Genomic DNA, 56,680 nt, shown 5'->3' on the forward strand with positions numbered 1-56,680 from the left:
CGAGCGCGATCGGCCGGGGCACGATCAGGCTCGCCATCAGCTTGTAGCGCTCGTATTCGCCGAGTGTCTCGAAGTCGATGTCCTGCGCGCTGCCGGCCACGGCATCCTTCAGATCAGCGCTGTTCGTCAGATCAGCGCTCATGGGAGGCCATCCACCACGAGAACAGCACGTCGCGCAGGCCGTCGCCCCGCTCTGCGTAGCGGGTAGAGAGCCCGCCTCGCCACAGCTCGTCGAAGGCCGCGGCCGTCTCGTCATCGAGCTCGATCTGCACGGACTCGACGCCGATCGGCAGCCCCGCGAAGGCGGGCCGGTACTGCGGGTCGCGGGTCAGGCGCCGCTCGGTTCGGATGGCGGGCTGCGCGAACTGTGCCGGTGTGCGCTGCGAGTCGTATTCGTAGATGGTCGGCACGGCGTCGAGGTCGGCGATCGATGCGCGGAACCTCTGCACTCGCACCGGTTTCAGCGAGAAGTTGCTGGTGGGCTGCACGTCGGAGCCGCAGATGTTCGGCACGGCCAGCACATCCATGACCGCGAGCAGCTCGATGTGGTCGCCGGGGGCGGTGTCCTGCCTGCGGATGCGCTGCTGCCCGTCGACCACCTCGGTCGCCATGAAGATGTTGAACGAGTCGTGCACGTCGTCGGGCGTGAGCCCGTATTCGCGCTGCGCCTCTGCCTGAATGTCGGCGCAGTTGGTGTGCTGGCGAAAGCCGTGCACCGATTCGTACATGTTCGCGCTGCACCGGGGGAAGAGCACGTCGTTGCAGTGCACGCTGTCGCTCAGGATGAAGAGCATCGCCCGCTCGCGCGGCGGCGCCGACCAGAGGAAGTCGCCGGTGGTGGGGTTGATTCCGTGAAGCGTTCTCGTTCGTCCGCAGTGGAAGGCCTCGCGGTAGTCGTCGAGGCTGAAGGCGTTGAAGTCGAGGCACTGCGATCCCGCGATCTGCTCGAGGCGCAGGATCTCGCCGGCGTACAGCTCGATCGCCTTTCCGGTGCCGGGCTCGAGCACGAACTCCTCGAGCAGAACGCGCTCGGCCCCCGGGGCGGCCGACGACCCGTCGAGCAGCGCCTCACGCCATGAGCTCTCCCGACGGCTGGTGGCCGGCATCGGTAGGCGGGTGATCGAGCCCGTCTGCGTCTCGAGAACGGCACGCCGCAGGAGAGCCGACGGGTCCGCCGCCTCCCCGTCGGCGACCGACCGGGCGATGAGCTCTCGCTGCTGGCGGGTGAGACGCATCGCGGTCGCGGTCGTCGTGGTGGTCATGTCGTCTCCTGCTCGGGCGGTTCGAATGGTTAAGTATGCACATCGCTATGTTTCGGTATACCGAACAGTGATGTTACGAGTACGTAAACTCCGATCAGACGGCTACGATGGACCCATGAGCGACTCCCCCGCCGCACCGGTCTCCCGCGGCGACGGCATCTACCTCGCCCTCCGCGAGGCGATCATGGAGAGCGCACTCGCGCCCGAGACGAAGCTGCCCGAAGACACCCTCGGCAAGAGCTTCGGCGCGAGTAGAACCATCGTGAGAGCAGCCCTCGCGCGGCTCGCGGCCGAGGGGCTCGTCGAGGTGGGCAAGACGAAGTCGGCGCGGGTCGCGCATCCCGGCCGAGACGAGGCCCGCGAGGTGTTCACCGTGCGCCGCGCCCTCGAACGGGCGACCGTCGCACTGCTGGCCGACGGCTGGTCGCCGTCGTACGCCGAGCCCATCCGGGCCCACATCGAGGCCGAGGCCCGCGCATCCGCCGACGCCGACCACAAGCTGTCGGTCAGGCTGGGCGCCGAGTTCCACATCCTGCTCGCCGAGCTCACAGGAAACCGGCTGCTGCTGCGCCACATCAACGAGATCGTGGGCCGCAGCACCCTCATCCTGGCCGTCTACGGCGCCGCGCATCCACAGGCCGACAGCCTGCGCGAGCACGAGGAGCTGCTCGAGGCCATGGCGGCGGGCGACGCCACGCGGGCCGAGGGCATCGTCGACCGGCACATCCAATCGGTCGAGGGCCGGGCGCTCATTCCCGACGACACGATCGAGCGTTCGCTCGACGAGGTGCTCGCGCCATATTCCTCCGGATCACGCTCCACCGCATCGCGCCGAGGCTGAACCCGCCGCCGAACCGGCACACCCCCATTGGCAACCCAGGCGCACCGTGCTTGTCTTGAGCCATGCCCGAGATCCCCATGTTCCCCCTCGGCACCGTTCTCTTTCCCTACATGCCGGTGTCGCTGCGTCTCTTCGAGGAGCGCTACCTCGTGATGCTCGCGAAGATGCTCGAGGTCGAGCAGCCCCAGTTCGGTGTCGTGCTGATCGAGCGGGGGCAGGAGGTGGGCGGGGGCGAGCACCGGTTTCAGCTGGGAACGCTCGCACTCATCACCGAGATGGCCGGCGGCGAGGGCTTCGTGGCCGTGAACGCGGAGGGCGGCTCGCGCTTCGAGGTGGTCGGCTGGCTCGACGACGACCCGTACCCACAGGCGCAGATCCGCTTCCTCGAGCCGCTCGAGTGGGACGAGTCGCTGCGCTCGCTGCGCGACGACACCGAGCAGGCCGTGCGCCGGGCCCTCGCGGTGGCGAGCGAATTCACCGAGCAGCGGTGGGCATCCGTCGTCGAGCTCTCGGCCGACCCGCTCGAGGCCTGCTGGCAGCTCGCGGGCATCGCGCCCGTCGGCGAGCTCGACCAGCTCGCGTTCCTCGGCGCGATCTCGATGGAGGAACTGCTCACCACCGTTCTCGAACGGTCGACGGATGCGGCCGAGTCGTTCGCATCGGCCTGGTCGGCCGGCCCCGGCCCGAACAGCACGGACACCTTTCCCGGAGACGACCTCGAGGGCGATCGGTGAGCACCCCGCGGGCGGCGGCCGACGATGCTCAGGCGCCCTCGACGACGCTCTGGTTCAACGGTGCTGTCGCCTTCGTTCTCGCGGGCATCGTCGCCATCACGCTGCACGAGCTCGCCCGGTTCCTGACGGCGATCGCACTGCAGTCAAGGGCGACGCTCTACCCGAGCTACATCGAATTCGACATCACCCAGACGCAGACGCTCATCCTCACGTCGACGGCCGCCGCGGTCACGAGCCTGGTCACCGGACTCGCGCTCATCTTCGCCGCCCGCATCTGGGGAGCGGGGATCACCCGCCTCTTCGTCACCTGGCTCGGCTTCATCAGCGTTCAACTCGTGTTCAGTTCGCTGCTGCTGGCGCCCATCACGGGCGCGGGCGACGCGGCGACCCTGCTGTTCTGGTTCGGCGCCCCTGAATCGCTCTACTGGATCGGATTCGTGGTCGGCGCCGCGGGAACCGTGCTGCTCGCCCGCCTCTTCGCCACGCGCGTCACCGCGTACGCCGACGGCTCTGTCAGTTCGATGCGCTCCCTCGGAATCGGATCCTGGGCGGCGGGAACCGGGGTGCTGGTCTTCGTCTACGCGCTCACCTTCACGTTCACGACGCGGAGCCACCCCATCGAGATGGTGAGCGACACGCTCATCGGTGTCGCGGCATCCGGCATCTTCGCGCCGCTGTTCTACCCATTCAAGGGCACCGTGCGCATCGTCAACGAGTTCCTGCGGTTCAGGCGGCCGACCGCCGCGCTGCTCTGCCTCGTCGCCGTCGGCCTCGTGCTCGTGTTCGTGCTGAACAACGGGGTGGAGTTCAGCCCGGAGTCGACCGGTTCGTCGGCCGCGACGGGGGCGACGGCAGGTACGGTTGCGACGGCTCCGGATGCGGCGGGCTCAACGCGCTGACGAGCCGGCGACCGCCGCCGCGAGCTCCTCGTCGATGATCGCGAGCGTGTCGAGCCCGGCCAGCTCCTCGGCGAAGCGTCGCGCCCTGGCGCGGTAGCCCGCGTCGGCCAGCACGGCGCGCACGGCCGAGCCCACGGCATCCGGGGCCGGCGTGCCGGTGCGCAGATTGATGCCCGCCCCCGACCAGCCGACGCGGGCCGCGACCTCGGGCTTGTCTTCGGTGTCGCCCGCGACGACCAGGGGAACGCCCGCGGCGAGCGCGGCCTGCACCCCGCCGAAGCCGCCGTTGGTCACGACGACGTCGGTGAGCGGCAGCAGCCTGTCGTAGGGAAGGTAGTCGGCGACGCGAACGTTGGCCGGAACCTCGCCGAGCCCCTGCGCGGGGCGACCGCCCATCGAGACCACGACCAGCACGTCGTCGTCGGCAAGGGCCGCGATCGTGGGCCTGATGAGGCGGTCGAGGTCGTGATTGTCGATCGTTCCCTGGGTGACGTGCACGACGGGGCGCGATCCGTCGAGGTCGCCCCACCAGTCGGGCAGCGCGGCGCCGCCTTCGGACGGCAGCGCCCCGACGAAGCGCACGTTCGGCGTGAGGTCGCCGCGGGGGTACTCGAGGGTCGCCGGGCCGAGCTGAAGGAAACGGTCGAAGGCTCCCGAGATGTCCATCACGAAGAGTGCAGACTTCGGCGCCCCGATCTCGGCGAACGCCGCCTGGGCCGCGCGCTGGGTATCGCGGAAGAGCACCCGGCGGGCGAGCGCGTTCAGGGCGCGATTGCGGATGCGGCCCAGCGGCGTCGCCGACGGCGCCATGCCGAGACCGGCCGGCGCCGTGTCGCGGCTGAGCTGGGTGAGGGGGGTCACACCCACAGCGAGGATCGGCGGGCGCTGCACGGCGGCAGCCGTGTCGGCCAGCAGCGGCGAGACGCCGCCGAACGCGCCGTCAACCAGGATGGCGTCGATGTGCTCGCGCTCGAGCACGGAACGAACCGAGCGGTACTGAGCCGGAATCGTCTTGACGAAGATGTTCTGGATGTCGTACTGCGCCTGGGCGAGACCCCGGTACCTGTCGCGATCGGGCAGGTAGCTCTCGACATCCCGGTCGTCGAAGTCGGCGCGGCCTTCGAGGGGCACGAACTCCATGCCCGCGCCCTCGATCTTCTCGGCGAACCTCGTTCCCGTGAGCATGATCACCCGGTGCCCCTGCGACACGAGGTGCGCCCCGATCACCGCCAGCGGCGACGCGTGGCCGTGCACCGGAGTACTGCAGATCAGATAGGTGCTCATTGCTCCCCCGCGCTTGCCGTCGAATTGACTATACCGACACGTTATCGAAATCGATCCTCAGGTGCTGGCGTTCACCTGCCCGACGGAGAAGACTGAAGAGATGACGACCACCACAGACACCCTCGCCGATGCATTCCAGAGAATCCAGCAGATCGTGCGCCGCACCGTCGACGGCGCCTCGGAGGCGGTGCTCACGTTCCGTGTCGACGACGAGGCGAACACGGTGGCGTGGCTGGTGTGGCACCTCACCCGCGTTCAAGACGGGCACGTATCCGAGCTCGCCGGCGTCGACGAGCTCTGGGTCGACGGCGGCTGGCACGATCGCTTCGGCCTGCCCTTCGATGCCTCGGCGACGGGCTACGGGCAGTCCTCGTCCGAGGTCGCGCAGGTGCGCGGCGTCTCCTCCGACGACCTGATCGGCTACCACGACGCCGTCTGCGCCCGCACGCTCGACTACGTCGCGACGCTGGGCGACGAGGACTTCGGGCGCGTCGTCGACACCTCGTGGACTCCGCCTGTGACCCTCGCGGCGCGGCTCGTGAGCGTCATCTCCGACGACCTGCAGCACGCGGGTCAGGCGTCGTTCGTGCGCGGCGTCGCGGAGCGCGCCGGGGCCTGAGCTGCGGGGCGCTCCGCGTCCGGTGTCAGGTGCGGCGGCGCCTCTGCCGCGACGTCAGCGCGATGTAGGCGCTCAGCGCGCCGCTCGCGCCGAGCCCGATTCCCATGAGCGGGCCGCTCCAGCTGCCGAAACGCTTGCGGTCGCTCACGGCGAGCTCGCCGATGCCCCGGATGAACGCGGCCGCGATGACGCCGGCCACCACGCGGTTGCCCACCTTCTCGACGCGCGCTACCAGCGGGTCGAGTTCGGATGCGCGCAAGTGCACCTCGATGCCGTTGCGGTCGATCACGTCGAACACTTTGCGGATCTTGTCGGGCAGCTCGATTCCGAGCTCCGCCGCCTCGAGGCCGGCCGCGGCCAGGCGTTTGGCTATCGCCGCGGGTGAGAACTTCGACAGCGCGAGTTTCGTCGCGTACGGCTTGAGGGCATCCCCCAGGCTGAACGTCGGATCGAGCAGCACGCCCATGCCATCGACCATCAGCAGCATGCGCAGCAGCATCACGATGGAGGGCTGCAGCTGCAGTCGGTTGTGCCGCAGAACGGTGAGCAGCTTGTTGATGAGCGCGCCCATGTCGACCTCTCCGAGGCCCTTGCCCCGGTAGATGTCGATGAAGCCCACGAGGTCTGCGCGCAGCGACTCCGCATCGATCGACTTCTTCGAACTCGACAGGGCGATGAGCGCCGACGCCATGCGGTCGGGGTCGTGCCTGCTCAGGGCCATGAAGAGGTCGGCGAGCTGGCCGCGCAGGGTCTCGTCGATCTGCCCGACCATGCCGAAGTCGATGAGCCCGATTCGACCGTTCGGCTCGACGAAGAGGTTGCCGGGGTGGGGGTCGGCGTGGAAGACCCCGTCGACGAAGACCATCTGGGCGATGGCATCGACGGCGTGGGTGACGATGCCGGGGCGGTCGATTCCCGCGGCGTCGAGGCCGGCGATGTCGTCGACCTTGAGGCCCGTGATGCGCTCGAGGGTCAGCACGCGCGTGGTGCTCGTGTCCCAGAAGACGCGGGGGATCTGGATGGTGTCGTCGCCCGCGAAGTTGGCGGCGAAGATCTCGGCGTTGCGGCCCTCGTGCGTGTAGTCGAGCTCCTCACGCAGTGTGCGCGCGAACTCGTCGGTGATGCCGGTGATGTTGTAGTCGGCGGCGAGCTTCCACTGGCGAGAGGCGCGCACGGCGAGCGTGTGCAGGATCTCGAGGTCGATGGCGATGTTCGTCGCGATGTCGGGCCGCTGCACTTTGACGACGACCTCTGTTCCGTCGTGCAGCGTGGCGAGGTGGGCCTGGCCGATCGACGCACTGGCGAGCGGCTTGAGCTGGAAGCTCGCGAAGACCTTGTCGGGCTGGTCGCCGAGTTCCTCGACGATGAGGCGCTTGATCACCGGGCCGGGCACGGCGGGCGCGCGGTCTTGCAGCTTGGCCAGCTCGGTCAGGTAGTCGGGCGGCAGGATGTCGGAGCGCGTCGACAGAAGCTGACCGAGCTTCACGAAGGTCGGGCCGAGTTCTTCGAGGGCTCGCCGGAGATTCTCGGGGTTGCTCGCCCGCGACTGCTCCTGCGAGGCGGGCTCGAAGCGCTCGAGGCCGGTGGCCCCGATGATGAAGCTGAGCCCGTGCCTGCTCAGCACGCTGGCGATCTCCCGGTAGCGTTCGAGCCGCGTTCCGACGGCTGCGGCGATCGGATTAGCCACGCGGTGCCCCCTGTGCCTCGGTCATGCGCCCATCCTGCCACGCGCCCGGCCACTAGTCTCGAGGGAGCTCATCGACGAGCACGCAACAACCGGCGAGCAGCCGGGCTAGGGGAACGATCGAACATGGCACCGCTCTGGACACTTCACGGCGACGGCAAGAACGTCGAGGCGGATGCCGTGGTCAAGCCGGGTGAGCGACTCACCTGGCCGCGCATGATCGGGCTGGGCGGCCAGCACGTGGTCGCCATGTTCGGCGCGACCTTCCTGGTTCCCGTGCTCACGGGGTTCCCGCCCGCGACGACGCTGCTGTTCTCCGGCATCGGCACGCTGCTGTTCCTGCTGATCACGAAGAACCGGCTCCCGAGCTACCTCGGATCCTCCTTCGCGTTCATCGCCCCGATCACAGCCGCCGTCGCGTCCACGGGCATGGGCGGCGCTCTCTTCGGCATCCTCGCCGTCGGCGCGCTCCTCGCCCTGGTCGGCGTGGTCGTTCTGATCACCGGCATCGGCTGGATCAACACCCTGATGCCGCCCGTCGTCTCGGGTGCCATCGTGGCCCTGATCGGCTTCAACCTGGCTCCCGCGGCGAAGAACAACTTCCAGCTCGCGCCGCTGACGGCACTCATCACCCTGGCCGCGGTCATCTTCTCGACCGTGCTGTTCAGGGGCATGCTCGCCCGCCTGTCGATCTTCATCGGCGTCGTCGTGGGCTACATCGCGGCGGTCATCGCGGGCGAGGTCGACTTCTCGGCGGTCGGCGACGCAGCCTGGGTGGGGCTCCCCCAGTTCGCCCTGCCCGCCAACCCGTTCGCCGATTCCGCGGTCTGGGGTGTGCTCCCCGCCTTCCTTCCGGTCGTGCTCGTGCTCGTCGCCGAGAACGTGGGCCACATCCGCGGCGTCGCGCAGATGACGGAGTCGCCCGAGGTGAACAGGCTCACGGGCCGCGCCCTCCTGGCCGACGGCCTGGCAACCGTGCTCGCCGGCTTCGGCGGAGGATCGGGCACCACCACCTACGGCGAGAACATCGGAGTGATGGCCGCGACCCGCATCTACTCGACTGCCGCCTACTGGATCGCCGGTGCCGTCGCCATCCTCCTCGGACTCTCACCCAAGGTCGGCGCCCTCATCAACACGATCCCGGCGGGCGTGCTCGGCGGCGTGACCACCGCGCTCTACGGCCTGATCGGCATCATCGGCGTGAAGATCTGGCTCGACAACAAGGTGGACTTCTCGAAGCCGGTCAACCAGTTCACGGCGGCCACCGCGCTGATCATCGGCATCGCCGACTTCACCCTGAACGCCGGCTCGGTCACCTTCAACGGCATCGCGCTCGGAACGGTCGCCGCCATCGTGATCTACCACGCGATGACCGCCGTGGCCCGGCTGCGCGGCACGGATGGCGGCCCGCGCGACGCCTGATCGCCAGACGGCCGGTCACGACCAGGGCAGCGTCAAGAACTCCAGCTCTGCTCCGGCCTGGGCGCCCGCACTCGAGCAGACCAACACACCGGATGCGTCGGCCAGGCCTCGGAGCATCGCCGACCCGGTGAACGCACTCGGCAGGGCGAGCCCGTCGACTCTCCGGAACGGGATGAGCCGCGTCTCGCCGCGACCCGCGGGCACGGCCCGAGCCAGCCGGATGCGCGACAGCCCCGGCATTCCCCCGCCCGAAAGCGCGGCCAGCACCGGCTCGGCCAAGGTCACCAGCCCCATCATCGCCGCGAGCGGATTGCCGGGAAGCCCGATCAGCAGTCGCCCGTCGTCGAGACGCGCCAGCAGGCTCGGACCGCCCGGTCGCATCTCGACCCCGCCGACGAGGATGCGTGCGCCGAGTCGCGAGAGGGCCGCGCGCAGGTGGTCTGCCGACGACGAGCCCGTGCCCCCGGTCGTGATGACCACGTCGCTCTCGCTCGGCTCCGCAGACAACGCCGCCGCGAGCGCCTCGAGGTCGTCGCCCACTCGGGCCTCGCGAACGACCTCGCCGCCCAGCAGGCCGACGAACGCCGGCAGCTGCGGGCCGAAACTGTCGCGCACGGTGCCCGGCGCCGGGATGCCGCGCGTCACCACCTCGTCGCCCGTGAGCACGAGAGACACCCGGCCTCGCGCCCGCACGACGAGCTCGTCGGCTCCGCACGCGGCGGCGACCGCGATGTGCGCCGGATTCACCCGCACGCCCGCCTCGATCGCCACCTCTCCCCGGCGGAACTCCTCGCCCGCCGGCCGGATGTGCTGGCCGGGCGACGGCTCGACCGAGGCCTGCAGCTCGCCGCCGACGACCTCGCCCGCCTCGCTGCGCAGCACCGCGTCGGCCCCCTCGGGAATGAGTCCACCCGTCACGATCGCGCGGGCGTCGTTCACCCCGAGCGCAGCTGTGGGAGTCTCAGACGCCGGCCGCAGCACCCAGGGACCCGACCCGCGAACGGCCCAGCCATCCATCGCCGACGACGCGTAGTGCGGAACGTCGCAGAGGGCGACCACCGGATCGGCGAGGACGCGTGCGACCGCCGCGGAAAGAGGGAGGGAGACCGGCGGCAACGGAGCCCCGGCGGCGAACGCGAGCTCGCGGGCCTCGGCCCACGAGGCGCGCTGCCCTCCCGGCGCCGCGCTCACCTCTCGAGGCTGCGCGCGAGAGCTGCGGCGATCTCGGAAGCCCGCGCCGTGGCCTCTTCGCCGCTCGCCTCGCCGAGCGCGGCGGCGCGGCCCGCCGCGTAGCCCACCAGATAGGTGGTGAGCGGCGCCGCCGGACGCAGGACCGCGTGCGCCGCGACCCCCGCGAGCGCCAGCACGGCATCGATGTCGACCTCGAAGTCGGCGATGTCCAGCTCCCGGGCGAGGGAGGCGCTCCAGCGCTCCAGCGTCTCGGTCATCTGCGCCTGCTCCTCGGGCGACCGCGCGGGCTTCGCCGGCTTCTCGGTGTTCGGCTTCTCGGTGTTCGGCTTCTCGGTGTTCGGCTGGTCGTCGCTCACGCTCGACTCCTCTGCTCGTCAGGGTGCTCGTGTGGGTGCTCGTCGGGGGATGGTGCATCGGTGGGCGGCTCGATGCCGAAGGCGGCCGCGTCGGGCCAGGTGTCGACGTCGCTCGTGGAGCCCGCAGCGTCTGAGAGTTCGCGCAGGTCGAGCGACGCGATCAGCGAGCGCATCGAGGCTCCGTCGAGGGTTCCGGATGCACGCAGCGCCTCCACCGCATCGGCCAGCGCGCGGCGGCTGTAGACCGCCGCCAGGGGCTGAAGCATGCCGGAGGAATCGACCAGGAGCGCACCGTCGAAGCCGGCCAAGGGCAGCGACTCGACGAGAGCGGAGACGGCGCCAGCGATCTCGGGCATGTCGCAGGCGAGCACCAGCACGACGTCCGTGACATCCGTTGCGGAGGCCTGCTGCCCTTCGAGGGCGCGAACCCCCGCGCCGATCGCCGCCGCGGGGCCGCCGAAGGGCGGGTCCTCGCGCGTGAACCGGACGCGCGCATCCCGGGCCGGCGCATCCGTGCCCTGCGCATCCGAAACGTGCGCACCCGGCGCACCCGGCGCATCCGGCGCATCCGGACCCACGACGACCACGCGCCTCGCGCCGCCCCGCAGCGCGGAATCGACCGTGTTCTGCAGCAGCGTCGCACCGTGCCAAAGCAGCTGCGCCTTGGGCACGCCCGAGAGACGGGAGGACCTTCCGCCCGCGAGCACGATCGCGTCGAGCAGCATTCAGTCAGCCTACGAGATGCCGAGTCGCTGGGATGCTGCGGCCAGCCCTGTCGGCATGCGCGAATCGGTGATAGGCATGCTGTATGGGCAGAATCACGGTTCGTCGTCGCGTCACCCGCCTGAGCGTCGGAGGGCACAAGAGCGTGCGCGAAGACGTGCTCGCCGCCGAGGAGCCGCTCGAGATCCGCGTGGGCGGCCAGTCGCTCGCGATCACGATGCGCACCCCGGGCAACGACGTCGACCTCGCCGCGGGCTTCCTCGTGTCTGAGGGTGTGATCTCGAACGGCGAGCAGTTCGCCGCGGCCCGCTACTGTGCGGGCACCGACGATGACGGCATGAACACCTACAACGTGCTCGACGTGACGCTTGCGCCAGGTGTCGCGGCTCCCGATCCGAGTCTGCAGCGCAACTTCTTCACCACGAGCTCGTGCGGGCTCTGCGGCAAGGCGTCGATCGACGCGGTGCGCACGACGTCGGCCTACACGGCCGCAGCGGATGCCCTGCGCATCGAGGCCGCGCTGCTCACGACGTTCCCGGATCGGCTTCGCGAACAGCAGGCCGTCTTCGAGAAGACGGGCGGGCTGCACGCGGCCGCGCTCTTCGACGGCGTCAGCGGCGAGCTGCTCGTGCTGCGCGAAGACGTGGGCCGGCACAACGCCGTCGACAAGGTGATCGGCTGGGCCACCCGCGAGAACCTGCTGCCCCTGCGCGGAACCGTGCTCATGGTCTCGGGCAGGGCCAGCTTCGAACTCGTGCAGAAGGCCTCGATGGCCGGCATCCCGATGCTCGCCGCCGTGTCGGCACCCTCGTCGCTGGCGGTCGAGCTGGCCGTCGAGCTGGGCATCACCCTCGTCGGCTTCCTGCGCGGCGACTCCATGGTCATCTACTCCGGCGCCGAGCGCGTGCTTGAGTCCGACCTACCGCCCGTCGAAAACCTCTCCAGCGAAAGCATCGGTGCCGCATGACCACCATCCCTCCCCGCGAGGACGACTCGCAGCTCGAGGTAGGCGAACGCGAGACCTGGGCTGTCGGCGTTCCCGGCATCGTGCACTCGATGGTTCCGGCGATCGAGGGCATGGGTTTGGCGCGCACGGCCAAGCTGATGCTCGGCCTCAACCAGAAAGACGGGTACGACTGTCCGAGCTGCGCCTGGCCGGACCCCGACAGGCGCAAGGCCGCCGAGTTCTGCGAGAACGGCGCCAAGGCGGTCACATGGGAGGCGACTCCCATCGCGGTGCCCCGTAGCTTCTGGGGGCAGCACTCCATCGATGACCTGCTCACCCGTTCCGAGCACTGGCTCGGCATGCAGGGCCGGCTCGTCGAGCCCGTCTACAAGCCCGCCGGCAAGAACCACTACGAGCCCGTGAGCTGGGAGAAGGCGTTCGAGATCATCGCCTCGCGGCTGAACGAGCTCGACTCCCCCGACGAGGCCGCGTTCTACACGAGCGGACGCACCGCCAACGAGACGGCCTTCGCCTACCAGCTCTTCGTGCGCGCCTTCGGCACCAACAACCTGCCCGACTGCTCGAACATGTGCCACGAGTCCACGGGAACCGCCATGGGCGAGGTCCTCGGCGTGGGCAAGTCCACCATCGCCTACGACGACTTCGAAGACACCGACCTCATCATCGTGATGGGCCAGAACCCGGGCACCAACCACCCGCGCATGCTCACCGCGCTCGAAGACGCCAAGCGCAAGGGCGCGAAGATCGTGGCCATCAACCCGCTGCCCGAGGCCGGGCTCATGCGCTACAAGAATCCGCAGCGCCCGCGCGGCATCGTCGGCCACGGCACGAAGATCGCCGACCAGTTCGTGCACATCCGGCTCGGTGGCGACATGGCGCTGATGCAGGCCGTCTCGAAGCGGGTTCTGGATGCCGAACGCACGGCCCCGGGAACGGTGCTGGACCACGAATTCCTGGCAGAGCACTGCTCGGGGCTCGAGGAGTTCATGGCGCATATCGACGGTCTCGACGACGCCGCGGTGCTGGAGGCCACCGGACTGACGGCATCCGAGATCGACGAACTGGCCGAGCGCTACATCTCCGCCGACCGGGTGATCATCACGTGGGCCATGGGCATCACCCAGCAGAAGAAGGCCGTGGGCACCATCAAGGAGATCGTGAACCTGCTGCTGCTTCGGGGCAACATGGGCAAGCCGGGTGCGGGGGCATCGCCCATCCGGGGTCACAGCAACGTGCAGGGCGACCGCACCATGGGAATCTGGGAGCAGATGCCCGACACGTTCCTGGATGCCCTGCAGAAGGAGTTCTCCTTCGATCCGCCGAGGAAGCACGGCCTCGACGCGGTGAACGCCATGAAGGCGATGTCCCGCGGCGACATCAAGGTGTGGTTCGCCATGGGCGGCAATCTCGTGGCCGCGATCTCCGACAGCCAGGTGGCCGAGGCCGCCATGCGCGGCACGCGGCTCACCGTGCAGGTGTCGACCAAGCTCAACCGCTCGCACGCGGTCATCGGCGACGAGGCGCTCATCCTTCCCACGAAGGGGCGCACGGAGCTCGACCGGCAGGCATCCGGGTTTCAGTTCGTCTCGGTCGAGGACACCGTGTGCGCCGTGCACGCCTCGAGCGGAAAGGTCGAGCCGATCTCGAACCACGTGCTGTCGGAGATCGCCATCGTCAGCCGTCTCGCTCGCGCCGTCCTCGGCGAGGAGTCGCCCATCGACTGGGCCGGGTTCGAGCAGAACTACGATCTGATCCGCGACCACATCGCCCACGTCGTTCCCGGTTTCGAGAACTTCAACGAGCGCATCCGCAACATCGACGGCTTCGTGCTGCCGAACGGTCCGCGCGACAGCCGCACCTTCAACACGCTTACGGGCCGGGCGATGATCACGGTCAATCACCTCGAGCCGGTGGTGCGCCCCGAGGGAACACTGCTGCTGCAGACCCTGCGTGCCCACGACCAGTACAACACCACGATCTACAGCCTCAACGACCGGTATCGCGGCATCAAGAAGGGCCGCAGCGTGGTGTTCGTGAACCCGCTCGACCTCGACGAGCTCGGTCTCGAAGACGGACAGCTCGTCGACGTGTTCAGCGAGTGGAACGACGGAATCGAGCGGGTGCTGCGCTCGTATCGGGTGGTGTCGTACCCGAGCGCCCGGGGGTGCGCCGCGGCGTACTACCCCGAGGCCAACGTGCTCGTGCCGCTCGACGCGGTGACCGACGAGAGCAACACCCCGGTGTCGAAGGCGGTCGTGGTGCGCCTGGTGCCGGCGGCGGCACTCGTTCCCGTTCCCTGAACAGACCCGTTCCCTGAGCCTGTCGAAGGGAGTTGCCCTTCGACAAGCTCAGGGAATGAACGGCTTCTTACAGGCCGAAGGCCGCGCCTGCCTTGGCGAGCGGCTTCGTGCCGCCCTCGGCTGTGAGGCCGGTCCACTGATCCTCGCCGTCGACGTGAGTGGATGCGACGGCACCCTTCGCGCGAGCCGCGGCGACGCGCTCGGCGTGGCTGGGCGGGTTGCTCGGAACGCCCTCGGGGCGCTTCGATTCGTTCTCCTTGCGGAGCGCGGGAACGATCTCCTCGGCCAGGATGTCGATCTGCTCGAGTACCGTCTTCAGCGGCAGCCCGGCGTGGTCGATGAGGAACAGCTGGCGCTGATAGTCACCCACGTGGTCGCGCATCGCGGCGTAGCGGTCGATGACCTCCTGCGGAGATCCCACGGTGAGGGGGGTTTGGGCGGTGAAGTCCTCCATCGTCGGGCCGTGTCCGTAGACCGGGGCATTGTCGAAGTACGGGCGGAACTCGTCCTTCGCGGCCTGCGAGTTCTTGCGGGCGAAGAACTGCCCGCCGAGTCCGACGATCGCCTGGTCGGCGCGGCCGTGGCCGTAGCTCTCGTAGCGGCTGCGGTAGAGCTTCACCATCTGCTCAGTGTGCTCGATCGGCCAGAAGATGTTGTTATGGAAGAAGCCGTCACCGTAGTAGGCGGCCTGCTCTGCGATCTGGGGGCTGCGGATCGAACCGTGCCAGACGAACGGCGCGACTCCGTCGAGGGGCCGCGGGGTCGCGGTGAAGCCCTGCAGCGGGGTGCGGAAGTTTCCGGCCCAGTCCACGACCTCCTCCTCCCAGAGGCGGCGAAGCAGCGCGTAGTTCTCTGTGGCGAGCTCGAGGCCCTTGCGGATGTCCTTGCCGAACCAGGGGTAGACCGGGCCGGTGTTGCCACGGCCCATCATGAGGTCCATGCGGCCGTCGCTGATGACCTGGAGCATCGCGTAGTCCTCGGCGATCTTCACCGGGTCGTTCGTGGTGATGAGCGTGGTGGCCGTGGAGAGCACGATGTTCTTGGTGGTGCCGGCGAGGTAGCCGAGCATCGTCGTGGGCGACGAGGTGACGAAGGGCGGGTTGTGGTGCTCGCCTGCGGCGAAGACGTCGAGCCCGGCCTGGTCGGCGTGCTCGGCGATCGCGATCATGGCCTTGGTGCGCTCAGTGTCGCTGGGCGTGTACCCCGTGGTCGGGTCTGTCGTGACATCGCCGACGCTGAAGATTCCGAACTGCATGTTCACTCACTCCTAAACTTTTCTATGCGTTTGCATATATGTGAGTGAGAACGCGGGGTGGGGCGGGAGTATTCCCGCCCCACGTCAGCTATGCCGCGTCGAGGTAGCCGTTCGGGTTGAGAACGTACTTCGTGGCCGCTCCCGCGTCGAACTCCGCGTAGCCGCGGGGCGCATCGTCGAGCGAGATCGCCTTCGCGTTCACGTTCTTGGCGATGTGCACGCGGTCGTGCAGGATCGCCTGCATGAGGCCGTAGTTGTACTTCATCACCGGGCACTGACCGGTGGTGAACGACAGCGACTTGGCCCATCCGGTACCGAGGCTGAGCGACAGCGAACCCTTCTGGGCCGCCTCGTCGACTCCGCCCGGGTCGCCCGTGACGTAGAGCCCCGGAATGCCCAGCGCGCCGCCGGCTGCAGTCACGTCCATCAGCGAGTTCAGCACCGTCGCCGGAGCCTCTCCGCCGCCGTGACCCCTGGCCTCGAAGCCCACGGCATCCACACCGCAGTCGACCTCGGGAACGCCGAGGATCTGCTCGATCTGGTCGACCAGCTCGCCCGCGCCCAGATTGACCGTCTCGCATCCGAAGCTGCGCGCCTGCGCCAGGCGGTCGTCATTGAAGTCGCCGACGATGACCGCCGCCGCCCCGAGGAGCAGCGCACTCGTGGCCGCCGCGAGACCGACAGGGCCGGCACCCGCGACATACACGGTCGACCCGACTCCGACGCCAGCCGTGACCGCCCCGTGGAATCCGGTCGGGAAGATGTCGGACAGCATCGTCAGATCCATGATCTTCTCGAGCGCCTGATCGCGGTCGGGGAACTTCAGCAGGTTCCAGTCGGCATACGGAACGAGGACGAACTCGGCCTGCCCACCGACCCATCCGCCCATGTCGACGTAGCCGTAGGCGCTGCCGGGCCGATCGGGGTTCACGTTGAGGCAGATGCCCGTCTTGCGCTCCTTGCAGTTGCGGCAGCGACCGCATGCGATGTTGAAGGGAACACTCACGATGTCGCCGACCTTGATGAACTCGACGCCCGGGCCGACCTCGACGACCTCACCGGTGATCTCGTGGCCGAGGACCAGGTTCACCGGGGCGGTCGTGCGACCTCGCACCATGTGCTGATCCGAGCCGCAGATATTCGTTGCGATCGTTCTGATGATCGCTCCGTGCGGCACCTTGCGTCCGACGTTCGCGGGATTGACCCCTGGACCGTCTTTCAGCTCGAAGACGGGGTAGTCGATGTCGATGACCTCGACTTCGCCCGGTCCTTTGTATGCGACTGCTCTGTTTCCTGCCATGTTGATCTCCCTTGATCACCGGTCCCCTGACGGGGACGTCGTTAGGCTGACTCTATGTCGCACACATGGATTCCAACAGGGAAATCCCACATTCGGATGCTTCTCATACGGCACGCGGAGTCCACTGCCAACGAGGCGGGAATCCTGTCGACGACGCAGCCGGGGCCCGAGCTCACGCCACGCGGACGCGAGCAGGCCGAGGCCCTCGCCGTGACCCTCGGCGACGCGCCTCTCGACGGCCTCTACGCATCCACTCTTCGCCGAACCCAGCTCACGGCCGAGCCCCTGTCGCGCGCGACGGGCCTGCCCGTGACCGTGGTCGAGGGCATCCACGAGATCGAGGCGGGCGAACTCGAGGACCGCAGCGATCACGAGGCCATGTCAGCCTACGCCTCGCCGTTTCGCATCTGGGCGCAGGGCGACTTCACCGCCGCCGTTCCCGGCGGTTTCAGCGGCGACCACTTCTTCGAGCGCTTCGATCGCGGCATCACCGAGATCTGGCGGGCCCAGCAGGCCTCGTCGGCCGAGCGACCGGATGGCGGCACGGTCGCGGTCGTCGACCACGACGCCGCGATCCGCGTGTGGGTGGCCGGCCGCGCCGACAATCTTGGTCCGGAGTTCACGGTCACGCACGGACTGGGCAACACGGGCATCGTGGTGCTCACGGGCTCGCCCGACGACGGCTGGCACGTCGAGTCGTGGCAGGGCGAACCGGTCGCCTGACGCGGCTCAGCCCCGCATCCGCGCCCCCGCGGCGCATCCGCGACCGGTCGAGTGGCGGCATGTGCACCGAACGGGCGCGGACTCGTCTCTGCGGCTCAGTAGCCGAGGCCCGCGAGCGCGGCCTCGGTGGCGCGCGCGATGAGCGCGTTGTCGTACTCCGCGTCCTCGGTGGGGCGGTTCGACATGATCACGAGCACGATCGGCGACCCGCTCGGCGGCCACACGAGCGCGATGTCGTTGCGCGTGCCGTACGCCCCCGCGCCGGACTTGTCGGCGACCGACCATCCGGCATCCAGACCCGCGGCGATGAGCTCGGAGCCCGTGGCGTTGCCGGTCATCCAGTCGATGAGCTGCGACTGCTGCGCCGCGCCCAGGGCGTCGGTGGTGAGCAGGGTGGCGAGGTCGAGGGCGAATGCGCGCGGGGTGCTGGTGTCGCGGGTATCTCCGGGGATCGCGCTGTTGAGGTCGGTCTCGATGCGATCTGAGCTGCTCGTCGTGTCGCCGAGATCGCGGAGCGCCTGGGTGAACCCCTCCGGCCCGCCGAGACGCTCGAGAACGATATTGCCCGCCGTGTTGTCGCTGAAGCGCACCGCCGCCTCGGCCACGGCGCGGAGCGTCATGCCCTCGTCGACGTTCGCCTCGGTGACCGGCGAGTTGGGCAGCAGCTCGTCTGCGCCATACGAGACCAGTTCGTCGAGCTGCTCGTCGGGCACGGTCTTCAGCAGGATGCCCGCCGCGAGCGCCTTGAAGGTCGACGCGTAGGCGAATCGCTCGTCGGCGCGGTAGGCCACCTCGGCGCGGCTGAGCGGGTCGAGCGCGTAGACGCCGAGCCGAGCGTCGAATTCCTGCTCGAGCTGCGCGAAGGCGGGAGTGGGATCGCTCGGCGCCGCCGGCGGAGTCGTGACCACGGGTTCCGATACGGCCGCGGGCGTGGGGCTGGGCGCGGGCGTCGAGCACGCTCCGAGCAGAGAGAGCACGACCGCTGCCGTCACGGTCGCAAGACCACCCGATCGGATGCGTCGCGCCACTCGTGAGCTCGTTCTCATCCCTCGAGTGTGCCAGCCCGGGGGCTGGCTGTCACATGCTGCCCTTCGACAGGCTCAGGGAACGGGGCCCTTCGACAGGCTCAGGGAACGGTGGGCTTCGACAGCCTCAGGGAACGGACGGCTAGCGCGGCGTCAGCCTGAGCACGGGGATCACCCGCGCGCCCGCCTTGACCTGGTAGTCGGCGAAGCCCGAGGCGACAGCCACCACCTGCGCCCAGGCGGCGTCGCGCTCGTCGCCGTGCAGTTCGTGCGCCGTGACCTCGACCATTCCCTGGGGCGTCTCGATGGTGATGTCGGGGTTCTGCACGAGGTTGTAGTACCAGGCCGGGTTCTCGGGCGCGCCCGCCTTCGACGCGTACACGAGCCACGAGTCCTCGTCGCGCAGCGCCATCGTGGGCGCCACGCGCTCGTCGCCGGAGCGCGCTCCGATGGTGTGAAGCAGAACGAGCTTGTCGCCGAACCCCGCCGTCTCGACGTGACCGCCGTTGGCGCGGAACTCCTCGATGATGCGGTCGTTGAAGTCCATCGTCGTCTCCTTGTCGCGAACCTTCTTCTCGACCATCTCACACCAGGTGGGCGCGCGGCGTCTAGGAGGAGGACGCTCCGCTCGGCGGGAGGAGCACCTCGACCTTGTTCCTACGGAGGGCCTCTGCGAGCTCGCCCTCCGGAGCGACATCGGTGACGAGATAGTCCACGCTGCCCAGCTCGGCCACCTGAGCGAAGAGTCGGCGGTCGAACTTCGACGAGTCGGCGAGGATCGCGACCTTCGACGCCCGCGACACCATCTCGCTCATCATCAGCGCCTCGGCCAGGTTGCTCGTCGAGAAGCCGCTCTCGGCCGAGACCGCTCCGACCGAGATCAGAGCCAGGTCGCAGTGCAGGTCGAGGTCGTTGCCGGTGTCGGAGAACTGGAAACCGATGGGCCCGATGGTGGCCTGGCCGCTCAGCCTCACTGCGCCGCCGAACACATAGAGGTCACGGCACACCTTCGGCGAGATCTCGGTCGGGATGCGGAGGTTGTTCGTGGCGATAGTCAACTCGCGGTGATCCTCGAGATGCCGCACGACGGCCAGCGTCGTGGTGCCGGCGTTGATCATGACGACCGAGCCGTTCTCGACGAGCCCCGCCGCCAGGGCGCCGATCTTCTCCTTGGCCGACCGCTGCAGCCTGAGTCGCACGTCGAGCTTCTTCTCGGTCGACGGCATCACCGCGATGCTGACCGCGCCGCCGTGCGTTCGCACGAGAAAGCCGTCGGCGTCGAGCTGATCGAGATCTCGCCGGATCGTGTCGGCGGAGACACCGAATCGCACGGCGAGTGCCGACACCGTGACCTCGCCGACCTCGGTGACGTACGCCGTGAGGTCGGCCTTTCGTCCCGCCGGCAGCCGGAGAGGCTGATCGTCGCCGTCTGAGAGAGAAGATGAGTCGGCCACGTCTGATTTGTAGCAGAACATCGCAGAAATACGCAACCCGCTGCCTGACGACGAGATATTGGCGCCGAGACCGCTGCAAAAGACGCATAAGAACGCAGCACAATGCGATTACTTGCGTTAATGCTCTGGCGGGACTACTCTCACAACGATAAGGCGCACAAAAGCGCATTCAACAGCATGATCCCGCATCTCATAGGAGAGACATGAGCAAAGAAGCTCGTTTTAGAAGAGGCCTCACCACAGCTGTGGCTGCGGCCGCTGCCCTCACCCTCGTCACCGGCTGCTCGTCCGGCGCCGGCAGCGACGACTCCGCCTCGGGTGGCGACGTCACCATCGAACTCGCCCAGTGGTGGGAGCCGGAACTGCCCGACGGCGCGCTGCGCACCCTGATGGACACCTTCGAGTCGGAGAACCCCGGCATCAAGGTCAAGCTGCTCAGCGGCCCCTACGCCTCGACGAAAGAGCAGCTCTTCGCCGGCGCGGCGGCGGGCACGATGTCCGACGTCGTCGGCCTCGACGGCGCCTGGGTCAGCGACTTCGCCAAGCAGGGCGCCCTCGCCGACCTCAGCACTCTGATGAAGGACGCCAACTACGACGACAGCGAACTCGCCAGCACCATCGAGGTCGACGGCAAGACCCAGATGATCCCCGTAGTCAACTTCGTCTACCCGCTCTTCACGAACGACGACCTGCTGGCGAAGGCCGGCATCACCGCTCCGCCGTCGACCCGAACCGAGTTCGAGACGGCCGCGAAGGCCGTGACGGCGCTCGGCGACAACACGAGCGGCTGGGTCCTGCCGCTCTCCTCCGAGGCGCCCAACGGCATCCAGAACGACGTGATGTCGTGGGTCTGGTCGTCGGGCGGAACCATGCTGAAGGACGGCAAGCCCGACGTCACCAACGACGACGTCACGTCCGCCGTCGAGTACATCAAGGGCCTGAACGATGACGGCGTGATCGCACCCGGCTCGGCCACGATGAAGGAGCAGGACAAGGTCGAGGAGTTCACCAACGGCCGCGTCGGCATGATGATCGACTCGCTGTCGCACATCGACCTGATCCGCACGTCGAACCCCGACCTCAAGTTCAGCATCTCCGCGATCCCGGCCGAAGACGGCTTCAGCGGAGAGCGCGGAATCCCCTACGCCTCGTGGGGCATCGGCGTCTCGGCCAGCAGCAAGCACCCGGCCGAGTCCTGGAAGCTCGTGCAGTTCCTCATGAGCGAGAAGACGAACTCCGAGCTGTCGACCCTCGCGAACGCGTTCCCGGGCAACACGAAGAGCGTGCCCGACTTCTCGTCGAGCGACCCGCTGTTCAAGGAGGCCTTCGACATCTACTCCGAGGGCAAGCCCGCCAACGAGTTCGTCGGACTGCCGGTTGCCGAACAGCTGATGCGTCTCTTCGACGAGCAGCTGCAGGCGATTCTGCAGGGAAACGAGTCGGTCGATGACGGCCTGAAGAAGGCCCAGGATGCGTGGGTCGGGGAGTTCTAGCCCCCTCGCCCCACAAACACCCGTCGATTGACGGCCGCGCCGCGGCCAGCCCTTGCAGAAAGGGAGCTCCGCGGCGCGGCCACCCCTCACAGAAAGGCTTCTGCAGTGGCCTCGACCAACACCGTCGTCAGACCGGTCAGCACGAAGCGCAGCACCCCCAGGTGGGCTCCCACCGCACGCAGGCTGACCCCCTACGCCTTCCTCTCGCCGACCGTCATCGTGATGCTCGTGCTCATGCTCATCCCGGTGATCATGGTCATCGGGTACTCGTTCATGGACAACGTGATCACGAACAAGTTCCCGGTGTTCGTCGGGCTCGACAACTACGTCGAGGTGCTGAGCGACCCGGTGTTCCGCACCGCGACCGGCAACACCCTCTTCTTCACGCTGGTGAGCGTTGCCGCTCACCTGCTGCTGGGCCTCGGCTTCGCGATGCTGCTGAACTCGCCCCTCGTCGGCAACGTCACGAAGGCGCTCTTCCGGGTCGTCTACATCCTGCCGTGGCTGTTCACCGTCGCCATCATCGCGGTGCTCTGGCGCCTGATGCTGAACCCGAACGGCGTCATCAACTACATCCTCATCTCGCTCGGCCTGACCGACAAGGGCATCGAGTGGCTGTCGTCTCCCGACACGGCGCTGCTCGCCGTGACATTCATCAACATCTGGGCCGGCTACTCGTTCTACATGGTCACCCTTCTCGCCGGTCTGCAGGGCGTGCCCGCCGACCTGTACGAGGCGGCCAGGGTCGACGGCGCATCCGCATTCCAGCGTTTCTGGAACGTGACCCTGCCCCAGCTGAAACCGATCATCATCAGCATGAGCGTGCTCGACATCATCTGGACCTCGCAGCAGTTCGCCCTCATCTGGATGACGACCGGCGGCGGACCCGTCAACGTCACGGAGATGCTCAGCACCTACACCTACAAGCTCGCCTTCAGCCGCTACGAGTTCTCCGTCGCCTCCGCGAGCGCCGTGCTCATCCTTCTTCTCACCATGGTGCTCGCGTTCTTCTACGTGCGTCACCAGAAAGCGCGTGACTGACATGACGACATTCGCCCAGAAACAGAGTTCGGCCGTTCGTACGACACCGGATGGCGCCCGACGCTCGCCCGCGCAGAAGCCGCGGCGCCGGCCGAAGGAGCGACTCGCGAAGGTCGTCATCATCCTGCTGCTGCTGACGGGGGCGGCCTTCGCCGCCTTCCCGATCCTCTGGATGGCCTCGAGCTCGTTCAAGCCGAACACCGAGATCTTCGCCTACCCGCCGCAGCTGATCACCTCGACGTTCTCGTTCGACGCGTACATCACGATCCTCACCGATCCCACGAAGGTGCGCTTCTTCATCAACAGCTACGTCGTCTCGCTGGCCGTCACCGCGTTGACACTGCTCGTGGCGATCCTCGCCTCGTACGCCTTCAGCCGCTACGAGTTCAAGGGCAAGCGCCCGATCAACATGGTCATCGTGAGCATTCAGGCGGTGCCGCCGATCACGCTGCTGATCCCGTTCTTCGGGCTCATGGTGGTGCTCGGCCTCTACAACACGTATCAGGGCCTCATCCTCACCTACCTGGTGTTCACGCTGCCCTACGCGATCATCATGATGACCGGCTACTTCAACACCCTGCCGAAGGAGCTCGACGAGGCGGCCCGCATGGACGGGGCCGGCCCGCTCACCGTGCTGTGGCGCATCCTGGTGCCGATCTCGATACCCGGCATCGTCTCCGTGGGCGTCTACACGTTCATGATCGCGTGGAACGAATACCTCTTCGCCCTCACGCTCACCCGCACGGAGGACATGCGCACGGTGCCTATCGGCATCCAGCTGCTCATGGGCCAGAACTCGTACGAGTGGAACGAGATGATGGCGATGAGCATCCTCGGCTGCATCCCCGTGCTGATCCTCTTCCTCTTCTTCCAGCGCTACTTCATCGGCGGCATGACCGCCGGCGCCGTCAAGAGCTGACCCTTCTTTCCCCCTTCCCTGCGACACCACTGCCTCACCACAAAACAAGGAGAAAACCCACCATGCTCGTATCCGGAAAAGACCTTCTCGATGTCGCCAACGCGAACAACTTCGCCGTGCCGGCGTTCAACGTCAGCGACTACGCCATGATGAACGGCCTCTTCGAGATCAGCGAAGAGAAGCAGTCGCCGCTGCTCATCGCCATCCACCCCGACGAGTTGAGCCACATCGGCACCGATGTGCTGCACGCGATCATCGCCAGGGCGAACCGCTCGAGCGTGCCGGTCACCATCCACCTCGACCACGGCGCGAGCTACGAACAGGTGCTGCTGGCCATTCAGAGCGGCTTCACCTCGGTGATGATCGACGGCTCGATGCTTCCGTTCGACGAGAACATCGCCATCACGAAGAAGGTCGTCGACACGGCACACGCCGTGGGCGTCTCCGTCGAGGGAGAGCTCGGCACGATCGGCAAGACCGACAACGAGGCCGAAGACGGCGCCGCATCCATCATCTACACCGAGCCCGACGAGGCGGTGACGTTCGTCGAGGCCACCGGCGTCGACAGCCTGGCCATCGCCATCGGAACCAGCCACGGCATCTACCCGGCGAGCATGAAGCCCGAGCTCAAGCTCGAGCTGCTCAAGCGCATCAAGGCCAAGGTCAACATCCCCCTCGTGCTTCACGGCGGATCCAACAACCCCGACCGCGAGATCGGCGAGTCGGTGAAGCTCGGAGTGAATAAGATCAACATCTCGTCGGACATCAAGGCGGCTTACCACAACAAGATGCGCGAGGTGCTGGCCGACGCGAGCGTGCGCGAGCCCAACACCATCCAGCCCCCGTCGATCGCCGCGATGAAGGAGACGGCCGCCCAGAAGATCGACCTCTTCGAATCGGCCGGCAAGGCCACGCTGTACTGACCGACGGGCGCGAGCCCACGAAGCGTTTGGTGTCACGATGAATGAGAAGCTCGTGCTGGGTCTCGGCGGAACGGTGGACTACGAGATCGTCTGGGACTCCCGGGTGATCGACGACCTCGTGCTGCACTACGCGATCCAGCCCTCGGAGCTCTCCCGGCTGATCGCGATCCGCAGCGAACGCGACCTGCTGATCGCCCTGCTCGCCTTCGTGAAGGACGGCGCGGGAGGAGAGCGCTTCGTCGCCTCCTCCCGCACGGTCGAAGAGTTCGCCGCCCGATTCCGTCGACGCATCACCCTCGGCGGAACGGGCGTGCGGGCGGCCTACGCGATGGAGGCGCTGGGCGTGACCTGCACCCTGCACCTCGTGAGCATCGACGACAACGTACGCAGGCTGCTCCCCCGGGGCTCGGCCTACATCTCGAGCGCCGAGCGCGACACCCTCGACCCGCACCTCATCGTTCAATTCGTCGAGGGCAGCAGGGTGCGCGTGGGCGAGCTGGAGCTGCGTTCGCCGCACGCCAACCGCGTGATCTTCGCCAACGATCCGCCGAACGCCGAGCTCGTGCTCAGCGACGAACTCGGCAGCAGCCTGGAACAGGCCGAGCTCTTCATGATCTCGGGATTCAACAGCATCCAGAGCGAGGAGACGCTGCTGCGACGCCTCGACGACATTCGCCGGCACCTGAGCCGGCTGCCGCAGAGCGCGCTCGTCTTCTACGAGGACTCAGGCTTCCACGTACCGGCCCTGAGCCGGCACGTGCGCGAGGCCCTGCTCGACCGCATCGACGTGTACAGCATGAACGAAGACGAGATGCAGGCCTACGTCGGCCACCCCGTCGACCTGCTCGACGTCGACGAGGTCTGCGCCGCGCTCGGCGAGCTCCGCGAACTCATCCCGGCCTCGCTGCTGGTGGTGCACACCAAGTTCTGGTCGCTCGCCCTGGGCGAGCGCGCCGGCGACTACGAGGATGCGCTGCGCGGTGCGATCCAGATGGCCAGCACCCGCTACGTGCGCGGCGACGGCTTCACCGAGCGCAACTATGTGCAGACCGGCCTGCTGCCCCTCAACCCGCTGGGGGCCGAGCTGGCCGCCGGTATCCGGGCCCGCCTGGGCGCCGAGGTCTGCTGCGTGCCCGCCTTTCTGCTGACGGTCGAGCAGCCCACCACGATCGGCCTCGGCGACACCTTCGTCGGTGGATTCATCGCGGCGATCGCGCGACGCGCCCCTTCGACAGGCTCAGGGAACGAATCTCAGCCGCGCAGCGCATCCAGGATCTTCACCCTCGCGCCCGTGCGCAGCAGCGAGTTCGAGTAGATCCTCGACCCGAGCAGCACGACCACCACGGTCGTGGCGATGATGACCACCAGCGCGAGAAGCGGCTCCCACCACTCGGCGGTTCCGAGGTAGATGCGCATCGGCATGCCGATCGGTGCCGAGAACGGCACGTACGACATGATCGTGAGCACCAGGTCGTTGTCCCAGGCGAACACGATGAGGAAGTACGGGATCATCACCAGCATCATCACGGGCGTGGTCACCGATCCGATGTCCTCCTGTCGCGACACGAGCGCGGCAGCCGAGGCGAACAGCGCGGCCAGCAGCACGAAGCCCACGGCGAAGAACACCACGAACCAGACGATCGATGGTCCCAGGTCGCCGAGCAGCGCATCCTGCCCCGTCACCACCAGTCCGACGATAGCGGCCGCGGCGATCAGAACGATCTGGCCGAACGCCAGGACCGTGTTGCCGATCACCTTGCCGGCCAGCAGGGCGCGGGCGGAGATCGCCGACATCAGGATCTCGACGACGCGGCTGGCCTTCTCCTCGACGACGCTCTGGGCGATCGTCGTGCCGAACAGGGTCGCCGCCATGAAGAACACGATGCCGAAGCCGAGCCCCACCAGATAGGCGAGCGACCCGTTCTGGTCGGCGGGCTCGAGCAGCGACACCTCGGGCGTCACGCTCAGCAGCTGCACGAGCGCGGTGGGCGCCTCCTCGAGCGCCAGAATCCGGATGCCCGTGGGCCCGTCGCCCGGAACGATCGAGGCCTCGACATCGCCGGCTCGCACGAGCCGCTCGGCATCGCCGACGCTGTCGGCCTCGGTCACGTCGAGCGACGCGACCTGGCTGAACGGCTGGGCATCTCCGACGACGGCGACGCGGGTGACGGAGCTCGAGGCGGACGCGCCGAAGATGCTGCCCGCCACGATCGACGCGATCACGGCCAGCAGCAGGATCGCCGACGAGACGATGAAGGCCTTGCTGCGCAGCCGCATGCGCACCTCGCGGTCGGCGACGAGCACGGCGCTCTGAACGAAGGTGTTGGCCCGGGTGTCTGCGATGGTCATTTCACGACCTCCGTGAAGATCTCGGCGAGCGATCGGTGCCGGGGCGCGAAGCTGGCGACCGGCCCCTGCTGCAGGGCGCGCCGAAGAACGGCCTGCGCGGCCTCGTCGTCGTCGGCCTCGAAGAGGGCGTAGCCCCCGTCGAAGTCGAGCACGGTGACGCCGGGCATCTCGCGCACCCAGGCCGCGTCGGATGCGACGAGCAGTTCGAACTGCCGCACCGCATTGTCGTCCTGCAGCTTCTGGCGAGAGCCGCTGGCCCTGACCTGGCCGTTCGCGATCACGACCACGTCGTCGCAGAGCCGCTCGACGACATCCAGCTGGTGCGACGAGAACAGCACCGGCGCACCCCGCTTCGCCACGTCGTGCAGCACCCCGAGCACGGTCTCGACCGCCATGGGGTCGAGGCCGGAGAAGGGTTCGTCGAGAATGAGTACCTCGGGAGAGTGCACGAGCGCGGCGGCGATCTGGGCGCGCTGCTGGTTTCCGAGCGAGAGGCTCTCGACGGTGCCGTTCGCGCGCTCGGCGAGGCCGAGCCGCTCGAGCAGTTCGGCGGCGTTCGCCTCGGCGTCGCGACGGGAGAGACCGTGCAGCCGGGCGAGGTACACGAGCTGCTCGGCGACCTTCATCTTGGCGTAGAGCCCCCGCTCCTCCGGCATGTAGCCGAAGCGACGCCGATCGGCCGCGCCGAGCACGGAGCCGCCCAGGCGCACCGTTCCGGAGTCGGCGGCGAGCACGCCCAGGATGATGCGCATGGTCGTGGTCTTGCCGGCGCCGTTGCCCCCCACGAACCCGGTCAGTCGGCCGTCTCCGACCTCGAAGCTCACGGCGTCGAGGGCGGTGCGGTCGCCGAAGCGTTTGGTGACTGCGTCGAGCTGCAGCATGGATGTTCCTTCCGTCGCCTCCACGCTATTGAGGGCCGCGCACGCTCACATCCCCCGCCAGACGTAGCGCGCGCAGCCCTCCTCCTCCCGCAGGCGGAGAAGATCAGGCAGAGGTACTCAGGCGCCGGGAACCGCGATGCCGTGCTCGTAGGCGAAGACCACGGCCTGGATGCGATCGCGCACGCCGAGCTTCTGCAGCACCTTCGAGACGTGGGTCTTCACCGTGGCCTCTCCGAGGAAGAGCTCCGCCGCGATCTCGGCGTTGCTCATGCCGCGCGCCACGAAGCCGAGCACGTCGCGTTCGCGGGCCGTGAGGTCGGAGATCATGGCGGCGGCCGCCGCGCTCGAGGCCGCGGTGGCCGCGGCAGCGGCATCCGACCCGGCCGCACTCGCCGCAGCGGCCCTGGCACCGGCGTCGCGCTGCGCGAACCGCTCGATCACGCGGCGCGTCACGTCCGGGCTCAGCAGCGCATCGCCGCGCGCGACGATCTGCACCGCGTCGACGAGCTGCTCGGGCGTGCTGTTCTTCAGCAGAAAGCCGCTGGCTCCGCCCTCGAGCGCCTCGAACAGGTAGTCGTCGCGATCGAACGTGGTGAGCACCAGAACGGCGGGCGGATGCTCGAGGGCCGTGATCAGGCGGGTTGCGGTGAGCCCGTCCATGCCGGGCATCTGCACGTCGAGGCAGACCACGTCGGGAGAGACCTGCCTGATGCGTTCGAGTGCGCCGTGCCCGTCGCGCGCCTCGCCGACCACCACGATTCCGGGCTCGCTCTCGAGGATGATGCGGATGCCGCTGCGCAGCAGATCCTGGTCGTCGACCAGCAGCACGCGGATCTCTGCGTCTGTCACTGCGTCGCCTCCCTCGGGCGTGCGATCGCGGACGCGGTCGGGATGTCGGCCCGCACGAGGTAGCCGCCGCGAGCGCGGGGTCCCGCCTCCAGAGTGCCGCCGACCGCCGCGAGTCGCTCGCGCATGCCCACGATGCCGAGCCCGGAGCCCTGCCCGGTGGCGCTGCCAGCGGGCAGCCCGCCCGAGTCGGTGACCTCGACCTCGACTACCGCATCGAGGTAGCGCAGCCGCGCATCGATCGACGCCGATGCGCCGGCGTGCTTGATGGCGTTCGTGATGGCCTCCTGCACGACGCGGTAGACCGTGATCGACACCAGGGGGCTGAGCGGGCGCGGGTCTCCGACGATGGTGAGCTCGGCGGCGAGCCCGGCGGAGCGGGCGTCGCCGAGCAGCTCGGGCAGCTGCTCGACACCGTGCATGCTGGGACCGTCGACCGCGTCGCCCGCCTCGATCGGCCGGCTGTCGTCGCGCAGCGTGGTGAGCATGCGGTGCAGTTCGTCGACCGCCTCGCGCGCGCTCGACTCGATGGCCGACAGCGACTCGACGGCCTGCTGCGGGTCGCGCTGCAGCACACGCCGGGCGGCGCCGGCCTGCACCCCCATCACGGAGACATGGTGCGCGACGACGTCGTGCAGTTCGCGGGCGATGCGCAGGCGTTCGAGCGACACGGCCTGGGCCGCCGTGCGCTCGCGCTCCTCGGCGAGCTGCTCGGTGCGGTCCTGCAGGGCGGCGCGCTCGCGAGCGGCGATCCAGGCCCTGCTGCCGAAGTAGTAGGCGCCGCCGAAATAGAGCAGGTTCTGCAGAATCGTCACGAGACCGACCGCGACGACCGGTGAGACCGAGCCCACGACATCCCTGTCTGCGAGGCTGGCGGCGAAGGCCGGCGCGAGCAGCGCCGAGAACAGCCACACGAACATGCCCGCGATCACCACGAGTCGCGACACCATCGAGAGGCGACGGTGCCTGCCCCAGGCTCCGGCCGTGTACATGGCGATGAAGAAGGCGATGTTGCTGAAGAGCACTTCGGGCACGTTCAGTATCTGAACGGCCATGAACACGGCCGCGCTGACGACGAGCACCGACACGGGGTAGCGCCGCCGCCACGCCAGGGGCGCGCTCTGCAGCAGCACCATCAGCACTCCGAGCCACACAGGCGCCGGGTCGGGGTAGAAGCCGATCGAGTAGTAGAGCTCGAGGCTGCCGAGGCTCAGCACGAAAACGACCACGGCCAGCACGGCGTCGTTCCTGTACCCCCGGCGCAACGGCCGCGGGCGCACCCATGCGTCGTCGAGTGCATCGACCCTGCTGTTCGTCACAGCACTCACGCTAGCGAAACGCGGGGCGAGGCACCTCCCTCTTCAGGGGGAGGCGGCGCGTGCGGCTACTTGTTCGAGCTCGTGTACCCCGCGTCGTGGAGCAGTCGACGAAGGTCGAGGACCATCTGCTCGTCGACATCCTTGTGCTTGGGCTTCGTGAGCACGATGCGCCCCTCGCCCAGCTTCACGACGAACTTGCCGTCGTGCTCCTCACGCACATCGGCGACCTCGTCGAGGAGACCGATCACGTCGTTCCACTCGAGGTTGTGGGTGGTGGGGTGGCGCTCGATGTGCTCGAGCGTGGTGCGGTGGTGCTGGCTCACATGCAGGGGTTCGGTCGCGTCGGTCATACGACGAACCTAGACAAGATCACCCTCGAAGGCATTCGACATACGTCGAACGTCGATACCGTGCACACTCGGCGGCCTCCGGGGCGCGAGAGGATGGCATCTGCACGTCTCAACCGAAGCCGAGCCGCACCCGCCGAGAGGACCCGACGCACCCATGCCCCGTCGCATCCCGACCGTTCGACACGGCGCCGGTTTCTGGATCGTCGCCGTCACCTTCCTTCTCGTGATGGCCTACTCGACCGTGCCCACGCCGCTGTACCCGCTGTACCAGCAGCGCGACGGGTTCCCGGCCTTCGTGATCACGCTGATCTTCGCCGCGTATGCGGTCGGCGTGATCGTGAGCCTCTACCTCGCGGGGCACGTGAGCGACTGGCTCGGCCGGCGCCGGGTGCTCGTCGTCGCCGTCCTCGTCTCCGCCCTGTCGGCCGTGCTCTTCCTGCTGTTCCCCGAGGTTCCGGGGCTCATCGTCGCCCGCCTCGTCAACGGGGCGAGCATCGGCATGCTCACGGCGACGGCCACGGCGCACCTGGGCGAGCTGCGCGCCACAGCGCGGCCGAATGAGAACACCGTGGTCGCGGCATCCGTCTCGGGCGCGGCGAACCTGGGCGGCCTCTCGCTCGGGCCGCTCATCGGCGGGCTCTTCGCCGAGTTCCTGCCCGACCCCCTCGTGCTGCCTCACCTCGTGTTCCTGCTCGTGCTCATCGTGGCCGCCGTGGCGCTCATGCTGGTGCCCGAGACCGTCGACGTTCCCGACGAGCGGCCGGCCTACCACCCGCAGAAGCTGTCTGTGCCGGAGGGCGCACGCCGGCCCTTCGTCATCGCAGCCTTCGGGGCGTTCTCGGGCTTCGCGGTGTTCGGACTCTTCACCTCGCTCGCACCGACGTTCCTCGTGGTCACGTTCCAGGCCGGCGACCACCTGCTGGCCGGGGCCACGTCTTTCTCCGTCTTCGCCGCCGCAGCCGCAGGTCAGATCCTGCTGACGCCCGTCCCGGTCTACCGGCAGTTCACCATCGCCATCGCGGCCTGCTCGACCGGGCTCGTCCTCGTTGCACTCGGGGCGCTGCTTCCGCAAATCGTTCTCTTCATCGGGGGCGGCGTTATCGCCGGACTCGGTGTGGGCCTGCTGTTCAAGGGGGCGATTGGCACCGCCGTCTCGCTCGCAGACCCGAAGCGCAGGGGAGAGACGCTCGCGCTCATCTTCCTCGTCGCCTACGCGGGCCTCGCCATCCCCGTGCTGGTCGTGGGCGCCGCGCTCGCCTTCGAGCCCCCCACCGCCGTGCTGCTCGTCTTCGTGGTGCTCGTGCTCGCCGCGACGGTCACGGCCGGAACCCTCATGCGGCGCCGGGCACGGGCAGCCAGCCGGCAATAGATTCCATCCGGCAATAGATGTTGTCACCCACCGCTTATGGCAGCGTTTAGGGCACAATCGATACAGGCACCTGCGACATCCACCCACACCAGAACAAGGAGCACACCATGGCAGTCTTCTCCCGCGGTTTCGGGGCTCGCAGGCGCGAGTCCGACCCGGAGCTTCCCCCGGGCCAGTACCTCACCGAAGACTTCCCGGTGCTGTCGGCAGGGCCCACTCCCCGCATCGACATCGCCGACTGGAGCTTCAGCATCACCACCGAGTCCGGTGCCGTGACGACCTGGAGCTGGGACCAGCTCATGGCTCTGCCCATCGAAGACGTGCACACCGACATCCACTGCGTGACGCGTTGGTCGAAGCTCGGCACGTCATGGCGCGGTGTCTCTCTCGACACCCTCTTCGCCGACATCGACACCTCTGACGAATACACGATGGTCTCGTCGTACGGCGGCTACACGACGAACGTCCCCCTCGAAGACCTGCTCGGCGGCAAGGCCTGGATCGCCTTCGAGTTCGACGGCGAGCCGCTCGACCCCGAGCACGGCGGCCCTGCCCGGCTGCTCGTTCCGCACCTCTACTTCTGGAAGAGCGCCAAGTGGGTGCACGGCATCCGCATGCACTCCGACGACGACCCCGGCTTCTGGGAGCAGAACGGCTACAACATGTACGGCGACCCCTGGAAAGAGCAGCGGTACTGGTAGTGGCGATCGTCGCCGGCTGGCTTGTAGGAACGGTGGCCCGGGCCATGCGTGTGACGCCCCAGGGCCGTGTTCTCGTTCTCGACGTGCCCGAGTGGCCCGGCAACCTGGCCGGACAGCACCTCGACCTGCGCCTGACCGCTGAAGACGGCTACCAGGCCGTGCGCTCGTACTCGATCGCCTCGTTCGGCGACGGGCACAGCGTCGAGCTCGCCGTCGACGAGTTGCCCGACGGCGAGGTCTCGCCCTATCTCGTGCAAGACGTGCAGCCCGGCGACATGCTCGAGGTGCGCGGGCCGCTCGGCAACTTCTTCGTCTGGCGCGACTCCCAGATCGAGCCGGTGCAGCTCATCGCCGGCGGGTCCGGCATCGTTCCGCTCGTGTCGATCGCCCGTGCGCACCGGGCGGCGGCGAGCGCGGCGAAATTCCGGATGCTGTACTCGGTTCGTGCGCCGGAGGACGCGTACTACGCATCGGAACTCGAGGGACTCGTCGACGACAGTTTCGCCCTCGACTGGGTCTACACCCGCACCGCCCCAGCCGGCTTCGCGCGCACGGCCGGACGCGTCACTCGGGCCGACATCGAGGCATCCACCCTGCCCGTGGCCGACAACCCGCTCGTGTATGTCTGCGGGCCGACCGGTTTCGTCGAGGCGGTCGCGCGCATCCTGGTCGACCTGGGGCATCCGGCCGAACGAATCAAGACCGAGCGTTTCGGAGGAAGCTGACATGCCCGAGCACGCCCAGCAAGCGAACGTCCCCGTGAGCCGCGTCGACGGCAACGCGGCCGCAGGCCCCCTCGGCGAGATTCTGAGCATCGACATCACGACGGCGGTCGGCACGTGCCGGCACTGCGGCGACGCCGCCGCTCTGAGCGAGGCGATCGTCGAGCGGGATGCCGAGGGAGTGATCATGCTGTGCCGCTCCTGCGGGCGCACCCTCGTGACCTACATCAGCCACGCCGGACGGCAGTACCTGGAGTTCGCGGGCCTCAAGAGCCTGAGCGCGGCGTCCTGAGCCGTTCGCATATCCGCGCCCCTTCGGTGCATCCGCTGCCGGACGGCCGGGAGCGGATGCACCCACGGGGCGCGGATGGGCGAGGCCCCGCTGGTAGCCTGCCGGAATGGCCTCCGGAGTAACGATCTACGACCTGCGCGGCGCCTCGTTGATGGCGCCGTTCACCGATGAGCAGCTCGAAGACCTCACCGCGCACAGTTTCGTCGTGTCGCTCAGCCGTGGCGAACTGCTGTTCGAGGAGGGCACGGCCAGCGCGCACTTCTACATCGTGCGCACGGGGCGCATCCGCATCGCCCGGCGCTCGTCGGAGGGCACAGAGCTCGGCCTCTCCGTCGTCGAGGGCGGCGGCACGATCGGCGACCTCTCGGTGATGGACGGCCTCGCGCGCTCAGCGACGGCCGAGTCGATCGACGAGGCGGAGGTGATCGCGGTGCCGGCCGATCGCATCCGGGCCCTTCTCACGAGCTCGCCCGAGGCGCTGATGTCGGTCGTCGAGGAGCTCGCCTCCATCGTGCGGCGCCTCACCGGCGCCCAGAGCGACCTCGTATTCCTCGACCTGCCTCGCCGGCTCGCCAAGCTGCTGCTCACCTACATTCCCGAGTGGCGCCACGACCTCAATCAGGTCACCGTCGAACTGCCGATGAGCCAGGCGGGCATCGCGGCGCAGCTCGGCGTCGCGCGCCAGTCGCTCAACACGGCGCTGCGCACCCTCACCCGAGACGGACGCATCACCGTCGACGGTCGCCGCGTGACTCTCAGCGACGTCGGGTCGCTCAGGGCCTACGTCAACTCGTAGGCGGCGCCGTCACGTGCCGACCGGCGACGTGGCCACCTCGCGGGCGAGCTCCTCGAGGTCGCGCACGGTGCGCCCGTCGGCGTCGCGGCCGGCCGGATTCGCCAGCGGCCACACATCGATGGCCTGCTCGTAGAGACGCGTGGCCGCGGTCGCCGCCCCGAGTCGTCGGGCCGAGTCGGCGGCGGCCAGCAGCCAGTGCACGGCTCGGCGCGCGGCCGATTCGGTGGATGCCGACGGTGCGGTCTGCAGCTGCAGTGCGTCGACGAGGTGCTGGGCGATGACGGCCGCGGCCCGAGAGCCCTCGTCGGGGGCGCTCTCGAGGAAGTCGACCGTGGCGAGGTGCCGCTCGCTGCGCGACCTGCGCGATTGCATCTCGTAGGCCACCTGCCTGATGAGCGGGTGGCTGAACACGTACTGCCCGCGCTCCGACGACAGCGGGTCGGTGATCGAGATCAGGATGCCGCGGGTCTCGAGCGTGGCGACGTCTGCGGCGAGGTCGCCCGGCGAGCGTCGCGACACCGCGGCGAGCGCGGGCATGGAGAAGGAGAATCCGAGCACGGCGGCGAGCTGGGCCACGAGCCGCGCACCCGGCTCGAGTGCGTCGAGGCGTGACGCGATCAGCACGCGCAGGCTCGCGGGGGGCTCGGCGTCGGCCAGCATCCGGGCGCTGATTCCCGGGGCGAGGCGCAGGCCCTGCACCGTGTCTTCGAGCAGGCCGTCGTCGACGAGGCTGCGCAGCAGCTCGCGCGCGTAGAGGGGAACGCCGCCGACGCGGGCGGAGAGCAGATGCAGCACGTCGCGGGGCAGCTCGGGAGCGAGTCCGGCGATGAGTGCCACGATCGACTCCTCGTCGAGGGGCGAGAGTTCGAGCAGTGTGGTGTTCTCGCCCACGCCCACGGCGGGCCGCCGCACGAGCAGCTCGGGCCGCGTGACGATCACGATCAGCACGGGTGCCGGATTCTCTCGGCGCAGATGCTCCACGAAGTCGATCAGGCCGTCGTCGGCCCAGTGCGCGTCTTCGATCACCCAGACGACGGGAGCGTTCTCTCCGGCGGACATCCGCTCGAACCAGAGCGACCACGCGGCGAAGTACTCGTCGCGCCCATAGCCCGCGGAGCCGGAGGTCAGCAGCGGAGCGCCGTCGGCATCGGCGCCCAGCAGGGGCGCGAGCCGTTCGCACATCCAGTCGAGATCGTCGAGCTGGGTCGAGTTCGCCGGCGTCCAGCTCACGAGCTTGGTGCGCAGGCGGCCCAGCGCAACAGCCTCGCTCTCGCCCTCGACCGAGCCGATGCGGGAGCGCACGGCCGACGACAGGGCCGAGTACGAGACGCCCTCGCCATACGACAGGCAGCGCGCCGAGTGCCACATGATGGCCATCGGCACGTGGTCGAGGTGGTCGCGCAGCTCGAGCACCAGGCGGCTCTTGCCCACGCCGGCGTCGGCGGAGACGACCGCGACGTGCGGGCGGCCGGTGGCCACGACACGGTCGAAGGATGCGGTGAGCACGTCGCGCTCGGCATCGCGGCCGACCAGCGCGGTGAGGATCTCGGCGGCGGGCGCCGCGCCCGATCCGGTCTCGGAGATGACGCGGAGCGCGGGGTAGGCGGGCACCTCGTCGGCGATGCCCTTGATCGCGACGCGGATCTCTCGTCCGAAGTCGATGCGATCCACCGTGAGGGTGCGCGTGTGCGCATCGGTGAGCACGGTTGCGGGCGCGGCCGCTCCCTGCAGGCGTGCGGCGAGGTTGACGGCGGCACCCGTGACCATGCCCTCGCCGGCCGCTCCGAGCACGACGGCGACCTCGTCGGTCACCACGCCGACGCGCACGGCGAGTGCGCCCATACCAGATGCCCGGCCGTAGTCGCCCACGGCCCGGGTCAGCTCGAGGGCGGCGCGCACAGCACGCTCGGCGTCGTCCTCCCGGGTTCGCGTGGCGCCCCACACCGCCATCACGGCGTCGCCGATGAACTTCTCGACGACTCCGCCGAGCGTTTCGATCGTGCTGCGGCAGAGGGCGAAGTAGCCCGAAAGAAGCTCGCGCACGTCTTCGGCGTCGGTGCGCTCGGCGAGTTCGGTGAATCCGACGAGGTCGGCGAACAGGATGCTCGTGAAGCGTCGTTCGGCGGGCTGCGGCTCCGCTGAGCCCGGCAGCGCCGCGCCGCACCGGAAGCAGAAGTTCGCGGCGTCGACCGATCGCGCGCCGCAGGCGGGGCAGATGCGGGCACCGGGTGCCGAGGAGGCGGGGCCTCCACTCGCCGAGGGGGCCGGGCTCGCCGACGGCGACGTGCTGCCTCTCTCGCCGTCACCCCACATGCCCCTCATTTTAGGCACGGGAGAGTCGGGCAGATTACACCTCATCGGCGGAAGCAGCCTGAGAGTGCGCGCACGCCACACGCGCTTGGTAAACTACCACGATGGCTCGTACCCGGGAGTTCGACGACGCAATGCTCCGCCACGCCTCGCGCGAGCTGTTCTGGAGCAACGGATTCGCGAACACGTCGATCGGCGACATCTCCGCGGCCACCAGGGTCGGCAATGGCAGCATCTATGCCGCCTACGGCAGCAAGTTCGATCTGTTCTTCACCGTTCTCGAGTCGTACTGCCAGACCCGCATCGACATCGTGAGCGCGGCCATGGCTGTCGGCAGCACGGCAGAGGAGTCGATTCGCGAGTTCTTCGACGTGATCGTCTCCGACTGCTCGAACCAGCTCGACCGACGCGGATGCCTGATGCTCAACAGCATCGCCGAATTCGGCGGCAGAGACGATCGGGTCATCGAGCTGTGCCGCACCACGACCGAGACGATGGAGCGACTGGTCGCGGAACGACTGGCCGACGCATCCCCGAATTCACCCGAGGTACTCGATGTCGAGCTTCTGGCCTCGCAGATCATCCTCGTCTCGCAGGGTCTCATTCAGATGAGCAAGCTGCAGGTCCCGCGCGAGAAGCTGGCTGCGATAGCCGATGCGTACTGCGACGGGCTCGCGTAGCCTCTCACCGCCCGGCATCGACCCGCCACAACGGCGAACGCGACAGCCCGGATTAGACAGATCCGCACTGCACCCGGGCCCGATCAGGCGGTAGCGTGACTGCAGGGGCGGCTGTGGCCGTGGCCCCCTCTATCGATTAAGAGGAGCAGTTCAATGACCGACGCCACCGAGAACCAGCCCATCGTTCACCATTGGGTCGACGGCGCAGAGTACCTGTCGACATCCGGTCGCACCGCCCCCGTGTACGACCCGGCCCTCGGTGTGGTGACCAAGCAGGTCGCCCTGGCCGACCAGGCCGAGATCGACGCGGTCGTGGCGAGCGCGAAGGCGGCCTTCCCCGGCTGGCGCGACACGTCGATCACGAAACGGCAGCAGGTGCTCTTCACCTTCCGCGAGCTGCTGGCGTCGCGCAAGGCCGAGCTGGCAGACATCCTCACGTCGGAACACGGCAAGGTGCTCTCCGATGCCCTGGGCGAGATCACCCGCGGCCTCGAGGTCGTCGAGCTCGCCACCGGGTTCCCGCACCTCATCAAGGGCGAGTACTCCGAGAACGTGTCGACCGGTGTCGACGTGTACTCGCTGCGGCAGCCGCTCGGCGTCGTCGGCGTGATCAGCCCGTTCAACTTTCCGGCCATGGTGCCGATGTGGTTCTTCCCGATCGCGATCGCAGCGGGCAACACGGTGGTGCTGAAGCCGAGCGAGAAGGATCCGTCTGCAGCGAACTGGCTCGCCGAACTCTTCACCGAGGCCGGCCTCCCCGACGGCGTTCTCAACGTGCTGCACGGCGACAAGGTCGCGGTCGACGGCCTGCTCGAGCACCCCGATGTCAAGAGCATCTCGTTCGTCGGATCCACGCCCATCGCCCAGTACATCTACGAGACGGCGGCGAAGAACGGCAAGCGCGTGCAGGCGCTCGGAGGGGCGAAGAACCACATGCTGGTGCTGCCCGACGCCGATCTCGACCTCACGGCCGACGCGGCGATCAACGCCGGCTTCGGATCGGCCGGCGAGCGCTGCATGGCCATCTCCGTCGTCGTCGCGGTCGAGCCCGTCGCCGACGAGCTGATCGAGAAGATCACGCAGCGTATGGCAGGGCTGAAGACCGGCGACGGACGCCGCAACTGCGACATGGGTCCGCTGGTCACCGAGGCGCACCGCGACAAGGTCGCCGGCTACATCGACATCGCGGCGACCGACGGCGCGACGGTCGTCGTCGACGGACGCGGCATCGAGGTCGACGGCGCTGCCGAGGGATTCTGGCTCGGCCCGACACTCCTCGACAACGTGCCCGTCACATCCCGCGCGTATACAGAGGAGATCTTCGGACCGGTGCTGTCTGTGGTTCGGGTGTCGTCGTACGAGGAGGGCGTGGCGCTCATCAACAACGGCGCCTTCGGAAACGGAACCGCGATCTTCACGAACGACGGAGGGGCCGCGCGCCGCTTCCAGAACGAGATCGAGGTGGGCATGATCGGCATCAACGTTCCCATTCCCGTGCCGGTCGCGTACTACTCGTTCGGCGGATTCAAGGACTCGATCTTCGGCTCGAACAAAGCGTACGGCGTGCACGGCTTCGACTTCTTCACCCGCGAGAAGGCCGTGACCAGCCGCTGGCTCGACCCGTCGCACGGCGGAATCAACCTGGGCTTCCCCCAGAACTAGCGCGTGGGGCGGTCACACAGGCCACCCTTCGACAGGCTCAGGGAACGACGAGCTCAGAGAACGGGGCCGCGCTGCTCGGCGAAGGTGAGCGCGGCCCAGAGTTCCGCCCTGTCGGCGAAGCGGTCCAGGTCGAGGCCAAGCAGCTGCTGCACGATCGCGAGGCGCGCCCGCAGCGTGTGCCGGTGCACGCCCAACGCCTTCGCCGCCGGGTCCCACGCCCCGTTCGCGTCGAGCCAGGCGGCCGCGCTGGCGAGCAGCACGTCGACATCACTCCGACCGGATGCCGTGAGCGGCTCGAGCACGCGCGCCGCGACATCCTGGGCCCCGGCCCGGGCGAGAACGCCCAGCACGCCCGATCCGGCGAGCTCGCCGAACGCGGCCGTCGGACGCTCGGCCGTCGTGACCGACAGCGCGCGGCGGGCCTCGGCGAGTCCCCGGGCCAGCTCGGTCCAGGCAACGGGAGCCGAGGTGCCCGACCTGATCGCGAGGCGATCGAATTGCGGAGGGAGCGTGCCCACCGCCGACGCCACGAGCACGAGCTCGTCGTCGCGTTCGGCGAAGAACACCGTGCCCCGGCGGCGCTCCGACACGAGCTCCAGCTCGGTGAGAAGCGACTCTGGCACGTCGGCGGCTGCTGCCACCGTGACGGTCAGCGGCTCTGCCGGGAGGTCGCCCCACAGCCTGCGGGCCGTTCTCTGGGCCCCCTCGACGTTGCCCTCGAGCAGCAGTTCGAACAGCCCGCTGCGCAGGTCGCGGCGTGCGCCCTCGAGCGCGCGACTCTGCTCGAGCGCGATGGAGGCGAGCGCGATGACGCTCGTCACGAGGTCCGCGCCCGCGCCGTCGAGGGGCGCCAGGGTTCCGAGCGCCAGCACCCCGCGCAGGCTGCCGCCGCTGCCGAGCGTCTGCAGCACGACGCTGCCGTCGGCGGCACTCAGGCGGGCCCCCGCCCGCGATCCGTTCGCGAGAACCTGGCCCACGGCATCCTGCACCGCGTCGTGGAGCGACGCCGGCATGCTGCGCTCGGGCGATGAGCGCACCTCGTCGCCCAGGCTGTCGAAGAGCACGACCCAGCAGCCGAGGCGGCGCTCGAGCTCGGCGAGGATCGCCTCGAGGCCGTCGGGGCGCAGTGCCGCGAGGGCGATCGAGCGCTGCGCGTCGAGCGACCACTCGAGGCGCTCGCGCTCGTCGAGGGCGATCACGTCGGCGACCGCGCGGATGATCGCGATGAACGGCGTGCGGTCGGCGACCTCGAAGAGCGGGATGCCGCGGGTCTCGCAGGCGCGCACGAGGGCGGGCGGCACATCGTCGTGGATGATGCTCGTGGCGAAGCCGAGGCCGAGGATTCCGCGGTCGCAGAGCCGGGCGACGTAGGCGTCGATGTCGGCGTCCGCTGTTCCGGGGCGCATCTGGTCGCCGTCGGTCAGCAGCAGCTGCCCCTCCTCGAGCCACGGCGTCGGATCGGGGAAGTCGGAGCTGTGCACCCAGGCGATCGGAGCGTCGAGCTGCGCCAGGTTCTCGCCCGCGAGCAGGCGCAGGTGGAAGCGCTCATCCGCGAGCAGAGTGCGGAGCGAGGTGGGCATCTACCGAGGGTACCGGTGGTCTCGTTCCCTGAGCCTGTCGAAGGGCAGCCCGCTCAGTGGCGCTGCACCTGCCCGCGAACTCTGCGGCGCACCAGCACCGCCGTCGCGCCGAGCAGCAGCAGCATGCCGGCGAGCGCGAGCCGCGCCGTCGCATCCATGCCCGTGAGGCCGAGCATGCCGGCCACACCCGAGCCCCCGGAGGACGCCGAGCCCGAGCCTGTCCCTGCTCCCGCACCCGCACCGGGCTGGCCGCCCTCGCCCGGCACCGTCGCATCGACCCCGACCTCGATCGTCGTGAGGAACACGTCGCCCGACCCCGCATTGGATGCTCCGTCGACGGCCCCGTAGGTGAGCCCCTGAACATCGGCGGTGCCGTCGCCGCGCGCCGACGCGAACAGGTTGCCCTCGTCGTATTCGTCGGCGCCGTCGCGCTGCGGGGTTCCGAACTGGCTGCGCGCGGTCTCGGCGCCGGATGCGTCGAGGGTCGCGGTGAACACGTCGACTCCGCCGGCACCGCCCTCTGCGAAGCGCCCCGCCGTGTGGCCGACGAGCACGACAGCGCCGTCGGGGCCGGCAACCAGGGCCGCGCCCCTGTCGTCGTCGGCCGTTCCGAGCTGCGTCGTGAAGAGCGCCGCCCCGGAGCCGTCGAACGAGCGCACGAAGGCGTCGTTGCCGCCCGCCGCCGTTGCTCCAGACAGCGAGCCCCCGGTGAAGCCTGCCGCGACCACGCCCGCAGGAGTCGCGATCAGGGCGCTGACCTGATCGCCCTCCTCGGTGCCGAACTGCTGCAGCCACTCCCGCGTTCCGTCGGCCGAGTACTTCGCGATCCACGCGTCGTAGCCGCCCGAGCTCGACGCCCCGGGCATCGCGGCTCCGGCCGTTCCGGCCAGATAGACGCCGCCGTCGCTCGCGAGGGCCGCGGCGAAGGCCTTGTCCTCGCCCGTGCTGCCGAACTGGTGCGACCACGCGACCCGGCCATCGGCATCCACCCGCGTGACCATCGCATCTTTATCGCCCGCACTCGTTTCGCCGTCGAGGGCTCCCGAGGTGTAGCCCGCGAGGTAGGCCCCGCCCGCTCCGTCGGCCGCCACCCCGTAGGCGCGGTCGGCGGCCGAGGCCGAACCGATGGATGTCTGCCACAGCACGGTTCCGTCGCCGCCGGCCCGGGCGACCAGCACGTCGTCGTTCACCGCGCCCGCGTGGTCGCGCTTCGAGTAGCCGCCCACGATCACCGAGTCGTCGGCGGAGGCGACCACACCGTAGGCGCGATCGTCGAGTGCGGAGGCGATGGCGCTCGACCACACTTCGGAACCGTCGGCAGCGAAGCGCTGCAGCACGATGTCGAGGCCGCCGGCCCCGCCGACGCCGCCGAGCGCTCCCGCCGCGTTCACGGCCTGCACTCCGCCGTCGCTCAGCGCGAGCACTCCCCCGGCGCGGTCGTCGCCCGCGGTGCCGAGCTGCGTTCCCTCGAACGGCGCACGGGGCGTGGTCTGCAGGTAGCCCGCGATGTCCTGGATGCCCTCGCGGAACCCCTCGCGCCACACGCCCCAGTCGTGCCCGCCGTTGTAGACGCGGAACTCCGCGGTGATTCCGGGCACGCGCTTGGCCGCGTTGTAGAGCGTCGCCGACTCGTAGTCGATGTCGTGGTTCACGTCGGCCGGGTCGGGGTTCACGTACTCGTCGTCGCCGACCGCGATGAACAGGTGCAGCGGCGACGCGGGGTCGAACGCGGCGAACGTCGCGGGGTAGTTGAGCGAGAGGTAGCGCTGCTCGTCGAAGACCTGGTCGCCCACGCCGTAGGCGCCGAACTCGCGCGCCGACGAGTCGACCGGCGGGGTCGGCACGTAGACCGCGGGGCTCAGGATGAGCGCGTTCGCGAAGAGGTCCTGGTGCGCGGTGGCGTAGCGCAGAGCGCCCGCGGCGCCCATCGAGTAGCCGCCCACGACGCGGGATGCGCGGTCGTCGATCGTGGCGTACTTCTGATCGATCGTCGGAATGAGCTCCGTCGTGAACGCCGTCTCGACGGCCACGCCGGGCGTCGCCCCGCCGGTGTACTGCGAGTCGACGTAGTAGTTGCCTCGCTCGTTCCACGGCGCATCCGGCATCACCACCACCATCGGCGGGATGCTGCCTGCCGCGATCAGCTCGTCGAGGTCGGGGCCGACCTGCTGCCACGCGGCCTGCGTGTCGCCGCGGCCGTGCAGAAGATAGAGGGTCGGATACCGCGTCGCTCCCGACGCGTCGTACCCGTCGGGCAGGTAGACCGTGTAGTCGACGGGCCCGCCGATGGCCGAGCTCTCGAACGAGCCCGCCTCGAACGTGCTGGCGGCGGCCTGTGCCGGTGCGGCGGGCAGGGCGAGGATGCCCGCCCCCGCGAGTGCGAGCGCGGCGAGAGCCGCGGTCTTCGACGTCCACATCATTGTGTTGCCTCTCTGGTGGTGCTGGATGGTGCTGGATAGTTCGGGTCAGACGACAGGGTCAGGCGAGGGTCAGCCGAGGGTCAGGCGAAGGGCTCCGCCGCGCGGAGGATCGACCGCGCCCGGCCGAGCATGGCCGCGTCGACCATCTCGCCGCTCGCGAGCGTCGCGACTCCCCCTGCCTCGCCGACCGAGAGCACCTCGCGGGCCCAGCCGAGCTCGGCGTCGGTCGGGGCGAACGCCTCGTGGATGACGGGCAGCTGGCTGGGGTGGATGGCGGAGCGGCCGAACCAGCCCGACTCGCGGCCGCGCAGGGTGTCGGCGCGCAGCGCATCCAGATTGCGGATGTCGGGGAACGCCGACATCATCGGCGCCTCCAGCCCGGCCGACCGGGCCGCGTACAACAGCCGGATGCGGGCGTAGTCGAGCACGGCGGGCGCGCGCGTGCCGAGCTCGCTCGCGAGGTCGGATTCGCCGAGCGCGAGCCTCGTCACGGCCGGATGCGCGGCGATCGCGTAGGCGTTCTCGACGCCCAGCGCCGACTCGACGAGGGCGGTCACCGGCAGCCCGGAGGCGAGGCCCGCGAGCACATCGAGCTGCCCGGGCGTCTCGACCTTGGGCACGCGCAACTCGATCGCGGCGGGCGATGACGCCAGCGCGCGCGCATCGTCGTCTCCGCGTTCGCCGCTGTTGATGCGCACCTGCACGACGGCCAGCGCGGGATGCCGTTCGTCGCCCGGCCGGAATGCGGCGAGCCAGTCGAGCACGGCCTCACGGGCGGCATCCTTGCGCTCGGGCGCGACCGCGTCCTCCAGATCGAGGATCACCATGTTCGCGCCGCTAGCCGCCGCCGTCTCGAAGCGGTCGGGCCTGTCTCCGGGAACGTACAGCGCCGCGACGATGGGCCGGGCGGCGAACGGTCGGGCACCGGATGCGCGGGCGCTCACAGGATCCCCCGTTCGCGCAGCGCCGCCCGCTGTTGGGCCGTGATGCCGATCTCGTCGAGCACCTCGTCGGTGTCGTGACCGTGCGGTCGACCGCTGAACCGGATCGCTCCGGGCGTCTCGGAGAGGCGGAACAGCACGTTCTGCATCTTGACCGGGCCCAACTCGTCGTCGTCGACGCTCTGAACGGTGCCGAGCGCGGCGTACTGCGGATCGGAGAGGATGCCCCGCACGTCGTAGACGGGCGCGACGGCGGCCTGCGCCCTCTCGAACTCCTCGAGCACCACCGCCGTGGGGCGAGCGGCGACCCAGGATGCGACGGCCTCGTCGAGCTCGTCGGCGTGCTGCGCCCTGCTGTGCCCGCTCGAGAACCACGGTTCGTCGACGAGTTCGGGTCGGCCGACGAGGGTCATCACACGCTCGGCGATGGACTGCGAGCTGGTCGAGATGGCGACCCACTCGTCGTCGGCCGTGCGGTACACGTTGCGCGGCGCGTTGTTCACGCTGCGGTTGCCGGTGCGGGCCTGCACGGTTCCGAGCTGGTCGAAGGCCGTGATCTGGCCGCCGAGCAGCATCAGGATGGGCTCGATGATGGCCATGTCGACCACCTGGCCGCGGCCGGTCGCCTCGGCGGAGCGCAGTGCGACCATCACGGCGTAGCTCGTGGCGAGCGCAGCGATGCCGTCGGCGAGACCGAAGGGCGGCAGGGTGGGCGGGCCGTCGGGCTCGCCCGTGAGCGCCGCGAATCCACTCATCGCCTCGGCGAGGCTGCCGAAGCCGGGCCGCGCGGAGTAGGGCCCGAACTGGCCGAAGGCGGTGACCCGCGCTATGACCAGCGCCGGGTTGGCGGCGAGAAGCGCATCCGGGCCCAGGCCCCACCGCTCGAGCGTGCCGGGCCTGAAGTTCTCGATCAGCACGTCGGCCGTGCGCACGAGCTCGAGTAGCACAGCGGCCCCATCGGCCTGGCCGAGGTTGAGCGTGACCGTGCGCTTGTTGCGGCCGAGCGTCTTCCACCAGAGATTCACGCCGTCTTTGGCCGGTCCGTGGCCGCGCGAGGCGTCGGGCTTCAGCGGGTGCTCGACCTTGATCACGTCGGCCCCGAAGTCGCCGAGGAACGTGGCCGCGAGCGGACCCGCGAACAGCGTCGAGACGTCGAGCACCCTAACTCCGTCGAGAGGCGCGGCGCTCATGATTCGTCCTCCAGGTCCCACGCGAGGCGGAAACCGATGTTCGGCGACCTCGAGATCCCCAGCCCGGTGAGCAGGTACTTCAGGCTGAAGTCGGGCTCGCGGCGGCCTCCGTCGACGTACCAGTCGGAGCCCTGCGCCTCGTAGTCGGCGCCGCCCTTCAACTGCACGAAGCGGGTGACGCCGTCGCTGTGCTCGCTCTCGGTCCAGTTCCAGACCCACGGCTCGGCCCGCTCGAAGGCACCATCGGATGCCGCCAGCTGCCACTCGAATTCGGTGGGCAGGCGGGCCCCGGCCCACGCGGCGTAGGCTCGCGCGTCGTCGAGGTCGACGCAGGTCACGGCGTCGCCACCGGCCTGCGCGGCGAGGAGGAAGCGGTTATCGCCTGCGGGCGCGTAGCCCGTGTCGGCCACGAAGCGATCGAACTCGGCGCGGGTGACCTCGCGGCGGGCCACGGCGACGCGGCCGGTCTCGACCGTGACCTCGAGGCTGCGGTCGTCGTGCAACCGCGGGGGCAGCGGCTTCCACTCCTCGACGTAGGGCGCCTCGCCGTAGAGTCCCGTCTCTCGGCGGCGGAAGCGCACGACGAGCTCGTGGGTGGCGGCGTCGATCACGACCGAGTCGGCGGGCGCGGCTGCGACGGGCGCCGCCGCCGGAATCCGGCGCACGGCCTCTCGCGCGGGGAAGCTCGAATCGGCGCTGGGCGCATCCGCCGCGGCCTCGGCCAGGAGCCCGCGGAGGAGTTCGGAGTGCGGCTCCGTCACATCCGGAGCCGTGGTGAGGCCGCGCGCCTTCTCGCGCACGATCGCGGTGACGCCACGAGCCGGAACGACAACGCCCTCGGGGCCGACGATGCGCCCGGCCGTCGCATCCCACAGCACGCCCGAGACGTGCTCGGCCGACAGGGCGGGGCCGGTGTAGTCCACGCCCGAGCGGTTGACCAGCGTGTAGACGTCGACCTCATCGGTCGACCAGCGAGAGGCGTAGACGCCGTGGTCGAGGGCATGCCCGGAGGCGCCGTCGAGCGGCACCCAGTCGCCACCCACGAACACGTCGCCGAGCGCGCGCTGCACCCGCAGCATGCGCCGCAGCGTGGACTGATCGCGCGCGTTCCAGCCCACCCAGACGCCGAAGACCGTGTCCCAGACGAGCATGCCCGTGCCGTTCATAAAGGCCGACTGCAGCTCGGAGCTGTGGTCGCGATTCCAGCGGCGGGTCGAGTGCATCATATGCCGACGCTCGAACCAGTGGGCGCGCATCACGCCGGGCGCCTCGCTGTCGTCGAACCACTGCGCCCAGCTCAGCTGGTGGTCTTCGATGCGCACGTTGGGCACGCGCGATTCACCCTCGAGGGCGCGCGGCGGCGACGATTCGCGCAGAGCCCTGACGAGCGCGCGGTCGCCCTCCTTCATCGTGTCGAGGAAGACGCCGTCGACCCCCAGCTCGTCGACGATCAGGGCGAGCTCCGCCGCATCGTCGTGGTCGGCGCGGCGTGTTCCCGTGTCCCACGGGTTGTAGTCGATGAACACGCGCATGCCTCGCCGCTGGAACTCGGCGACGAGCTCGCGCAGGCCGGGCACGTCGCGGTAGTAGTCGAACTGGTTGCGGTCGTCGATGCCGATCACCGGGTAGGCGTGCCAGAGCACCACACCGTCGAAGCCGCCGAAGCCGGCCGTCGCACCGACGAAACGCTGCACGTCGAAGCGCTGCGCCTCGGCGTCGAAGAGCCGCTCGTCCCAGAGCCACACGAGGGCGACGGATGCGCAGTGCTGGGTCCAGCGCGAGGTCACGTCGTCGTAGGCCGCGCCCGAATAGTCGATGCGGCGGCGGGCGTCCGCGCGCCAGGCCGCGAGCGCCTCGCGCCAGGCGGGCCACTCGGCCGGGTCAGCAGGAGCCGCGAAGATCTTGGCGATGTCGCCGACTGCCTCATCGAGCACACCGGTCAGCGGCAGCTCGGTCGCGCGGTCGATCGGGCGCGGCACCAGCGGGTCGAACTCGTTGGTGTTGGCCTCGTCGGGGTCGTGAACGAGGTCGGCGACGGGCAAAACGTCAGAGCGATGAGACAAGAGCGTCGATCTCCTTGCGATCGGGAATGGAGGGCACGGCGCCCACGCGCTGCACCGAGAGGGCGGAGGCCGCGGTCGCGAAGCGCACGGCCGAGGGCAGGTCGAGCCCCTCGTCGAGCGCGGCGGCGAAGGCGCCGCAGAACGTGTCGCCGGCCCCGGTGGTGTCGACGGCCTCGACCTCGTGGGCCTCGACCCGCGTGAGCTCGGCGTCGCCGCGATGCAGCAGCACGGAGCCGGCCGAGCCGAGGGTGATGATGACACTCGGCACGTCGCGGGTGAGTGCCCGCGCCCGCGAGAACAGGTCGGTCGCGTCGTCGCCGGCGAGCTGAGCCGCCTCGGTCTCGTTCACGATCAGCACGTCGACGAGAGCGAGCAGCTCGGAGGGAAGGGGCCGCACCGGCGCCGCGTTCAGCAGCACGCGCGTTCCCGCGGCGCGGGCGATGGCGGCCGCCACGCGCACGGTCTCGATCGGGATCTCGAGCTGCAGCACGAGCACGTCTGCATCGCGGATGTGCTGAGCCTGGTCGTCGGCGAGCGAGGTGAACAGCGCGTTCGCTCCCTGGTTCACCACGATGGTGTTCTCGGCGTGCGCATCGACGGTGATGAGCGCGGTGCCGGTCTCGCCCGCGGTGATGCGCGTCGCATCCACGACCCCGGCGCCGCGCAGGCTGTCGCGCAGCAGCGCGCCCGCGTCGTCGTCGCCAAGCAGCGCGACGAAGGTGGTCGCCGCACCGGCGCGGGCGGCCGCGACGGCCTGGTTGGCGCCCTTACCACCCGGATGCCGGCCGCCGCCCGTCGCGAGCACGGTCTCGCCGGGCGCGGGGATGGCCTCGACCGTGTAGACGAGGTCGAGGTTGGCGCTGCCGACCACGATGACGCTCATCGGGCGGCCTGCGAAAGGGTCGGCTCGGCGGACGGAGCGAGAGCGGCCGTGCGCTCCGCGAGCTCGTCGAAGCCGATGCCGTCGAAGCCCGGGATCGACGTGGCGAGCCGGTTGTGAAGAGGCTCGATCCAGGCCGACGGCAGCGCGACGGCGCCTGTCAGCGCGCCCGCGATCGCGCCGGCGGTGGCGCCCACCGAGTCGGTGTCCCAGCCGCCCATCACGGCGATCGAGATCGCCGTGGCGAAGTCGCCGTCGGAGCGCACGAGCGCGAACGCCAGCAGCGCGCTGTTGTTGAGCGCGTGCACCCAGTGCAGGTGACCGAACTCGGCGGCGAGCGCATCGAGGCCCTCGTCGACCGTGAGATCGGATGCGCCCAGCTCGGCGCCGCGCAGGATGGCCGCGGCGTAGCGGCTGCCCTCGGGAACCGCCGAGAGCCCGGCCGCGATCACCTCGTGCACCGACGAGGCGACGAGCGCCGCGGAGCTGGCGGCCGCGACGAAGAGCGCGCCGTAGAGCCCGCTGCGCCGGTGGCTGAGCCACGCGTCGCGATAAGAGAGCGCGGCCGCGGCGTGGGGGTCGCCGGGCCGCGCCCAGCCGTAGACATCGGTGCGGATCTGCGCACCGATCCACTCCTGGAACGGGTTCTGCACCGTGGCCGCGACATCGGGCTCGTGCCCCTCGAGCAGGTTGCGGTAGACGATGCGCTCGGCCGTGAACACGCGGCCTCCGGGCAGGTTCGCGAGCCACGACAGCGCCACGTCGTCGGTCGTGAAGTCGGCCCCCGCGCGCTCGAGCAGTTCGAGGGCGATCAGGGGAAAGTTGAGGTCGTCGTCTTCGGGCATGCCGTCGATGTTCTCGACGAGGCTCGTGGGGCGGCTGCGCCGGTTCCACGGGTATCGCGCGGCGACGGCCGGGTCGAGTCCCTGCTCGGTGAAGTAGGAGGAGACCGGCCAGTTGCCGGTCGACTGCGCGATGGCGCGGATGCCCTCGCGCGAGATCTTCTCGACGGGCTTGCCGAGCAGGCAGCCGGCGGCCCTGCCCAGCCAGGCCCCGAGCATCCGGTCGCCGAACGAGCCGATCGACGCCGAGCCGGGCCCGCCCGAGTCGCTCGACACCGACGGCAGCTCGGGCGGCTGCGGCGCGAGGTCGAGGATGGCGTCGAGGGCGTCGGGCTCGGCCGCGACGAGCGCGGCGGGTAGAGGCAGCTCGTCGATGCGCGCCAGCAGAGCCCGCGCGAGCTCGCGCAGCTCGGGGGGCGCGGGCTGCGGCGACGCACCGCTGACGGCGGCGGTCGGCGATCCGCCCGCGGCCACCCACTCCGCCTCGAGCGCCGACACGTCGACCCCGTCGAGGCGAGCGGCGGCCAGCGCGTGCGGCACCAGGTCTTCGGGCTGGGTCCAGCTCAGTCGCAGCATCAGAGTGCTCGCGTGAGTGCCGACATCGAGGCCGCGCGAGCCTCGGCGCGGGCGCAGTCCTTCTCGAACACCTCGCGCGCGACGGCCGCGATCCGTGGGCCGGTGGCGGTGATGTCGATGCGGCTGCCCTGCGTGACGGCGTCGACCCACTCGGCCGGAACCGCCTCGAGCCCATGCAGCGCGCCCGCGATCGACCCGGCCATCACGGCGATCGAGTCGGAGTCGCGACCGTAGTTGATCGAGCCCAGAACGGCCTCGCTGTAGTCTCCCCCGCCGACCACGAGCATGCCGAGGGCGATGGGCAGCTCCTCGATCGACTTCGTGCGGCTCGGGATGCGGGCGTCGCGGGCGGGCGCCCGGTAGTTCGGGCCGACGGTGTCGAACGGCTCGACGGCCGAGCGAAGGTGGGCGAGCGAGTCGCGCCAGTCGCTGCGCGTGGATGCGGCCTCGACGACCGATTCGATCGCGTCGCGCGTGCCGTCCTTCGCGAGTCGCAGGGCGACATCCAGAACGCTCGAGACGGTCGCGCCGACGCGCATCGCCTCGGCGACGGCGGCAGCGTAGACGCCGGCCGCCTCGCGGCCGTAGCTCGACTGGTGGGCGCCGGCCACATCGATGGCCTCGGCATAGGCGGTGTCGGGCGAGCCGGCGTTGATGATTCCGATGGGGGCCGCGTACATGGTGGCGCCGCAGTTCACGATGTTGCCGACGCCCGCCTCGCGGGGGTCGATGTGGCCGTAGTGGATGCGCGCGACGAGCCACTTCTCGGCGAGGAAGATGCGCTGCAGCAGGATCGCGTCGGTCTCGAGCTCGGGGATCCACTGGCGTTCGCCGATGAGGCGCGGAACGAACTTCTCGGCGATCGCATAGGCGTCGAGGTGGTCGCGCACCTCGTCGTAGACGTCGACGAGCGCATTGGTCATGAGGGTGTCGTCGGTGATGTGGCCATCGCCCTTGTGGTACGGCGCGATGGGCCGGGCGTTGCGCCAGTCGGCCAGGAACGGGGGGACGACTCCGGTGATGAACCCGTCGTAGCGCTCCTGGATGGCCTCGGGCGTGTTGCCCTCCGCGGCTCCTCCCAGGGCGTCGCCCACGGCGGCGCCCGCGAGGGCCCCTGTCGCCTTGTCTTCGAGCAGATCCATCCTGAAGTCTCCTTGTGTTCCGACGGTCGTGGCCGGCTGAGTGTCGTGTGTCATGGGGTGTGTTCTGGTGCGGGGGCCGAGGCGCGGGGCGGGATTCCGCCCCGCGCTCCGGCGTGCCGGAAGGTCAGCCGATCGACGACCAACCCTCGGTGAGCTTCTGCTTGAGCTCGTCGAGAGTGATCGAGTTCGCGAAGTACTGCTGCAGCAGCGGGGTCGCGTACTGGTCCTTCCACTGCGGGTAGTTCGTGGCCTTCTGGAACGGCGCACCCGTGAGGTCTTCACCCGTCGCGAGCAGCTCCTTCCAGCCGTTCTCGCCGTTCGTGTTCGTCTCCACGGCGGTGCGCGCGGCGTCCGTCGACGGGATCAGCCAGTCGCCCTCGGCGACCGAGGCCAGGTTGTCGGCGCTCATGAAGTAGTCGATGAACTTGGCCGAGGCCTCGACGTTCTTGCTCTCGGCCGCCACGGAGAGGGTCTGCGGGTTCGCGGCCTGCACCGGGCCTGCGGAGCCTGCGAGCGGGGGCAGGACCTTCCAGTTGAAGCCCTCGGGCGCGGACTCGCTGATCTGCTGCGCCAGGAAGTTGCCGCCCACGTACATGGCGTACGTTCCACCGAGGAAGCCGGGGAGGACATCCGACCCGCTCTGGGTGAGCGTGATCGGGTCGAGCGACGCGTCTTCGTAGGCCATGTCGTGCACGTACTTCGGAACGGCCAGCTCGTCGTCGCCGATGTCGATCTTGGCGGTGCCGTCGTCTTCGACGTCGAAGAAGGTGCCGTCGAATCCGAGGGCCGTGTTCATGATCGCGGCGGTGGGCTGCTTGAGGCCCCAGCCGACACCGAACTTGCCGTCGGCGGTGAGCTTCTTCGAGATGTCCTGCAGCTGGTCCCAGGTGAGTTCGTCGCCCGTGGGAACCTCGACTCCGGCCGCGGCGAACGCGTCGGTGTTGGCGTAGACCACGTAGGTCTGCAGCAGGGTGGGAGCGGCGACGATCTTGCCGTCGGCGGTCGACACCGTCTTCCAGACGTCGTCGGAGACGCTCGACTTCACGTCGTCGCTCAGGTGGTCGCTGAGGTCGGCGAGGTAGCCCTGGTTCGCGAAGCCGAGGATGTCGCTCGACTCGTCCTGGATGACATCCGGGGCCGTGCCGCCCTGGAACTGGGTGACGAGCTGGTCGTGCACGTTGTCCCAGCTTCCCTGGGTGAGCTTCACCTGGATGTCGGGGTTGTCGGCGTTCCAGCTGTCGACGATCTCCTTCGTGGCCGCCACCGTGGAGTCCTGATAGGCGAGGCTCTGGAAGGTGATCTCGACGGGGCCGTCGTTCGACGAGGTGTCTGTCGTTCCGCCTCCGCCGAACGCGCATCCCGACATCATGCCGACGATGGCGACGGCGCCGACGGCGACCGAAATCTTTCTTCTCATGGGTGAAACTCCTTTGTTTTCTGGTGAGGGCACTGCACTGTGTTGGGTCGGATGGTGTTGGTGGTGAGCGGGGTCAGCCCTTGACCGCGCCGCTGAGCAGGCCCGAGGTGAGCCGCTTCTGGATGAGCGCGAAGAACACGAGGCTGGGGATCGTGGCGAGCAGCGACGCCGCCGCGAGCTGGCCGAGTTGCACCTGCCCCTCGGCGCCGACGAAGCGCGCGAGGGTGAGCGGCAGGGTCTGCAGCGCCGGGTCCTGGATGAGCACAAGAGCGAAAAAGAACTCGTTCCAGGCCGAGATGAAGGTGAACAGGCTCGTGGCGACGAGGCCGGGGGCGAGCAGCGGAAGGATGATCTTGCGCAGCACGAGCAGCCTCGACCCGCCGTCCATCGCCCCGGCCTCCTCGAGTTCGACGGGGATTCCGGCGACGTACCCCTGCAGCATCCACAGGGCGAAGGGCAGCGACCACACCGTGTAGACGAGGATCAGGCCTACCAGGCTGTTGATGAGCCCGATCTGCTTCAGCACCAGGAACAGCGGGATGATGATGAGGATGAACGGGAACACCTGGCTGAGCAGGATCCAGCCCGTCGCCACCGTGCGCAGCTTCGTCTTGAAGCGGGCGAGGGCGTAGGCCGCCGGCAGCGAGATCACGGTCACGATGAGGGTCGTCGCGACCGACACGATGAGGCTGTTCAGCGCCGCCGGAATCAGGTTGGCCTTCTCCGTGGCCTGCGTGAAGTTGTCGAAGTTGAGCGACTGCGGCAGGAAGGACGGGGCCGCCGACTGCAGCTCCTGCGGCGTCTTGAACGCGGTGATGAGCAGGAACAGCAGCGGGAATCCGAGGAACACGATGTAGCCCGCGAGCGCCAGGTACTGCAGCGGACGCGTGACCCGACGGGTGCGCTTCGCCGACGAGAGCCGACGGGGTGTGGGCGCCGGGCGGTCGGGCCGTTTTGGGTTGTCGGACTGCGGGCGGTCGATGATGGCGGTCATGAGAGTCGGCTCCTCGCCTGGCTGCGCAGATAGAAGAAGAGAAAGATGCCGATCACGACGACCATCACATTTCCCATGGCGGCGGCGTAGCCGAAGTTGCCGTAGCGGAACGCCTCGTTGTACGCGAAGAGCATCGGCAGCATCGTCTGGCCGCCCGGCCCTCCGGCCGTGAGCACGTAGACCAGGGCGAAACTGTTGAAGTTCCAGATGAGGTCGAGCGTGGTGATCGCCACGATGATGGGTCGCAGCGCCGGCAGGGTGACGTGCCAGAAGCGCTTGAACGCGCCGGCCCCGTCGATGGATGCGGCCTCGTGCAGGTCGGTGGGCACGTTCTGCAGCCCGGCCAGCAGCGTGATGGTCGTCTGCGACATTCCAGCCCAGACGCCCACGACGATCACGGCGGGCAGCGCGGTCGAGAAGTCGCCGAGCCAGTTGATGTCGCCCGGCAGGCCGATGGCCCGCATGCCCTCGTTGATCGGACCGTAGGTGGGGTTGAGCATCAGCCGCCACATGATGGCGATGATCACCGGCGGCATGGCCCACGGCACCAGGGCCAGGGTGCGCGCGATCCAGCGGATCTTGAGGTCGAGGTTCAAAAGCAGCGCGAGCCCGAGCGAGGCGAAGAACTGCAGGATCGTCACGCCGAACGCCCAGATGAGGCCGATGCGGAACGAGTTCCAGAAGAGCTCGTTGCCCATGAGCTGCGTGTAGTTGTCGACGCCGTTGAAGCTGACCGTGGCGTTCAGCCCGGCCTTCGAGTCGGTGAAGCCGAGAAGCAGGCCCTGTGCGAGCGGGTAGACGCTGAACAGCAGAACGGGGATCAGGGCCGGCAGTACGAGAAGCCAGGCGTCACGGCCTCCGCCGCCGCCGACGCGCGAGCGTCGACGCTTCTTCGGCGGTGCCGTGGGGTTCGGCGCGCCCGCGCGCGGGCGACTGTCGAGTGTGCTCGTCATCGTGCATCCTCTTCGATTGTGGGGAGGTGGGTCGGGTCAGGGGGTGTGGTTCGGTGCAGCCGGTGTGGACTCGCGAACGGTCAGCGACGGCTTGATCACGACCTGCTCGACCGGCGCATCCGGTGTTTCAAGGCGCCGGATGAGCAGCTTCGCTGCGGCCCGCGCGCGCTTGACCGAGCCGAGGTCGACGCTCGTGATCGAGGGGTTGGCGAGCTCGGCGATGTCGGTGTCGTCCATGCCGATCACGGCCACCTGCTCGGGCACCCGGATGCCGCGGGTGCTGAGCTCCTTCATCGCCGCGACCGCGAGCAGGTCGTTCGCGCACACCACCGCGTCGGGGGTCGACTGGGAGAAGAGCTCACGGGCGGCGACGAGGCCGGCGCGGTAGGTGAAGTCGGATGCAGCAGCCTGCATGTCGGCGACGAGCGGCATGCCGTGCTTGGTCATGGCCCGCACGTACCCGGCGAGGCGGGCTGCGCCCGGAACGGTGTCGACGGGTCCGTTGATGAAGGCGATGCGCTCGCGCCCCGCCTTCACGAGGTGCTTCACCGCGAGGCCGATGCCCTTGGCCGAATCGGCGCGCACGTTGTCGAACTCGACGCCCGCGGGCAGCGATCCGATGATCACGACGGGTACGCGCGTCTCCTGCAGCGCGGCGACGAGTTCATCGGTCACGCGCAGCGGGCTCATGATGAGGCCGTCGGCGAAACCGCGGTTGAGGCCCGCGAGAAAGTCGATCTGGTCGCTGGGGTCGCTTCCGGTCGACGAGAGCACGAGGCGGTAGCCGGCCTCGGTCACGACACGGGAGACCTCGTGCATCATCGCGACGTAGACGGGGTTTCCGACGTCGGCGACCGCGAGCGCGATCTGCATGGTCTTGCCGACCTTGAGCGAGCGGGCGGTGGCCGAGGGAACGTAGCCCAGGGTGGTGGCGGCCTCGCGCACTCGCTCGGTCACGCCATCCGATGCAGGAAGCCCGTTGAGCACCCGCGAGACCGACGCGATCGACACACCGGCGCGCTCGGCGACCAGCACGAGTGTGGACTTCTTCGTCACGGAGGTTCCTTTGTAATCGTTTACAAGAACGTTTACAGGAACACTAGCCCGCCGCCCGCCGAGACGCAAGCCAAGGCGAACGGTTCATGAACAGACACCGACGAGCCCGACCGAACTGAGCATCCCTCGCTACGCTCGACCCGCCAGAGCACGTCACACATCGGAGAAACCCATGCATCCCGCCCTGAAGAAGATCGCCGTCGGAGCCGTCATCGTGACCGCATTCGGCGCCGTCACGCCCCTCGTCGCCGGGTCGGCCAGCGCCGCCGACGCCACCGGGACTGTGACGGTGACGCAGTTCGACGACCGCTACGCGGACGGCCTCTTCGACACGACGCTCGTCGCCCCCGACGGTCGCACAGACGAGAAGCGCACCTCCTCCTACGTGTACCTGCACGATGTCAACGGCAAGTGGTGGGCGACCAACACGAACGCCAGCGGCGACTATGTCTTTCCGAACATCCCCGTCGGCGCGGCCCAGATCTACGTGGGCGGCCCGAACAGCGGTGTGAGCTCGGCCTTCTTCGACGCCACAGGCGCAACGGGACTCGCAGACCTCGAGCGACTGCCCGACGAGACCATCTCGTTCAGCAATGGCACGTTCATCTTCCAGGACGGCAGCACCATCGACACCCTCAGCGGCCCGAGCAGCGTGCAGGGCGAGTCCTCGGTCACGGTCACGGCCGCCAGCCAGTCGAAGCTCATCGGCATGTCGGCGTTCAAGGCGGGCGTGCAGACCGTTCTGGCGGGCGACCCCGAGACGCTCGTGACCGGATACGGCGTTCCGACCGTGTACTCGAACGGCGACGCCTTCGAGGCCGTCGAGTGGCAGCCTGGCAACTTCTACGTGGCCGACGACGACCACGAGGCGTACTTCTTCCCGTCCCGCTTCGGCGTCACGGTCGAGCCGAAGGAGGGCTACGTCGTGACGAACGTCGAGGCCCGCTCCTCGATCGACCTCACCCGCACCCTTCCCGTGACCGAGACGGACGGCTTCTACAGTGTCGACCTGCTGGGAGCCGCGAACTACTTCGACCGCGTCGACTTCGTCGTGACCCTCGACGTCGCTCCGCCGACACCGGTGGATCCGCCCACCACCACGCCGGGCACGACCACTCCTCCCGTGATCGCAGGAACCGACTTCACGTCCGGCGTGAAGCCGGCTGCGGGCGGCAAGACGCTCGCCGCCACGGGCCTGGATGCGACGGCCTCGGTCGCCGCCGCCGGCGCCCTGCTCGCAGTCGGCGGCTTCGTGCTGCTGCGCCGCCGCCGCACCGCGTAGCACCTCGCACCTGCCGCACTGAGGTGCGGAGGATGGCCGCCTCCGAGCATGTGGAGGCGGCCATTTTCCGCACTTCAGTGCGGCTCGCCACCTCCGGTCGAGCAACGAGGGGCGAACGCGAACTGACCCGAAGTGCTCTCGATTCTCAGAAAGAGAGCACTTCGGGTCAGTTCGGTGAGCGCTCAGCGGGCCCCGGCGGGGCTGCCGTCAGCGGCGCTGCGTCGGGATCCAGATGCGCATCGTCGACGGGCCGCGGTTTCCCCACGCGTGGTACGGCAGCAGCTCCGCCGTGAACGCCTCGGCGTCGGAGGCAGACGCAGTGTCGGAGGCCGCGTTCAGCTCCGACTCGTACGGCCACTCCGACGTGGCCTCGGGCGCGACCCGCAGCGTCACGGTCAGCCGGGCACCGGCATCCGGGCCCATCGGGTCAGCCGAATCGGCGGCATCGACCGGATCGACCGTGTCGTCGATCTCGATGCGGCTGAACTCCTCCTCGCCGCTGCCGACGCCGGCCAGCCCCGCCGACTCGAGCGAGAACACCTCGGGGCCGCGCTCGACAGCCACCGAGCCGCGGATCGCGTCGATGCGCGAGTCGGGACGGGTGAAGCGCGGCCGCATGGGCAGCTCGAGCTCGAGCACGTCGCCCGCGGAG

The 56,680-nt window shown here is 69.1% G+C and carries 52 protein-coding genes (2 of these 52 only partly in view); 21 read left to right on the top strand and 31 right to left on the bottom strand.

Translation table 11 applies throughout. The annotated features are described in order from the left end of the window. Together ASF06_RS08540 and ASF06_RS08545 are read right to left on the bottom strand one after the other, a co-directional pair. A protein-coding gene (locus tag ASF06_RS08540; RefSeq protein ID WP_055945572.1) for a flavin reductase family protein crosses the window boundary here: on the bottom strand, positions 1-142 show its 5' portion. 536 nt of this gene lie to the left of the window's left edge; only the first 142 of its 678 coding nucleotides appear in the window; it begins with the start codon at positions 140-142; its stop codon lies beyond the left edge, outside the window. Further along, positions 132-1,262, bottom strand: coding sequence for a DUF1989 domain-containing protein (locus tag ASF06_RS08545; RefSeq protein ID WP_055945574.1), 1,131 nt, complete (start codon positions 1,260-1,262; stop codon positions 132-134). The genes ASF06_RS08540 and ASF06_RS08545 overlap by 11 nt, the downstream gene beginning before the upstream one ends. A gap of 115 nt (positions 1,263-1,377) precedes the next feature. Here ASF06_RS08545 and ASF06_RS08550 point away from each other — a divergent pair, with 115 nt between their 5' ends. The 3 genes from ASF06_RS08550 (at position 1,378) to ASF06_RS08560 (ending at position 3,736) form a co-directional block, all read left to right on the top strand. Next, on the top strand, positions 1,378-2,103 hold the full coding sequence (locus tag ASF06_RS08550; protein ID WP_055945576.1) for a GntR family transcriptional regulator: 726 nt from the start codon (positions 1,378-1,380) through the stop codon (positions 2,101-2,103). 62 nt (positions 2,104-2,165) lie between these two features. Next, on the top strand, positions 2,166-2,837 hold the full coding sequence (locus ASF06_RS08555) for an LON peptidase substrate-binding domain-containing protein (RefSeq protein ID WP_055945578.1): 672 nt from the start codon (positions 2,166-2,168) through the stop codon (positions 2,835-2,837). Then, positions 2,834-3,736: a hypothetical protein gene (locus tag ASF06_RS08560; RefSeq protein WP_055945579.1), complete on the top strand. Its 903-nt coding sequence runs from the start codon at positions 2,834-2,836 to the stop codon at positions 3,734-3,736. Before ASF06_RS08555 ends, ASF06_RS08560 begins: the two co-directional genes overlap by 4 nt. On the opposite strand, the gene ASF06_RS08565 is transcribed toward ASF06_RS08560, so the two are convergent. Next, positions 3,725-5,020 carry a glycosyltransferase gene (locus ASF06_RS08565; RefSeq protein WP_055945581.1) on the bottom strand — a complete coding sequence of 432 codons (1,296 nt, stop codon included), beginning with the start codon at positions 5,018-5,020 and terminating at the stop codon, positions 3,725-3,727. The genes ASF06_RS08560 and ASF06_RS08565 overlap by 12 nt on opposite strands. Before the next feature lie 100 nt (positions 5,021-5,120). On the opposite strand from ASF06_RS08565, the gene ASF06_RS08570 reads away from it, so the two are divergent. Further along, positions 5,121-5,639: a mycothiol transferase gene (locus tag ASF06_RS08570; RefSeq protein ID WP_055946351.1), complete on the top strand. Its 519-nt coding sequence runs from the start codon at positions 5,121-5,123 to the stop codon at positions 5,637-5,639. A gap of 25 nt (positions 5,640-5,664) precedes the next feature. Here ASF06_RS08570 and ASF06_RS08575 read toward each other — a convergent pair whose 3' ends face one another. Beyond that, the gene (locus ASF06_RS08575) at positions 5,665-7,326 is read right to left on the bottom strand and encodes an ABC1 kinase family protein (RefSeq protein WP_235500945.1); all 1,662 of its coding nucleotides are present in this window, start codon (positions 7,324-7,326) and stop codon (positions 5,665-5,667) included. 123 nt (positions 7,327-7,449) lie between these two features. Between ASF06_RS08575 and ASF06_RS08580 the strand changes: the two genes are divergently transcribed. Then, positions 7,450-8,745 carry a uracil-xanthine permease family protein gene (locus ASF06_RS08580; protein WP_055945583.1) on the top strand — a complete coding sequence of 432 codons (1,296 nt, stop codon included), beginning with the start codon at positions 7,450-7,452 and terminating at the stop codon, positions 8,743-8,745. A 15-nt stretch (positions 8,746-8,760) separates the two neighbouring features. On the opposite strand, the gene ASF06_RS08585 is transcribed toward ASF06_RS08580, so the two are convergent. The 3 genes from ASF06_RS08585 to mobA are packed head-to-tail and all read right to left on the bottom strand — an operon-like array spanning position 8,761 to position 11,017. Then, positions 8,761-9,936, bottom strand: coding sequence for a molybdopterin molybdotransferase MoeA (locus ASF06_RS08585; RefSeq protein ID WP_055945585.1), 1,176 nt, complete (start codon positions 9,934-9,936; stop codon positions 8,761-8,763). Next, on the bottom strand, positions 9,933-10,292 hold the full coding sequence (locus ASF06_RS08590) for a DUF6457 domain-containing protein (protein ID WP_235500946.1): 360 nt from the start codon (positions 10,290-10,292) through the stop codon (positions 9,933-9,935). Before ASF06_RS08590 ends, ASF06_RS08585 begins: the two co-directional genes overlap by 4 nt. After that, positions 10,289-11,017: a molybdenum cofactor guanylyltransferase gene (gene mobA, locus ASF06_RS08595; protein WP_055945587.1), complete on the bottom strand. Its 729-nt coding sequence runs from the start codon at positions 11,015-11,017 to the stop codon at positions 10,289-10,291. Before mobA ends, ASF06_RS08590 begins: the two co-directional genes overlap by 4 nt. Positions 11,018-11,100: 83 nt before the next feature. Between mobA and fdhD the strand changes: the two genes are divergently transcribed. Further along, the gene (gene fdhD, locus ASF06_RS08600; RefSeq protein WP_055945589.1) at positions 11,101-11,982 is read left to right on the top strand and encodes a formate dehydrogenase accessory sulfurtransferase FdhD; all 882 of its coding nucleotides are present in this window, start codon (positions 11,101-11,103) and stop codon (positions 11,980-11,982) included. Then, positions 11,979-14,282, top strand: coding sequence for an FdhF/YdeP family oxidoreductase (locus ASF06_RS08605; RefSeq protein WP_055945591.1), 2,304 nt, complete (start codon positions 11,979-11,981; stop codon positions 14,280-14,282). The genes fdhD and ASF06_RS08605 overlap by 4 nt, the downstream gene beginning before the upstream one ends. 67 nt (positions 14,283-14,349) lie before the next feature. Here ASF06_RS08605 and ASF06_RS08610 read toward each other — a convergent pair whose 3' ends face one another. Together ASF06_RS08610 and fdhA are read right to left on the bottom strand one after the other, a co-directional pair. Next, positions 14,350-15,537 (bottom strand): LLM class flavin-dependent oxidoreductase, encoded by a 1,188-nt coding sequence (locus ASF06_RS08610; protein WP_055946363.1) that lies wholly within the window; start codon positions 15,535-15,537, stop codon positions 14,350-14,352. A gap of 88 nt (positions 15,538-15,625) precedes the next feature. Beyond that, a complete protein-coding gene (gene fdhA / locus ASF06_RS08615; protein WP_055926200.1) occupies positions 15,626-16,837 on the bottom strand; it encodes a formaldehyde dehydrogenase, glutathione-independent in 1,212 nt (403 codons plus the stop codon). 54 nt (positions 16,838-16,891) lie between these two features. Between fdhA and ASF06_RS08620 the strand changes: the two genes are divergently transcribed. Further along, positions 16,892-17,560, top strand: coding sequence for a histidine phosphatase family protein (locus ASF06_RS08620; protein WP_235500947.1), 669 nt, complete (start codon positions 16,892-16,894; stop codon positions 17,558-17,560). 95 nt (positions 17,561-17,655) lie between these two features. Here the strand turns inward: ASF06_RS08620 and bla are convergent, their stop codons facing one another. The 3 genes from bla to ASF06_RS08635 all read right to left on the bottom strand — a co-directional run bounded on the left by bla (position 17,656) and on the right by ASF06_RS08635 (position 20,039). Next, a complete protein-coding gene (gene bla / locus ASF06_RS08625; protein WP_055945593.1) occupies positions 17,656-18,606 on the bottom strand; it encodes a class A beta-lactamase in 951 nt (316 codons plus the stop codon). 121 nt (positions 18,607-18,727) lie between these two features. Further along, on the bottom strand, positions 18,728-19,168 hold the full coding sequence (locus tag ASF06_RS08630; protein ID WP_200920338.1) for a nitroreductase/quinone reductase family protein: 441 nt from the start codon (positions 19,166-19,168) through the stop codon (positions 18,728-18,730). 25 nt (positions 19,169-19,193) lie between these two features. Next, positions 19,194-20,039: a DeoR/GlpR family DNA-binding transcription regulator gene (locus tag ASF06_RS08635; RefSeq protein WP_055946371.1), complete on the bottom strand. Its 846-nt coding sequence runs from the start codon at positions 20,037-20,039 to the stop codon at positions 19,194-19,196. A 203-nt stretch (positions 20,040-20,242) separates the two neighbouring features. On the opposite strand from ASF06_RS08635, the gene ASF06_RS08640 reads away from it, so the two are divergent. From ASF06_RS08640 to ASF06_RS08660, 5 genes are all read left to right on the top strand, one after another. Continuing rightward, positions 20,243-21,532 (top strand): ABC transporter substrate-binding protein, encoded by a 1,290-nt coding sequence (locus ASF06_RS08640; protein ID WP_055945595.1) that lies wholly within the window; start codon positions 20,243-20,245, stop codon positions 21,530-21,532. A gap of 105 nt (positions 21,533-21,637) precedes the next feature. Then, positions 21,638-22,573 (top strand): carbohydrate ABC transporter permease, encoded by a 936-nt coding sequence (locus ASF06_RS08645; protein WP_235500948.1) that lies wholly within the window; start codon positions 21,638-21,640, stop codon positions 22,571-22,573. Between the two features lies 1 nt (position 22,574). Then, positions 22,575-23,492: a carbohydrate ABC transporter permease gene (locus ASF06_RS08650; RefSeq protein WP_082500794.1), complete on the top strand. Its 918-nt coding sequence runs from the start codon at positions 22,575-22,577 to the stop codon at positions 23,490-23,492. 62 nt (positions 23,493-23,554) lie between these two features. Then, the gene (locus ASF06_RS08655) at positions 23,555-24,415 is read left to right on the top strand and encodes a ketose-bisphosphate aldolase (RefSeq protein WP_055945597.1); all 861 of its coding nucleotides are present in this window, start codon (positions 23,555-23,557) and stop codon (positions 24,413-24,415) included. A 37-nt stretch (positions 24,416-24,452) separates the two neighbouring features. Further along, positions 24,453-25,730, top strand: coding sequence for an ADP-dependent glucokinase/phosphofructokinase (locus tag ASF06_RS08660; RefSeq protein WP_082500795.1), 1,278 nt, complete (start codon positions 24,453-24,455; stop codon positions 25,728-25,730). Here ASF06_RS08660 and ASF06_RS08665 read toward each other — a convergent pair. From ASF06_RS08665 to ASF06_RS08685, 5 genes are all read right to left on the bottom strand, one after another. Further along, positions 25,667-26,764: an ABC transporter permease gene (locus ASF06_RS08665; RefSeq protein ID WP_055945600.1), complete on the bottom strand. Its 1,098-nt coding sequence runs from the start codon at positions 26,762-26,764 to the stop codon at positions 25,667-25,669. The two genes, ASF06_RS08660 and ASF06_RS08665, sit on opposite strands and share 64 nt — an antisense overlap. Further along, on the bottom strand, positions 26,761-27,645 hold the full coding sequence (locus ASF06_RS08670; RefSeq protein WP_055945602.1) for an ABC transporter ATP-binding protein: 885 nt from the start codon (positions 27,643-27,645) through the stop codon (positions 26,761-26,763). The genes ASF06_RS08665 and ASF06_RS08670 overlap by 4 nt, the downstream gene beginning before the upstream one ends. A gap of 117 nt (positions 27,646-27,762) precedes the next feature. Continuing rightward, positions 27,763-28,494, bottom strand: coding sequence for a response regulator (locus tag ASF06_RS20010; RefSeq protein WP_055945604.1), 732 nt, complete (start codon positions 28,492-28,494; stop codon positions 27,763-27,765). After that, a complete protein-coding gene (locus ASF06_RS20015) occupies positions 28,491-29,810 on the bottom strand; it encodes a sensor histidine kinase (protein WP_055945606.1) in 1,320 nt (439 codons plus the stop codon). Before ASF06_RS20015 ends, ASF06_RS20010 begins: the two co-directional genes overlap by 4 nt. Before the next feature lie 65 nt (positions 29,811-29,875). Beyond that, entirely contained in the window at positions 29,876-30,160 is a 285-nt protein-coding gene (locus tag ASF06_RS08685; RefSeq protein WP_055945608.1) for a hypothetical protein, read from the bottom strand. Between the two features lie 154 nt (positions 30,161-30,314). Here ASF06_RS08685 and ASF06_RS08690 point away from each other — a divergent pair, with 154 nt between their 5' ends. From ASF06_RS08690 to ASF06_RS08710, 5 genes are all read left to right on the top strand, one after another. Next, positions 30,315-31,529: an MFS transporter gene (locus tag ASF06_RS08690; RefSeq protein ID WP_082500796.1), complete on the top strand. Its 1,215-nt coding sequence runs from the start codon at positions 30,315-30,317 to the stop codon at positions 31,527-31,529. 107 nt (positions 31,530-31,636) lie between these two features. Continuing rightward, complete coding sequence (locus tag ASF06_RS08695) at positions 31,637-32,230, top strand: sulfite oxidase-like oxidoreductase (RefSeq protein WP_082500797.1); 594 nt, start codon at positions 31,637-31,639, stop codon at positions 32,228-32,230. Beyond that, a complete protein-coding gene (locus ASF06_RS08700; protein ID WP_326941375.1) occupies positions 32,230-32,955 on the top strand; it encodes a ferredoxin reductase in 726 nt (241 codons plus the stop codon). Before ASF06_RS08695 ends, ASF06_RS08700 begins: the two co-directional genes overlap by 1 nt. A 1-nt stretch (position 32,956) precedes the next feature. Beyond that, positions 32,957-33,244: a DUF6510 family protein gene (locus ASF06_RS08705; RefSeq protein ID WP_055945612.1), complete on the top strand. Its 288-nt coding sequence runs from the start codon at positions 32,957-32,959 to the stop codon at positions 33,242-33,244. A gap of 106 nt (positions 33,245-33,350) precedes the next feature. After that, the gene (locus tag ASF06_RS08710; RefSeq protein WP_055945614.1) at positions 33,351-34,040 is read left to right on the top strand and encodes a Crp/Fnr family transcriptional regulator; all 690 of its coding nucleotides are present in this window, start codon (positions 33,351-33,353) and stop codon (positions 34,038-34,040) included. Positions 34,041-34,049: 9 nt separating this feature from the next. Here ASF06_RS08710 and ASF06_RS08715 read toward each other — a convergent pair whose 3' ends face one another. Continuing rightward, on the bottom strand, positions 34,050-36,353 hold the full coding sequence (locus ASF06_RS08715) for an ATP-binding protein (RefSeq protein WP_055945616.1): 2,304 nt from the start codon (positions 36,351-36,353) through the stop codon (positions 34,050-34,052). A 101-nt stretch (positions 36,354-36,454) separates the two neighbouring features. Between ASF06_RS08715 and ASF06_RS08720 the strand changes: the two genes are divergently transcribed. Continuing rightward, positions 36,455-37,030 (top strand): TetR/AcrR family transcriptional regulator, encoded by a 576-nt coding sequence (locus tag ASF06_RS08720; RefSeq protein WP_235500949.1) that lies wholly within the window; start codon positions 36,455-36,457, stop codon positions 37,028-37,030. Positions 37,031-37,183: 153 nt separating this feature from the next. Beyond that, positions 37,184-38,692: a CoA-acylating methylmalonate-semialdehyde dehydrogenase gene (locus tag ASF06_RS08725; RefSeq protein ID WP_055945620.1), complete on the top strand. Its 1,509-nt coding sequence runs from the start codon at positions 37,184-37,186 to the stop codon at positions 38,690-38,692. A 53-nt stretch (positions 38,693-38,745) separates the two neighbouring features. On the opposite strand, the gene ASF06_RS08730 is transcribed toward ASF06_RS08725, so the two are convergent. The 12 genes from ASF06_RS08730 to ASF06_RS08785 form a co-directional block, all read right to left on the bottom strand. After that, positions 38,746-40,272: a PucR family transcriptional regulator gene (locus ASF06_RS08730; RefSeq protein ID WP_055945622.1), complete on the bottom strand. Its 1,527-nt coding sequence runs from the start codon at positions 40,270-40,272 to the stop codon at positions 38,746-38,748. Between the two features lie 53 nt (positions 40,273-40,325). Further along, a complete protein-coding gene (locus tag ASF06_RS08735; protein WP_055945624.1) occupies positions 40,326-42,692 on the bottom strand; it encodes an alpha/beta hydrolase-fold protein in 2,367 nt (788 codons plus the stop codon). Between the two features lie 80 nt (positions 42,693-42,772). Beyond that, on the bottom strand, positions 42,773-43,636 hold the full coding sequence (locus tag ASF06_RS08740; RefSeq protein ID WP_055945626.1) for an HpcH/HpaI aldolase/citrate lyase family protein: 864 nt from the start codon (positions 43,634-43,636) through the stop codon (positions 42,773-42,775). Then, on the bottom strand, positions 43,633-44,823 hold the full coding sequence (locus ASF06_RS08745) for a CaiB/BaiF CoA transferase family protein (RefSeq protein ID WP_055945628.1): 1,191 nt from the start codon (positions 44,821-44,823) through the stop codon (positions 43,633-43,635). Before ASF06_RS08745 ends, ASF06_RS08740 begins: the two co-directional genes overlap by 4 nt. Then, complete coding sequence (locus ASF06_RS08750) at positions 44,820-46,886, bottom strand: SUMF1/EgtB/PvdO family nonheme iron enzyme (protein WP_235500950.1); 2,067 nt, start codon at positions 46,884-46,886, stop codon at positions 44,820-44,822. Before ASF06_RS08750 ends, ASF06_RS08745 begins: the two co-directional genes overlap by 4 nt. Then, positions 46,870-47,769, bottom strand: coding sequence for a ribokinase (locus tag ASF06_RS08755; protein ID WP_055945633.1), 900 nt, complete (start codon positions 47,767-47,769; stop codon positions 46,870-46,872). Before ASF06_RS08755 ends, ASF06_RS08750 begins: the two co-directional genes overlap by 17 nt. Continuing rightward, positions 47,766-49,184, bottom strand: coding sequence for an ADP-ribosylglycohydrolase family protein (locus ASF06_RS08760; protein ID WP_235500951.1), 1,419 nt, complete (start codon positions 49,182-49,184; stop codon positions 47,766-47,768). The genes ASF06_RS08755 and ASF06_RS08760 overlap by 4 nt, the downstream gene beginning before the upstream one ends. Next, positions 49,184-50,380, bottom strand: a complete 1,197-nt coding sequence (locus ASF06_RS08765) for an ADP-ribosylglycohydrolase family protein (protein WP_235500952.1) — start codon at positions 50,378-50,380, stop codon at positions 49,184-49,186. The genes ASF06_RS08760 and ASF06_RS08765 overlap by 1 nt, the downstream gene beginning before the upstream one ends. 70 nt (positions 50,381-50,450) lie before the next feature. Then, on the bottom strand, positions 50,451-51,743 hold the full coding sequence (locus tag ASF06_RS08770) for an ABC transporter substrate-binding protein (RefSeq protein ID WP_055945637.1): 1,293 nt from the start codon (positions 51,741-51,743) through the stop codon (positions 50,451-50,453). A 73-nt stretch (positions 51,744-51,816) separates the two neighbouring features. Continuing rightward, the gene (locus ASF06_RS08775; protein ID WP_082500799.1) at positions 51,817-52,737 is read right to left on the bottom strand and encodes a carbohydrate ABC transporter permease; all 921 of its coding nucleotides are present in this window, start codon (positions 52,735-52,737) and stop codon (positions 51,817-51,819) included. After that, complete coding sequence (locus tag ASF06_RS08780) at positions 52,734-53,690, bottom strand: carbohydrate ABC transporter permease (protein ID WP_055945639.1); 957 nt, start codon at positions 53,688-53,690, stop codon at positions 52,734-52,736. The genes ASF06_RS08775 and ASF06_RS08780 overlap by 4 nt, the downstream gene beginning before the upstream one ends. A gap of 36 nt (positions 53,691-53,726) precedes the next feature. Next, positions 53,727-54,746 carry a LacI family DNA-binding transcriptional regulator gene (locus ASF06_RS08785; protein ID WP_055945641.1) on the bottom strand — a complete coding sequence of 340 codons (1,020 nt, stop codon included), beginning with the start codon at positions 54,744-54,746 and terminating at the stop codon, positions 53,727-53,729. Between the two features lie 172 nt (positions 54,747-54,918). On the opposite strand from ASF06_RS08785, the gene ASF06_RS08790 reads away from it, so the two are divergent. Then, positions 54,919-56,028 carry an LPXTG cell wall anchor domain-containing protein gene (locus tag ASF06_RS08790; protein WP_055945643.1) on the top strand — a complete coding sequence of 370 codons (1,110 nt, stop codon included), beginning with the start codon at positions 54,919-54,921 and terminating at the stop codon, positions 56,026-56,028. A 207-nt stretch (positions 56,029-56,235) separates the two neighbouring features. Here the strand turns inward: ASF06_RS08790 and ASF06_RS08795 are convergent, their stop codons facing one another. Next, on the bottom strand, positions 56,236-56,680 hold the end of the coding sequence (locus ASF06_RS08795; RefSeq protein WP_200920339.1) for a glycoside hydrolase family 127 protein. Its footprint extends 1,637 nt past the window's final position; only the last 445 of its 2,082 coding nucleotides appear in the window; its start codon lies beyond the right edge, outside the window; the stop codon is at positions 56,236-56,238.

The sequence above is a fragment of the Agreia sp. Leaf244 genome, from assembly GCF_001422695.1.
Taxonomy (GTDB): domain Bacteria; phylum Actinomycetota; class Actinomycetes; order Actinomycetales; family Microbacteriaceae; genus Agreia.

Bases quoted from the DNA above. Each gene is read 5' to 3' on its own strand.
- ASF06_RS08770 (WP_055945637.1), bottom strand. From the start codon at position 51,743: ATGAGAAGAAAGATTTCGGTCGCCGTCGGCGCCGTCGCCATCGTCGGC.
- ASF06_RS08685 (WP_055945608.1), bottom strand. From the start codon at position 30,160: ATGACCGACGCGACCGAACCCCTGCATGTGAGCCAGCACCACCGCACC.
- fdhA (WP_055926200.1), bottom strand. From the start codon at position 16,837: ATGGCAGGAAACAGAGCAGTCGCATACAAAGGACCGGGCGAAGTCGAG.
- ASF06_RS08730 (WP_055945622.1), bottom strand. From the start codon at position 40,272: ATGCCCACCTCGCTCCGCACTCTGCTCGCGGATGAGCGCTTCCACCTG.
- ASF06_RS08565 (WP_055945581.1), bottom strand. From the start codon at position 5,020: ATGAGCACCTATCTGATCTGCAGTACTCCGGTGCACGGCCACGCGTCG.
- ASF06_RS08765 (WP_235500952.1), bottom strand. From the start codon at position 50,380: ATGACACACGACACTCAGCCGGCCACGACCGTCGGAACACAAGGAGAC.
- ASF06_RS08690 (WP_082500796.1), top strand. From the start codon at position 30,315: ATGCCCCGTCGCATCCCGACCGTTCGACACGGCGCCGGTTTCTGGATC.
- ASF06_RS08745 (WP_055945628.1), bottom strand. From the start codon at position 44,823: ATGAGCGCCGCGCCTCTCGACGGAGTTAGGGTGCTCGACGTCTCGACG.
- ASF06_RS08755 (WP_055945633.1), bottom strand. From the start codon at position 47,769: ATGAGCGTCATCGTGGTCGGCAGCGCCAACCTCGACCTCGTCTACACG.
- ASF06_RS08610 (WP_055946363.1), bottom strand. From the start codon at position 15,537: ATGCAGTTCGGAATCTTCAGCGTCGGCGATGTCACGACAGACCCGACC.
- ASF06_RS08775 (WP_082500799.1), bottom strand. From the start codon at position 52,737: ATGACCGCCATCATCGACCGCCCGCAGTCCGACAACCCAAAACGGCCC.
- ASF06_RS08570 (WP_055946351.1), top strand. From the start codon at position 5,121: ATGACGACCACCACAGACACCCTCGCCGATGCATTCCAGAGAATCCAG.
- ASF06_RS08620 (WP_235500947.1), top strand. From the start codon at position 16,892: ATGTCGCACACATGGATTCCAACAGGGAAATCCCACATTCGGATGCTT.
- ASF06_RS08630 (WP_200920338.1), bottom strand. From the start codon at position 19,168: ATGGTCGAGAAGAAGGTTCGCGACAAGGAGACGACGATGGACTTCAAC.
- ASF06_RS08725 (WP_055945620.1), top strand. From the start codon at position 37,184: ATGACCGACGCCACCGAGAACCAGCCCATCGTTCACCATTGGGTCGAC.
- ASF06_RS08705 (WP_055945612.1), top strand. From the start codon at position 32,957: ATGCCCGAGCACGCCCAGCAAGCGAACGTCCCCGTGAGCCGCGTCGAC.
- ASF06_RS08660 (WP_082500795.1), top strand. From the start codon at position 24,453: ATGAATGAGAAGCTCGTGCTGGGTCTCGGCGGAACGGTGGACTACGAG.
- ASF06_RS08735 (WP_055945624.1), bottom strand. From the start codon at position 42,692: ATGATGTGGACGTCGAAGACCGCGGCTCTCGCCGCGCTCGCACTCGCG.
- ASF06_RS08655 (WP_055945597.1), top strand. From the start codon at position 23,555: ATGCTCGTATCCGGAAAAGACCTTCTCGATGTCGCCAACGCGAACAAC.
- ASF06_RS08695 (WP_082500797.1), top strand. From the start codon at position 31,637: ATGGCAGTCTTCTCCCGCGGTTTCGGGGCTCGCAGGCGCGAGTCCGAC.
- ASF06_RS08605 (WP_055945591.1), top strand. From the start codon at position 11,979: ATGACCACCATCCCTCCCCGCGAGGACGACTCGCAGCTCGAGGTAGGC.
- ASF06_RS08555 (WP_055945578.1), top strand. From the start codon at position 2,166: ATGCCCGAGATCCCCATGTTCCCCCTCGGCACCGTTCTCTTTCCCTAC.
- bla (WP_055945593.1), bottom strand. From the start codon at position 18,606: ATGAGAACGAGCTCACGAGTGGCGCGACGCATCCGATCGGGTGGTCTT.
- ASF06_RS08715 (WP_055945616.1), bottom strand. From the start codon at position 36,353: ATGTGGGGTGACGGCGAGAGAGGCAGCACGTCGCCGTCGGCGAGCCCG.
- ASF06_RS08550 (WP_055945576.1), top strand. From the start codon at position 1,378: ATGAGCGACTCCCCCGCCGCACCGGTCTCCCGCGGCGACGGCATCTAC.
- ASF06_RS08650 (WP_082500794.1), top strand. From the start codon at position 22,575: ATGACGACATTCGCCCAGAAACAGAGTTCGGCCGTTCGTACGACACCG.
- ASF06_RS08665 (WP_055945600.1), bottom strand. From the start codon at position 26,764: ATGACCATCGCAGACACCCGGGCCAACACCTTCGTTCAGAGCGCCGTG.
- ASF06_RS08580 (WP_055945583.1), top strand. From the start codon at position 7,450: ATGGCACCGCTCTGGACACTTCACGGCGACGGCAAGAACGTCGAGGCG.
- ASF06_RS08760 (WP_235500951.1), bottom strand. From the start codon at position 49,184: ATGCTGCGACTGAGCTGGACCCAGCCCGAAGACCTGGTGCCGCACGCG.
- ASF06_RS08640 (WP_055945595.1), top strand. From the start codon at position 20,243: ATGAGCAAAGAAGCTCGTTTTAGAAGAGGCCTCACCACAGCTGTGGCT.
- ASF06_RS08780 (WP_055945639.1), bottom strand. From the start codon at position 53,690: ATGACGAGCACACTCGACAGTCGCCCGCGCGCGGGCGCGCCGAACCCC.
- ASF06_RS08790 (WP_055945643.1), top strand. From the start codon at position 54,919: ATGCATCCCGCCCTGAAGAAGATCGCCGTCGGAGCCGTCATCGTGACC.
- ASF06_RS08670 (WP_055945602.1), bottom strand. From the start codon at position 27,645: ATGCTGCAGCTCGACGCAGTCACCAAACGCTTCGGCGACCGCACCGCC.
- ASF06_RS08720 (WP_235500949.1), top strand. From the start codon at position 36,455: ATGGCTCGTACCCGGGAGTTCGACGACGCAATGCTCCGCCACGCCTCG.
- ASF06_RS08545 (WP_055945574.1), bottom strand. From the start codon at position 1,262: ATGACCACCACGACGACCGCGACCGCGATGCGTCTCACCCGCCAGCAG.
- ASF06_RS08710 (WP_055945614.1), top strand. From the start codon at position 33,351: ATGGCCTCCGGAGTAACGATCTACGACCTGCGCGGCGCCTCGTTGATG.
- mobA (WP_055945587.1), bottom strand. From the start codon at position 11,017: ATGCTGCTCGACGCGATCGTGCTCGCGGGCGGAAGGTCCTCCCGTCTC.
- fdhD (WP_055945589.1), top strand. From the start codon at position 11,101: ATGGGCAGAATCACGGTTCGTCGTCGCGTCACCCGCCTGAGCGTCGGA.